A 57,671-nucleotide genomic window follows, 5' to 3' on the forward strand; every position below is an offset into this window, starting at 1 on the left:
AGGAAACGATGACGCAAACGATACAGGTGAAAGGGAAATCCGTATACACCGATCAGACGGATATCTTCGCTCCGTATGCTTCCAACATCAAGCAGTGGCACGTGAAAAGTGGTGAGCAGGTGAGCAAAGGCGATATCCTGTTTACCCTCGACACTTCCACGTTACAAACAGAAGTAGAACAGTTGCAGAGTGATCTGGAGAAAGCCCAGCTGGAAAATAAGATGAATCAGGTTAGCCTGGATCAGGCGAATATGAGTGAGACGCTTGGCGTGACGGAAGAGGAGCGCAAGAAGGCATTTGCAGATCGGGAAGGTAAACGCCTGACGAATGAATTGAATCAAAAAGCGCTGGTCCTCAAGGAGAAGGAGATACAGAAAAAGCAGGCAGTAATAAGTAAGTCTGTTGTGTATGCTTCCGCTTCCGGTATATTTCAGATGAATGAAGAGGATAGCAAGACACGTGTGGTGACGGAAGGACAGCTGATCGGATCCATTACAAACATCAGCAAACTGAAATTTATGACGATTGTTGGTGAGGAAGAAATGTTCAGGCTCAAGGTGGGCATGCCAGTTAAGGTGCGAATGACAGCACAGAAAGACCTGCAATTCACCGGGAAGGTGAGCAAGGTATCCAAATTCGCCCGCAAGAGTACGGATACGGACCTCAAGCAAGCATCCCAGTTTGACGTGGTCATTGATCTGAAGCCTGACGCCAGAATGTATGGAGGCGTGAGTCTGGAAGGCGATATCGAGACGATGCGGAAGGATAAAGTGACGGTTGTGTCCAGCCTGGCGATTATGCGGGATCAGACCGAGCCTTACGTACTGTTAGACAAGGGCAATGGACAGACCGCGCCGCTGACGATCCAGGCTGGAATGGAATCGGGGGACAAGACGGAAGTAGTTAGTGGCTTGAAACCGGGAGACATTGTCGTTTTGCCTTAGATGTAGGAATTTAAGAATAAGGCATTATATGTAATGACTAGCTAGACGAGCGGGTAAATTCGGCATTGTAAAACACGAGGTTCATTGTGGCAGATTGCCAGCATGGACCTCGTGTGTCTTTTGGAGCAAGGGATGTCCAGAATCCTGCCTGAATTATGGAAAAAAATATAATTAAATTTATATAATTCAATTTACAGTAAAATTTACATGTCGTATAATCAGAACATAAGGAGGTGACACCAAACATCATGTTTGTAGATGGATAGGCGAAGGCCTTTTTTTTAACTGTTTGAAGAAAGCGCTTACCAAATTTAGGATTCAGACATCCCATAAGTCATTTTTCACACTTCTTCATGTCTAACACACGTTCAACCACACCCACCATATTATACTCATTCACATGATTCGCCCTCACACACCATTTGTTTGCTCAAGATTCCAGTGATACAACCATTTCTTTTGGAGGTGATACAACCAACTCATCCGAACGTTCTCTTCGTGCTAAGCATCATAATGACACAGAGGATCAGACATGAGTACAACCCAATCTAACTAAAGGAAAGGTGGAACTATGAAGACTAAATTGAAAACCAAATCGAGAGGTAAGAAGATCCTGCGCAAAGGTGTAAAGCAAATGTTGGCAGCAACGCTGCTCGCGGCGGGGATTTTCCCTGGACTGTCTCCAGGCTTGGCTCAGGCGGCTGAAGCACATGTGGATAATCCATTTGTAGGGGCAACGGCCTATCTGAATCAGGACTATTCAGCTCTCGTGGATACGTCCATTGCACTGACCAACGATGCGTCGTTGAAGGCCAAGATGGAGACCGTCAAATCGTATCCAACCGCAGTATGGGTTGACCGGATTGCTGCAATCTATGGCGGTACGGACAACGCTGGTCGCAAAAGTGTAGAGCAACATCTTGATGCCGTTCTCGCTCAAAAGAAACCGGGTACACCGATCACCGCTTCGTTTGTTATTTACAATCTGCCCGGACGGGATTGTCATGCACTTGCATCAAATGGTGAACTTCCACTAACACAGGCGGCACTGCAGACCTATAAAACGGATTATATTGATGTGCTCGCAGATATCTTCGCAGATCCGAAGTATCAGGATATTCGCATTATTGCTGTCATTGAACCGGACAGTCTGCCTAACCTTGTGACCAACCTGAGTACACCAGCTTGTGGTCAAGCCAGCTCAACAGGTATCTATGAGGCGGGTGTGAAGTATGCACTGGACAAGCTGCACGCCATTCCGAATGTGTACAACTATCTGGATATCGGTCACTCTGGCTGGCTTGGCTGGGATAACAACCGCTCTGCAGCAGTCGCGCTGTATACAAGTGTTGTACAAGGGACAGCCGCGGGTCTGAGCAGTGCAGATGGTTTCATTACGAATACAGCGAACACCACACCGTTGGGAGAGCCGAACCTGTCCAACCCGGATCTCAATATCGGTGGACAACCGATTAAATCGGCCAAGTTTTATGAGTGGAATCCTTATTTTGACGAAACCGATTTCACTGCTGCGCTGTATGCCGATTTCGTACAAGCCGGCTGGCCAAGCAGCACAGGTTTCCTGATCGATACTAGCCGGAACGGCTGGGGCGGGGTAGACCGTCCAGCATCCGCTACGGGCAGCAACATTAATGATTATGTGAATTCCGGACGTGTAGATCGCCGGGAGCATCGGGGGAACTGGTGTAATGCCAGTGGCGCAGGTATTGGTGAAGCACCTAAGGCTGCACCAGGACCAGCGCATCTGGATGCTTATGTATGGGTGAAACCTCCGGGTGAATCCGATGGCTCCAGCTCCGAAATTCCGAATAACGAAGGCAAAGGTTTCGACCGGATGTGTGATCCAACCTTCACAACTCGGGATGGTGTATTAACAGGTGCGTTGCCTAATGCTCCGGTATCGGGTCACTGGTTCCATGATCAATTCGTGGCACTGGTGAAAAACGCATTCCCTGTACTTCCTGCAAGTAACGGTGGAGGCAACCCTCCGGGTGGAACAACAGCTCCGGCAGCACCAGCAGCATTGACAGCTTCTGCCGGTAACGCTCAAGTCTCCTTGACGTGGACTGCTTCCACAGGGGCTACAAGTTATAGTGTGAAGCGGGCACTGAGTGCATCAGGTCCATTCACAACAGTTGCAGCTAATGTAAGTGGAACATCTTACAGCAACACCGGTCTGATCAATGGTACAACCTATTATTATGTGGTAACGGCAACAAATGCAGTAGGTGAAAGTGTTAACTCTGCAACAGCAACAGCTACACCCGTTGCAGGTGTAACGGCGCCAGCTGCACCGACTGCTCTCACAGCAACTGCAGGCAATGCGCAGGTGAGCCTGACGTGGACCGCTTCTACAGGTGCAACAAGTTATGATGTGAAACGCGCACTGAGTGCAACAGGTCCGTTCACAACGATTGCGGCGAATGTGAGCGGTACGTCCTACACAAACACTGCCCTCACGAACGGCACAACGTATCATTATGTGGTAAGTGCAGTGAATGCAGCAGGGCAAAGTGCCAATTCCGCTGTAGCTTCCGCGACACCTCAAAGTGTCGTTGTACCAACGAGTGATCTTGTCGTGCAATATCGTGCTGGAGATACCAATGCTCAAGATAGCCAGATCAAACCGTATTTCAACATCAAAAATCTGGGCAGTACTGCTGTGAATCTGAGTGATCTGAAAATCCGGTATTACTTCTCCAAAGAAGGCTCAGCTGCGATGGATTCTGCCATCGATTACGCTCAAGTTGGCGGAGCCAATATCCAGCGGACCTTCACAGACTCGTACGTTGAGCTGAGCTTCACATCTGGCGCTGGCAGCATTCAGGCTGGTGGACAGACTGGGGACATCCAGCTTCGCATGTACAAAACAGACTGGTCCAACTTTGACGAAACGAATGACTACTCTTTCGATCCAACGAAAACATCCTATCAGGATTGGAACAAGGTAACACTCTATCAAGGTGGAAACCTGGTATGGGGCATTGAGCCTTAAACTTTACTTGTAACTGTCTTAACCGTGATCCTCAGTGTGTTAGAGGATTGCGGTTTTTTGCTATGCATTACAAGAGTCATTCTAGATTGAAGTTCTCACATAGAAATATATTTAGAATCGCTTGAGGATCCGAAATTAGGAAGTGAGAGCGGATGTATTAAGCTGGGCTGTCCTCTGGTCATGAAAATAATCAAGGGGAGGGGCAACCCTCTTTCTTTCTAACGAACAGAGGGCACACTATTTAGTTGAATTGATACAGTTGAAAATTCTAACGAATCGTAGACACGCTATTCAGTTAATTTGGGTGGATTTTGCCCCGTTTAGACCCGATTTGGTCCAAATAAGGTTGCTGAGATTCGTTAGGATTCGTTGTTGGAGTTTAACGCCCCAATAGGGTGTGTGAGACTCGTTAGAAAAAACTTGGCGGTGAGCTTAAATCACCCTTCCGACCGAAGCGTCATCGGGTTGATTTTCCAAATGACTCCTAAAAACACTGATTATTAATCGTTTTGGACGGATATTTGCCTAGGGTATGGCAGGCAGGATGTCTATAATAGAACCCGATGGGCGGGATCTCCTCGCTCCGATTGGAAAGAGAATGGAAGGGGGACGGCACTCTGGTAGTCGGGCAAGCTGATTTCTCTTTTTTAATTTTGTAAGCGTAATCATTACGGGCGGGTATCGTCCGTCGAAGAAGAAGGTCTGTGTGGATTAACGAACGTCCAATCATCATCAATGTGTATATGCGTCACCTATTCTGTCTCAAGGAGCGTGAAGGTGGATGAACTCAGGAACAACAACGCCGGTACATAAAGGATCGGTGTCAGGTCGGCAATCCGGTCGCAGGAAGGCTCGTATGCCACTTGCAGCCAAGGTGCTCTCTTCGGCACTTAGCGTAGCTTTGCTCATTGGAGGAACAGCTGGCGTTACGGGAGCGGAAGCTTCGAACGGTAATGGGGCGACAGAGGCTGGCCTGCAATCACATAAGGGGGGCAGTCACATGAAAGAGATTCAACTGGAATATCTGGATCGAGGTCTGGTGGCTGCTTCGACATCTGAAGGTGTGTTTCTCAGCTGGAGATTGCTGGGTGATGAGGCTACAGGGTATAGCGACAAAGGGCTGACAGGTACGGACTTTAACGTCTATCGTGATGGCAAAAAGATCGCTACCGTCACCGACAGCACCAACTATGTAGATGCAACGGGCAAATCGTCTTCCCGTTATGAAGTGGCAGCGGTGAACAAGAAGGGCAAGGAGAGCAAACGCAGTGCATCCGTCAAACCTTGGGCGAACGGGTATGTGGATATTCCACTGCAAAAACCTGCTGATGGCGTGACGCCGGCCGGAGAAGCCTATACGTATTCCGCCAATGACATGAGCGTGGGGGATGTGGACGGGGATGGTCAATATGAGTTTTTCGTCAAATGGGACCCTTCCAACGCCAAGGACGTATCGCAAAAAGGATACACCGGTAAAACCTACATTGATGCTTACACCTTGGACGGACAGTTGCTGTACCGAATCGATCTTGGGGTCAACATCCGTGCAGGTGCTCATTATACACAGATGCTTGTTTACGATTTTGACGGGGATGGCAAGGCTGAGATGATGTTCAAGACTGCTCCGGGCACGAAAATAATCCAATATAACAAAAAAGGAAAAGTGACATCCGAGAAGTATATCACCTTACCGAAGGAAGACCGCAAGGCAGGCGTGAAGAACGAGGATGATTATCGTTTAAGTGCTGACGGTTACTACGATCACGTGGTGGATATGTTCAGAAACTGGCATAAACACGAAGAGGTTGTGAAGGGCAACTGTCCTGCGACATTGGAAGAGGCTTTCGGAATGGAGAAAAAGTATAACTATCCATTATCTCAGCAGGATGCCGAGAGCCTGGCCGACTACTTCATTGATGTCTATGCGGTAGAACGCAGCAACCGAAATGAGTTGCGTAAGTTTGAGGGTTTTATCGTGGACGGACCGGAGTACGTTACGGTATTTGAAGGGAAATCAGGTAAAGAGCTGGAAACCATTCCCTATGAACCTGAGCGTCATGATGACGGTCTGATGTGGGGCGATTATGCGATGGCACGGATCGAACCCGGGAATCGGGTAGACCGTTTCCTGGCAGGCGTGGCGTATCTGGACGGCAAGAAACCGTCTGCAATCTTTGCACGCGGATACTATACACGTTCGACGATGGTTGCCTACAATTGGGACGGCAAGAAGCTGAAAAAGGAATGGAAAGTGGACAGCGGCTGGACGCCGATGAAGAACCCATTCAATGACGGACCACACGGCGTAGATGGTACAGATCCGCAGTATGGTTCCATCACAACTCAGGGTGCGCACTATTTCAGTGTGGCGGATGTGGATGGAGACGGCAAACAGGAGATCATCTATGGCTCCGCTACAATTGATCATGACGGCAGCGTGTTGTACAGCTCCACAGACCTGATGCCAGCCGAAAGTGCTGCCCCGGGAACGATTGCCCGTCTGGGTCATGGAGATGCACTTCATGTGGCAGATATCGACCCGGATCGTCCGGGACTTGAGATATTCATGGTTCACGAGGGTGGTCCGTGGGCGCCATATGGCTACTCCTTAAGGGATGCGAAGACCGGAGAAGTAATCTATGGCGGATACACAGGGAAAGATACGGGACGCGGCATGGTGGGTGATGTTGATCCAACCCGTCGCGGTCTGGAGACATGGGCTGTAGGCTTGTGGACAGCACAGGGGCAGAAAATCAGTGATCAAGCACCGGGGACGAATATGAATATCCGTTGGTCTGGTGATATGACGACACAGATCGTAGATGGTGCGATTGATGTTACCCCAACCATCAAAGACTGGAATCGTGGCACGTTGCTGACGGCAACAGGCACATTGACCAACAATCACACCAAAGGTACACCTTCTCTCGTAGCTGATATTTTCGGGGATTGGCGGGAAGAGATGCTGGTGAGAACCACGGACAGCTCAGCGATCCGTATCTATCTGAGTACCGAGAAGACAGACCGCAAGCTGTATACGTTGATGCATGATGCGATGTATCGCGTGGGCATTGCCGGACAGAACAGTGGATACAACCAGCCTTCCTATCCGTCCTTCTACATGGCATCGGATATCGACTGGTCGAAGGTAACGCTACCTAAGTTCTACACGCCAGGTAAGGGCGGAAAATAAACAGGCCGGATCCGCAATAGTAAGAAAGCGTAAAACTCGATCAGATTTGTAACGTAAAGAAGCGACGTCAATGCTTACGAGTAGGCACTAAAGCATTTTGAAGTGCTCTATAGCTCTGGAGTCTCCCATGTGTCTCGGCACATGGAGGCTTCAGAGCTTTTTTACATGAGGATCTGAGGGAGTTGGGGATAGAGCCTGGTATGTTCCCGGCAATCATGTTACGTCATTCTTGTGCATCCGTTAATTCTAGATGTTCGGTTGAAGCGAACGCTTCAATGGTGTAGTTTCCTTGATCATGGATTAGTGTGGTGATAGAGCACTCAGGGATCAATTGGTTCTGCATAGCTATAAAATCGGAATGCAAGACGTTAAGCTCGCGCTCGGTAAAGGTTTGCACCAGAAAATCAGTAATGAGTCCTCCATGTGCAACCACAATAATGTTACTGTTCTCCTGCTCTTCATTAGCCAATTCGGTCAGGAGGGAGGCCAGACGTTCACCTGCCTGTTTGGCCGAGTCTCCCACGGGTGGAATGTAAACGGGGTCAGATGTGCATCGATCCCACATCGCAATGAATTCTTCGAATGATTGATCGGGACAATCTCCCCAATTGGCACGTTCACGCAGGCGAGGATCTTCGGTTATATGGGCATGGGTATGGCGGGCAATCATATTTGCAGTTTCTTGGGCACGCCGAAGTGGGCTGGTAAGAATTTTAGTAACAGTAAGGGCAACTCTGGCAAAATGAAGTGCTGTGGCTTCGGCTTGTAACGCCCCTTCGGAAGTGAGGGGGACATCACCGATTCGTCGTTCTTTGAGGCCGTGCCTCACCAGATGAAAGGTGGTACTCATAATTGGAAACCTCCATAAGTAAAAATAGTTCAAACAAATCATTAGATGAAAAACTAATTATATATTTGTCTAATTATAAAATACAATCATCATTTGAGTCAGGACGTTTATATCCAACCTACATAATTGTTACAATGGAGAAAAGTGAGGATCGATCGTTGAAGGACTGGAGGTATAGACATGAGCATCTCGAAACGCTGGACAGGAAGCCTGTATCAGGAGGCATTACGAACAGAGGATTGCGGGCCGCGTTTTTACGCGTATTATTACAAGCAATGGGACAACTACCGTATGTCCTATCACCATCATGATTCCACGGAGATCATGTATATTATTTCGGGAATGTGCCGGGTGGATGTGCAGATGCCGGATGGGAGTTCGGAACAGGCTGTTCTGAAAAAGGGGCAGTTCATTATGCTCGATGCTGGCGTCCCGCACCGTTTACTGGTGGAAGATGGCGTGCCTTGCCGGATGCTCAATGTGGAATTTGGATTCTCAGGCTCACCTCCCGGACAGCTATCCATCCGTCAGCTCGCGCTGGAGGAGGAAGAAGTTCACACTCTACTCACTAATGCTTCGCCATATCTGGTACTGCCTGATCCGGAAGAGGTGTACCACATTATGAAAAGTCTAGTGCTGGAACTCGATCAGCGTGGTCTGTTGGAGCAGGGAAGATCGTCTGTCCCAATAGGCGTTATTCCCAGAGAGGACCGTGCACAACATCGCGAAGCCCGAAATCTGTCATCCCCGGAACAGGGAATGTTGGTGCGTACGTTGTTTATCCAGTTGCTGGTCCGTGTTGCGCGTCTGCGCGGAGAAATGAGCCGGAGCGCTCCAGATCAGGCGGAGCTGTATGTCAAACGAACCATTGAATTCATGCATCACAATATGGATCGCAACATTCAGATGAAGGATATCGCGGCAGCAGTTAATCTCCATCCAGGCTATTTGCATCGCATTTTCCGTCAGCACACGAAGCGCACACCTACCGACTACCTGACGATGCTTCGAATGGAGAAGGCCAAGATGCTGCTTCAGCAGACGAATATTCCGATTTCGGAGATCTCCGACTATGTTGGGGTAGGCAGTCGTCAGTATTTTCATATGTTGTTCAAGAAGACGACGGGCATGACTCCGGTCGAATTTCGCTCCTCTATGGAACGACATGTCAGTCAGTACCCGACGAATGAATAAGTTAGGATTTTTGACAACAGGGACTTGAACAGGTCATGATTTTGATAACGCTTCCCCTATTGGCGTTGGTACAATGATTTCATGAAGAGAGTCATTAACCGAAGCGAAAGATTCGGATTAGGGGAGGACATAGACATGACGTTTAAAGTGGCGTTTATCGGGGCAGGAAGTATTGGATTTACACGGGGATTGCTAAGGGATTTGCTGACGGTACCAGAGTTTAACAACATTGAAATTGCATTCTGTGATATTAACCAGCACAATCTCGATATGGTGACTGAGCTATGTCAGCGGGATATCCGTGAGAATGGATTGAATATTCAGATTCAGCCGACAACGGATCGGAAAGAAGCGTTGAAAGATGCGAAGTACGTACTGTGTACGATTCGTGTTGGGGGACTGGAAGCTTTTGCAACAGATGTGGATATTCCACTGAAATACGGGGTAGACCAATGTGTCGGCGATACGCTGTGTGCAGGTGGCATTATGTATGGACAACGCGGAATCGCTGAGATGTTGGATATCTGTAAAGATATTCGTGAACATAGCGCACCTGACGTGCTGCTCTTGAACTATTCCAATCCGATGGCGATGCTCACATGGGCCTGCAATAAGTATGGCGGTGTGCGGACGATCGGACTGTGTCATGGGGTACAACATGGTCATCATCAGATTGCTGAAGCTTTTGGATTGAAAAAGAGTGAAGTGGATATTGTCTGTGCCGGCATCAACCATCAGACTTGGTATATTCAGGCTTCTCATGAAGGTAAAGATCTTACAGGTGATCTGCTCGAAGCTTTTGAGAAACATCCAGAGTACAGCCGTACCGAAAAAGTACGGATCGATATGCTGCGCCGCTTCGGATACTACAGTACGGAATCGAATGGTCACCTGAGTGAATATGTGCCGTGGTACCGCAAACGTCCGGAAGAGATCAACGAATGGATCGACCTGGGCAACTGGATCAATGGAGAGACAGGTGGCTATCTGCGGGTATGTACGGAGGGGCGCAACTGGTTCGAGACTGATTTTCCTAATTGGATGAAGGATGAACCGATGCAATTCATTCCGGAAAAACGGGGCGAGGAGCATGGTTCCTATATTATCGAAGGGCTGGAGACGGGACGTGTCTATCGTGGACATTTCAATACCGTTAATAATGGAGTCATCTCGAACCTGCCAGATGATGCGATTATTGAAGCACCGGGATATGTGGATCGCAACGGCATTTCCATGCCGCATGTAGGCGATTTGCCACTGGGACCAGCCGCGGTATGTAATGTGAGCATTTCCGTGCAACGGCTTGCGGTTGAAGCTGCTGTGAACGGAGACGACCAATTACTTCGTCAGGCGTTCATGATGGACCCGCTCGTGGGTGCCGTATGTAACCCAAAAGAGATCTGGCAGATGGTCGACGAAATGCTGGTTGCACAGGCTCAGTGGTTGCCGCAGTATGGTGAAGCTATTGTAGCCGCTGAAGCAAGGCTGGCTGCTGGCAATCTGATTCCGACGAAGTCGTATGAAGGGGCTGCACGTCTTAAAGTAAAAACCGTTGAAGAAATGCAACAGGATCGGGATGCTGCCAACAAAAACGCAGGTGAATCCGATAAAGGCAAAGATCGTGAGAAAGTACAGCAGTAGGTAAAAATATGTAGGGCCTCTCCAAATGGAGGGGCCCTGTTTGTTTTTATTTTTTTTCGACACCACGGATAACAAAGGCAAAAGAAGTATCACCCAAGGAAACCCGCGAATTTTGAGGGGATATCCACCGGGCAAAGACTCCATAATAATGAGTTCATTTTTCCAGTTCCAACTGGAATGGACCTTCTCGCAAAGAGATGGGACGTGCCTTCCCATTTACATACTCGACCAGAGTGAACTCGTCAGGTGGTACATTTGTATCCAGATGAAAAGCAAGTGAGGAATATTGCTCGATTTGAAGTATCTTTACCATGCGTTACATATTACCTTTACAGACATAGTAATATGTCTTATAGTATACGCAGGATGGAAGAAAGTCGGTGAAACTCACAGATGGATGTGCAAGTGATTAACAGTGATCTGATTCGGGGCAATATTGACCCCATCATTCTCAGTGTACTTATACCCGCAGATAACTATGGCTACAGCATCATTAAGGAAATCTATCGCAAGAGCGGAGAACAGTTTGAACTGAAGGAACCCACGCTTTATTCCAGTTTGAAGAGGCTGGAGAAGAGTGGATATGTGGAGTCCTACTGGGGGGGAGAGACACAGGGAGGACGACGCAAATATTACCGAATTACAGTGCAAGGCCTCGAAGCCTATAGAGAGCAGGTTCAAGCTTGGCAGGCAGCCAAGGCACTGATTGATTGCATGATTGTCACTGGAGAAAAAGGAGATGAAGACCTATGAGATTGGAAGCTCGCATCAACCGTCATGTGAATCGTCTGTTCGCTCACGGACCAGATACATTGGACAATCGAGAATTAAAAGAAGAAATTCACAGTAATCTCGCTGCGCGGATTGACGATTATATCTCGCAGGGGATGACTGAAGAGAAGGCGTTCCAGACTGCCATTCAGCATATCGCTGGTATGGATCAAGTGATGAGTGGCCATCGAAGGGTACAACGTGTTCCTTACTGGACAGCGTTGTTGCAGTCTGCTCTGATTTATAGCCTTATAGCCTGGATCATAACCATTCCAACGAGAGTGGTGATGCAAGGCTCCGCCATAAACAACCTGCTTATGCTCGTGAGCCTCCTTGTTGGGGGGGCATATGTATTGTATATGTTGACCAACAGGACGAATGATCCAGCAACTTCAGTGCAAACCACAGTGATTCGAACCCATGCCTTCATGCAGTGGAATCGCAGAATTTGGTGGTTGTGGGCGGTGTTCATGATTGTACTATGGGGAACGCAGGCGGCGTTGCGATTTGGAAGCAACATCTGGTTTAATCGACCCATTCAAGTGGATGGACCTTATCAGTTTGCTGTGATGGCGATTGCCTTTGCTATCCCGTTACTGAGCGTTATTATTCCTTTGGTAGTGCATCGTGCGTATCGGATCATTAGCAAATATGAAGTGAGTGATGTGTCATGAGAGGGAAAAATATATGGATTATTGCACTCATTGTTCTCGGTGTGGTTGGCCTCGTGTTCGTTGAGGGGTTCGTTAATCCGAGGAACGAGGCAAAGCAGAATCGATATGAAGCAGAACAGCAAAATCCGCTGACGCATGATTTTACCGCCTTAGCCAAATATCGCAGTCCCTATATGGGTGATAATTCAAACCTTAGTCATCTGAATCAGGCTTTACCATTACGTGAAAGATTGAATGGTTACCAACTGTACCCGGAGACGTTCACGGCTCAAGTGAATTATAGCTTGAATACGCATGAGATGGATGCAGAGGAACTTGAGCGGATACTGGTATATAATGCGATTGCTAACTTTGTGATGATCGATAATCTGGAGCAGGTCGTCTACCAGTTAGAGAATACAAGCCATATCTTACGTCGTGAAGCCGCCCAACAATGGACAGGTAGGGAATTAAAGGAGCTTCAGAACCCGGAATTATGGAATTCGATTGTACGCGACAAGCTGGTGGAACCGGTACAAGTGAAAGAAGCTTTTTCACAAATTGTTGACAATTAAGTTACATGAAATAGAAGGAAATAGGCAAGAGACTCGACTCTTCTTCCATGCTATGTTATTATAAATCTCTGATAACGTGGTAACGAACTAAAGCGTTTGGGTTTTGGTTATAGACATGGAGGGGTTCAAGTTGAGAAAAAAAGCGATTCTACTATTATTCATTAGTATATGTGTATTGATTGTGGCTGGTTGTTCCAGTTCCGCAAGCAAAGACGATAACACGATTGTTGTAGGGATTGACGATAAGTTTGCTCCAATGGGCTTCCGGGACGAGCAGAATGAAATTGTTGGTTTTGATATTGATTACGCACGAGCTGCAGCGGAGAAAATGGGTAAAGAAATTACATTCCAACCAATCGACTGGTCTTCCAAAGAGTCAGAGCTGAACAGTGGCCGGATCGATATGATCTGGAACGGGTACACCATTACGGATGAGCGTAAAGAGAAAGTGCTCTTCACGAAGCCGTATTTGGAAAATAGTCAGGTCGCGATTACCTTGGCAGACTCGCCAATTACAAAGCTGGATGAACTCGATGGTAAAAATGTGGGATTACAGGCATTGTCCTCGGCGGCAGATGCACTGGCAGCTAGTCCCCTGAAGGATAAAGTAAAAGCTTCCGAATTTAAGGATAACGTGCTTGCACTGACGGATCTGAAGACAAAACGTCTGGATGCGGTCATCATTGATGAAGTGGTAGCGAGATACTACATGTCCAAAGAAGAGGGAACATTTAAACTGCTGGATGAATCTCTTGCACCGGAACAATATGGCATTGGTATCAAAAAAGGCAATGAAGAGCTTCTGAATCAGCTGCAAAAAGCGCTGGATGAGCTGAATGCAGATGGAACAGCAGCTAAGATCTCCACTCAATGGTTGGGTGAAGACAAGGTTCTGAAATAGGCAGGTTACACACCTGATATATAGTTAGAAACAAAACGGACCCCGTATTCCACGCTGGAGCGATTTATGCTTCGGAGGAATGCGGGGTTAACAGATTAGAGGAGACAAAACAATGAGTTGGGATTATCTATCGACCATTTTAAAACCGATGCTAGAGGGTGCGCAGACCACCATTTTCATGTTCTTGCTCGCGATCGTGTTATCCGTGCCGCTTGGATTTGCGGTCACGCTTGCGATGAGAAGCCAGATTAAACTACTGGCATGGATTGCCCATACGTATGTATATGTGATGCGAGGAACACCGCTACTGCTCCAAATTCTATTCTTCTGCTTCGGTTTACCGTTGCTGCCGGTGATTGGAGAGTATCTGGTGTTTGATCGCTTTGTAGCAGCGGGGATTGCGTTCATCCTGAACTATGCGGCGTACTTCGCTGAAATCTTCAGGGGCGGACTGCTTTCCATTGATAAAGGTCAACATGAGGCAGCGAAGGTACTGGGGTTAACAAAGTGGCAAACGATGACTAAAGTCATTATTCCTCAGATGATTCGTGTAGTATTGCCTGCAACGGCCAATGAGTCCATTACGCTCATCAAGGATACGGCACTGCTCTATGCCGTGGCTGTACCTGAGCTGTTGTATTACGCCCAAGCGGCGGTAAATCGCGACTTGCAGCTGATCCCTTTCTTCGTGGCAGCGGTTATGTATCTACTCATGACACTCGTGCTCACGGTGCTGTTCAAGGCACTGGAGAAGCGGTTTTCATTTGAATAAATTAAATCTGATCAATCAAAGGACTGTCTGCTTATGACACATATAATAGAAGTAAATCAGTTGAGAAAATCATTCGGTACACTTGATGTGCTGAAACAGGTATCCTTCAACGTGGAACCAGGCGAAGTAATTGCCGTCATCGGGCCTTCGGGCTCGGGGAAAAGTACGATGCTGCGCAGCCTGATTCATCTGGAGGATATTTCGGGCGGAACAATTCGTATTCAGGATCAGACGTTGGTTGATAATGGCCGTTACGCGGGTGCCGCAGATATTCGCAAGATGACGGATCGCATGGGCATGGTGTTCCAGCATTTCAACTTGTTCCCGCATCTGACTGTACAAGCTAATCTGGAACTCGCACCAAAGACGTTGAAAAAAGAAAGCTTGGCAATCATCCGGAATCGCAGTCTGGAATTACTCGGCAAAGTAGGGCTGTCGGACAAGGCTGACGCGTATCCAGCCAATCTGTCCGGTGGACAGAAACAACGTGTAGCTATTGCCCGCGCACTCATGATGCAGCCCGACATTCTCCTGTTTGATGAGCCGACGTCGGCACTCGATCCCGAACTGACGGGAGAGGTGCTGCGTGTCATCAAACAGCTTGCGCAGGAGAACATGACCATGATGATCGTCACGCATGAGATGGGCTTTGCCCGTGACGTTGCGGATCGTGTATTTTTCATGGATAACGGGGAGATTGCAGAGGCGGGACCGCCAGAACAGATCTTCGGCAATCCAAAGCTTGCGCGTACCCGGACATTTTTGCAGCGGGTGGAAGTGGAAGGATAAAAGGCATTCCAATCTAAGAAATATATAAAGAACGCAATCCTATGAGTAATAAGGGATTGCGTTCTTTTTTTTGAAAGTAATAGCTTATGTCCACAGGTATATGTTCCAGATCATCAATACCAGGGTCAACACGATATAAGTTACTACATTCCAATGTGTTCGAACTCGATAAGTGGTATAACTCATGATTCCAAACATAACAATACTAAAACATAATACAGCCACATTATTCCGATAAAAAGCAATAAGTACAAGCATCACAATCATAAGTATATTCATGACTTTATCGATTTTCATCGTAGTGATCCCCCAAAGATATTCAGAAAAGTATTACGACTATAATAATATCTATATGTTAGAGGTATTCTTGATTTATATCATCACACGGATAAAGGGGTTCTTACATTCATATCCTTGAAGTACAATCTATAAGTAAAGAACAGGGAGGATTTACCTTGGAACATCGCGAAAATGATGTAGATCGTTATTATAACGACACATTGCCACCACCGCCTTATGTAGTACCAAAGACCAATAGTAAGTCGATTGTATCACTTGTTTTGGGGATTCTGTCCGTCACGATTCCTTACGTGGGAATTTTAATCGGAATCGCCGCGATTATATTTGCATCTTTGGCCTTCAAAGAGATCAGAGTTCGCATGGAGCAAGGCAGAGGATTAGCCATTGCTGGACTTGTTTGTGGAATAATCGGTACGGCGATGTATGTATTACTTATTGCATTCGTGCTATTGTTTACTTTCGCTGTCACAGGCTTTGATATGTACTCTACATACTAGAAATATTGAAGTTAGCAAACCTAGATTGTATCTCTAACTAAAAAAGCAAAGGCGTACCTTAGCCAACACCTCTGTTGTCCAGAAGAGTGTGTGGCATCGGTACACGCCTTTGCTTTTTATATTCCTTTTTTACAGGTGAATTGCGACTTCACTGCTGACGTTTTCGTTCTCCGTGGTCCGGTGCATCAGGAAGTACGTTAAAGTTCCTGCCAGACCCATTAGAGCGAAGATGCAGAGAATACCGATCTGATCCCAAGCCACGCCGAACTGTCCGCTTGAGATAACTGCTTTATAACCTGTTACCGAATAGGTCATAGGCAGCCATGGATTAAACACCTTCAACCAGTTTGGAATCAGTTCGAGCGGGAAAGTGCCCGCACTGGTGGTGAGCTGGAAGATCAGCATCAGAATGGCGAGGAATCGTCCCGGATTTTCCAGCCAAGTCACCAAAGCCTGAATGATGTACATGAAGCTTAGACTGGTCACAAAGCTGAACAAGAGGAACAACGGAACGCTCTGAACTTCCAGACCCAAGCTGTACAATACGAGCCATGAAGCAAGCAGGGATTGCACAGCACTCATGAGTGTGAAAGCCAGCGTTTTGCTCACAAAACGATTCCAGCCACTTGCCTCGCTAACCGTGCTGCCGCGAGTTGGCACAACCAAAGTGGCAATCAATGCCCCGACAAACAGCCCCAGTGACAGGAAGTATGGCGAGAATCCTGTACCATAATTGGGTACCTCATTATATTTATGCTCATCGACCTGAACAGGCTCTGCATACATGGTTACCAGTTCATCGGTCTTTTTCACACTAGCCGTCTGCTCAGCCGCTTCATTGAGCTTAGTGGCAAGTTCGCCAGAGCCGTCGGTTAATTTGAGCGTACCCTCTTTTAACTGACCTGCACCGTCATCCAGCTTATGTGAGCCATCTGCAAGGGTTGTGATTCCATCTGTAAGTTGGCTTACACCCGCAACCAACTTGCCTGCACCCGCATTCAATTGACCTGAACCGTCCGCAAGTTTGGCTCCTCCAGACGCTGCTTCGGATAATTTGGAATTGAATTGCTGTAGTCCCGTCGCAAGCTTTTCATGTCCGGCGGATAATTGCGTGGCACCTTGTACGAGTTGTTGTTCACCCTGTACCAACTGGCTGCTGCCTTGATGCAGTTGCTGCTGTGCAGCGTACAGGTTTTGACTGCCTGCGACCAATTGTTGCCCGCCCTGATACACCTGCTCGCTACCAGCGGCAACTGCCTGACTTGCTGCCAGGAGCTGCTTCATAGCTGGACTTGCGGCCAGTTCTGGACTCGCTTCGGCTAATTGGGCAAGACCTTGCGCAACCGCTTTTGCCCCCTCGCTAACTTTGCCACTGCCCACAACAGAACTTTGCAGCCCAGCAGTCAGCTTTGCGCTGCCTTCCTCGGAAGCCGCCAATCCAGCATCTAGCTTAGCTGCGCCTTCTTGAGCAGATTGAATGCCAGCCTGTAGCTGTTTGCCGCCAGTTTCAGCCTGGGTTGCTCCATCACTCAGCTTCGTACCTGCTGCTGCGAGTTGGGACAGCCCACTGGAAAGGGCACTCGCGCCCGTATGAAGATCACGTGTGCCTTGGGCGAGAGTGGACGCACCTTCTTTTAACGGAACTATGCCGGTTTCCAGCTTGTCGGTGCCAGCGGCCAGTTTGGACAGGTTCTCTTTTAATGTAGCAGTACCGTCATCCAGCTTGATCGCACCATCATGAATCTGACCTGCGCCATCCCCTGCATCCGCCAAACCGCCAGAGATTTTTTCGATCTGATCCAATAACGTTTCGGTATACGATTCTGTGACTTTGGCAGCGACTTTGGAGCGAATTTGTTTGACCGCCGTGCCACCAATCTGACCTGCGAGGAAGTTGTATCCTTCATTGGGTTCGTAGATCAGGTCGGCCGGCTCGGGGTGCTCATCCATCAGGGTTGTTGCTTTGGTGGAAAAGTCCTCCGGAATCACAATCGTCATATAATACATGTTGTCTTGCATGCCTTGTTCTGCTTGTTCACGAGTCACGAATTGCCAGTCGAAATCATCACTTTTTTTCAATTCATCGACGAGATTCTGACCGACCTCCAGTGATTTGTCATTGTAGACTGCGCCCTGATCCGTGTTGACCACGGCTACAGGTAATTCATTCATTTTGCCATAGGGGTCCCAGAATGCATTCAGGAACAGGCCACTATACAATACCGGAATGAACAGTACAACGAGAATCGGAATAAATACTTTTGGTTTCTTGAAGGCGGACTTCAGATCCTGCCCAAATACGTGGAATGATTTCATCATGTTCTCTCCCTATCCTTACGCTAATCCGTTTGTTCTATCTCTATTAAGTTGTGAATCTATTGGCATGCCTTTCTCTAGGTGGGGGATAAGCCATTCTTGAGAAAGAGGCCCACAAAATCCTTGATCTGATCTTTGTGCAACGTAGGATGCGCTTTGTTCCAATCTGAGGTTAAGGTGACATACAGCTTCAGCAGGACAAAAGAAACCAACTTGGGATCATCCCTCCGAATCTGCTCTAACTCCATGGCACGGCTGACCTGACGCTCCAAATATTCGAGAATGGCTGTCTCCACTTGCTGCAAACCTTCCTTGGCTTGCGGAGTACCGAACTCGTTAACCTCCTGAAAGAGCTTGATCAACAGCTCATGTTCCTCCCGGTACTCCAGCAGAGAGTCCATGCTCATATGCACGTTATCCAGAAAGGAGTTCTCTTCCTTCACCGTCTGCTCTGTAATCTGTCTCATATCCGCAATGATCGAGCGCAGAATCTCGCTGAACAGTTCTTCTTTATTTTCGAAAAAAGTATAGATCGTTCCCTTGCCCACATTGGCAAGTCTCGCAACCTGCTCCATCGTTGTGGCCTTGTAGCCAAACAAGGCAAAGGATTTCTCGGCAGAATCCATCACCTGTTGCCTTCGATCTATCGTTTTCATGGTATATTCACCTCCTTATAGGTTGAAATGAGAAACGGTAAGGTAAATTCTTCACTGACCATTTTACTATTATGGTCAGTTGGTCGTTTATAACTGTAGCACTTGGACAAGGCAGGTGGATGTGATCATTGTCATAATAAAAGCTTGTAGAGGGAGAGAGGACATCTTACCAGATTCCTCGCATTAAAAAAGATGGTACGTGACTAAGAAACTAGTCACTATACCATCTTTTGTTTGTAATTAGTAATGTAGGAATACATTTTAGTAAATCAACCCTTTTAATCAGGCAGACAGGTAAAAAATGATTCTTAATGTTATTGTCCTCCTGTGTTAGTAGCCCATACAGGATACCATCCTTTAGCTATATTCTTTGTGTTGTACAGAACTAAATTCCCATCATTTTGCATGATTAGCAGGTCGCCCACAAGATTTTCAGGCACATTTCCCGGGCCATACCACGTATTGGCCCACGCCTGATTATCGGATGTCCAGTAGGGGGTATTGCTATAGTCGGTCAATTTCAATCTACCGTTGTATTGATCTATTATTAGCATATTTATTCTTAGATCTTTGATATTGGTATTCCATAACAGAGTTTTATTGCGCACATTTCTTAACTCAAGAACTCCAAAGCCATTTAGTCCCATTATATATGTATTGTTGTTCGAGACTAACCGCTCTGCAGTGTGCATGGTGTCAGAAACAGTAAGTCTTTCTTGAAAAGCAAATGTTGTTGAGGAAAAAGGGAGAAGTAGTAGGAACATAGCTAAACTGAGCAAAAATGTCTTTTTCATGATATCCTCTTTTCTGGTTTTATTTGCTAAATGTAGAGTAACTATATCATAGTAAAGTTTTAAAATATATTATTATTTCCATAAATAAAAATAAATTGAATTTATAGAAAATGAAACTTTCAACTCATGCTCTGCGTCAAAAATCTAAGAGCCAGAATCCAGCAATTATGAAATACTGTCTGTTAAATGATACCGAGAAGTATAAAACTAGAACCTACCCACCTACCCTGGTAACAACAAAAAAACCAAGGCTTTGAGTGAAGTCACTCATGAGCCTTGGTTTTTTTACTGTGTCTTATTACTTATATATATATCCTACTAATTCTATTCTGCGCGTACTTTAAAGAATGAGATCAGTTCTTGCAGTTGCTCGGATACAACCGAGAGCTCATCGGAGGCACTCACAATGGCTGCCATGGAGGCTTCCTGCTCATCAATGGACTGCTCAATTTGTTTACTGCTGCTTGCTGCCTTGCTGACATTGGCAGACAGTTCATCGGCCGTGGCAGACATTTCCTGTGTGCTTGCCGAGATCTCTTCCGTAGAACTGGAGATATCCTGAATCTGATTTGCAACTTTATTCGTAGCAGTCAGAATATTCTCGAAGAATACGCCAGTCTCTTGGGTAACTTCCAAGCCTTTGGTAACTTCCTTGGAACCCAACTGCATCGCCTCGGAAGACTGCATGATATCCCGTTGAATTTCTTCAATCAACTGTCGAATTTGCTTCGCTGATTCCTGTGATTGCTCTGCCAGGTTACGTACCTCCCCTGCAACCACCGCAAAACCTCTTCCTTCTTCACCTGCGCGGGCCGCCTCGATCGAAGCGTTAAGTGCAAGCAAGTTGGTTTGTCCAGCAATCTCCGTAATCACGTTAACAATGTTGCTAATCTGATTCGAGTTATTCTCCAAAGACTGAATCGAGTTTGACGTATTTTGCACCGCACCGGAGATCAGGCGCATCTGTTCAATGACTTGTTGCATCACCACATTACCTGTGCTGGAGCGCTGCTCCATGCTAAGTGCTTCATCTGCCACATCGGCTGAGCTGCTGGCGATCGTCTGCACTACCGTTGACATCTCTGTCATGGCACGTGCGTTCTCCACAGTGGCTTTGTCTTGTGACACCAGTCCAGTAGATATTTCTCGAATATTGGTGCTGATGGATTGAATGTTCACATTATTTTTCTCGGAAATGCCCAGTAATTGCTTGGAAGATTCCGAGAGGTGATGTGAAGTATTCTGTACTTTATAGATGGTTGTATTGAAGCGATGGATCATCGCATTAAACTTCTCATTGATGATACCCAGATCATCTCGCCCGGTATCGATGGTTACGTCCAGATTACCCGTGCTGACTTCTTCGATACCTTTCATCAGATTGCGGATCGGAAGCAACGTTCTTTTCAGCAAAATGAATTGCAACACCATAAACAGGATCAGGAAACCGATCAGGAACATCAAACCGTACGTAAGCAGTTTGTTCAGACCTTTTGGAACGGCGCTTGCATCTACATCGAAGTAAAGAGCGGCGTACATGGAGCCATCTGCGTTATTAATCGGATAGATCAGAGTAGTCCAAGTTCCGTAGTCATCGGTGTAGAAATCACTGAAGGCCGGCTTTCCGTCCTTTTTCATCTGTTCCAGCACCACAACGTTATTCTGAGGCAGTGGGTACATGGCACCTGCGGGCAGATTGTCTTGCTCGAATGGTTCCAACAGGTTCGTTGGAATCGCGATGATGGACGTTCCGTTTCCTTGCTCGAGTTCTGAACCAAAAATGTACGCTTGCGCGATGTTTGGATAGAATTCATGGATGGAATCGAGATAAGTTTTCATTTCCAGCTGTACAGGACCGGCGTAGCTTTTTTCCTTAGCTGCTTCTGCCACTTTGGCAGTGTCGAGATCATCGTACCATTTCTGGGTGATGACGGTAGCCTGGTCGTGCAACTGTTCAACCAAGATATTTTTTTGCAATTGATACGCGGCAGTAATCAGGATTACACCGATCAACATGATGCTGCCAAATGAAATCACCAAATTTTTGATAAAGAAAGGCATGGTACTCCAGCGAAGCTTATTAAACAAGATGGTTCACTCCTTCTACAAATATGAAAATGCACTATACCTGGATGGGATGCTATACGCTATGTAATCTAACGAATATTTAGTGGGAAAATGCTATCGTACAACTTCTATAATTCTGATTTTTGCTGTGGTTACGTGACATTCTCTCATGCTTCAGTGTGCTTTTTGCATTGTTACAAGTTCTACTTCACTTATAGGACCCCCAGGTAAGTTACTTCGTAGAATATATCGTTATAAAGTCATATTAACATTAGCTTTTGGAGCAAAAATGGTTCTAAGGTACTGGTTCTGTGGGCGTGTTTTTCACTTTCGATCTTTATTATTACGTTTGTTAATGCAAGGTTCTAGTGAGATAGATGAAATTAATTACTATATATCCCAAAAATATTATGTTCTAAGAGGTCCCCATTCGTAAGGGGGCTTTTTGAGCTTGCTTGTCATGACCTAAAGAAAACACAAGTGAACGAAAAGACAGTCCATTGTTGCCCTTTCGCAGGAACGCTAAGATGAAGTTGTTAAGCGTTTACATCACGTAATGAAGGGAGCTTAAATCGGATGCCAGAAATTACGATCAGATTGTATGAAGGCAGGACGGATGAGCAAAAGCAGGAGATAGTGGAGGTGTTCACACGTGAGCTCTCGCGTATTATCGACCGTGAGCCGGATTACATTTCCATCGAATTCAATGAAATCCCATGGGACGAGAACGTTCCTGATAACTTGAGAAGTGCGCAATCACAGAAGCAGGGAGGGGAGAAGACGTGAAGCCGACAGATATCGTGCCACCAAGCCGGGGGGCAACCGGACTTCACTCGTCTGGTCTGGGCGTTCGGCTCGGAGATGCGGGACGTTATCTGTGGCGATACCGGATACTATATCTGCTCTCCTTACCGGGTATCCTGTATTTTTTCCTCTTCAAATATGTACCTTTATTCGGTTCAGTGATTGCCTTTCAGAACTACAACATTTTCAAAGGCATCACCGGCAGTGATTGGGTAGGGTTGGAGCATTTCCAGAAGATGTTCAGCCATTATGACTTTTTGCGAATTCTCAATAATACACTTCTGCTCGGACTATATGATCTGGTGATTGCATTCCCGGTACCGATCTTACTGGCCATTCTGCTAAATGAAGTACGGATGATTGTGTTTAAACGGTTGCTGCAAACGATTGTATACATGCCTCACTTTCTATCCTGGGTTGTTATTAGCGGGATCTTCATGGGCATTTTCTCGATGGACGCCGGGGTGGTAAACAAGGCACTTGGGTTTCTGGGGATGCAACCAATCTACTTCCTTGGAGAAGACTCGTACATTCGTTCCATTTTGATTGGTTCCGGCATCTGGCGTGACTCTGGGTATGGAACGATTATTTTCCTGGCAGCCATTGCGGGCATCAATCCCGATCTGTATGAGGCGGCAGAGGTGGACGGAGCTGGGCGTTTGAAGCAAATATGGTCGATTACCCTTCCATCCTTGCTGCCAACGATTATGATTTTGTTGTTGCTGCACATCGGAAAGTTCCTCGATCTGGGTTTTGAGCGTGTGTTTGTGTTCCTGAATCCGCTCAATCTGGAATCTGGTGAAATTCTGGATACGTATATCTACAAAGCTGGACTTCTTTCACAGCAATACAGTTATACAACGGCCATCGGATTGTTCAAGTCGGTCGTGGGCTTGATGCTTATTCTACTCGGTAACTTTTTCAGCAAAAAAACAACCGGCGAAAGCCTGTATTAGGAGGCGAGATGGATGCGTACCCCCAGTGTCCGTTACCGTATATTTCGCATTGGCAATCTCGTTTTTCTTACGCTGCTCTCGTTGACGATGATTCTGCCTTTCATTAATGTGCTGGCCCAATCACTTAGCAGCTCGGAAGCGATCATGGGCGGAAAGGTTAGCTTCTGGCCTGTAGCTTTTACATGGATCAATTACGAATATGTATTCGGCGATGCTGCCTTCTGGCGGGCCTTTGCGGTATCGGTTGGGGTAACGTTAGTCGGTACGCTGGTCAATCTCGCCGCAACCGCATCACTCGCGTATCCCGTGTCCCGTCCAGAGTACAAGGGTCGCTCTCTTGTTGTCATGTTTGTCCTGGTGACCGTCGTATTCTCGGCGCCGCTCATTCCGAACTTTATCCTGATGAAGGAGCTGCATCTGGTCAACAATCCACTGGTGCTGATTGTGCCAGGAGCGATTAACGCCTTTAACTTTTTCGTCATGCGTTCATTCTTCTCCCAGCTACCGGGTGAATTGATCGATGCCGCCCGCATCGATGGCTGTGGGGAGTTTGGCATCATCTGGCGTATCGTCATCCCATTGTCCAAACCGGCCATGGCATCACTCGGCATTTTCTATGCGGTAGGCCACTGGAATACCTATTCCACCGCCCTGTATTATCTGAATGATCCAGCCTGGTGGCCGATCCAGGTAACACTCAAGAAGCTATTTGAGAGTGACGATATTTCCGTCGATCCGGGTTCTGCCGTCTATAGCACCCTTGCACATACATCGCCGGAAGGCATCAAAATGGCGACCATCATCATCGCCACCTTGCCAATCATTATCATATACCCTTTCCTGCAAAAGCATTTTGTAAAAGGAATCATGGTCGGCTCCGTCAAATCTTAACTACAAGCAGCATACAGATCTGACGGAAACGGGGGAATGGCGATGTTCAGAATCTTGATTACGGACGATGAACCGATGATTCGGATGGGTCTGGCGAAGATGATTGAGCAAGCAGGACTGTTTGATTGTGAGATTCGGCAGGCGGCGCATGGGGAAGAGGCTCTTCAGGTGGTGAAGGACTTTCGGCCACACATCCTGTTCACGGATATTCGCATGCCAACGATGGATGGCATTGAGTTGTGTCGACGTTTATCCGAGCAAGGCAGTACGATGCGCATTATTGTAGTCTCCGGTTATTCAGACTTTGAATATGCAAGAGCCTGTATGGATTATGGGGTAAAACGATATCTGCTCAAACCAGTGGGACGACAGGAGCTTCATGAACTGTTGCTCAAATTGCTGGCATCCGAAGAGGATAAACCTACGGTATCCCTTGTACCCGTGAGGGAGCTGAATGATTGGGCCATGCGTCTGGAAGAGGCTATATGGGAGTTAAGGCAATCCGATGTGACGGAACTGCTCGCAGCATGGTCGAATCGTTATCCGGCATATGCCCTGATGCCTGAGCAGACAGCGGAGCTTTTTCAGGAATTGCTGGAATTGATTGTAGCCAGAATGAACGCCCGTGGCAACGGAACGATGAGTACGTCCAGTGAGATAATTGTAAGCGCTTCCTCAAAAGAGTGCTTCGAGGCTCTGGGCAACGAAATCCAGACGTTGATGAATAGGATCAAGGAAAAGCGGAGTGGCAAGCGCAAGCATCCGGTGGAAGAAGCAAAGGCTTATCTGGAGCAGCATTTGCGCCGGGAAGTTTCACTGGACGAGATTGCTTCCAAGCTTGGACTGAACTCATCCTACTTCAGCCAACTGTTTAAACAGACGACAGGTCAGACCTTTATCCAATACCGGATACGCAGCAAAATGGAACTGGCCAAACGCATGCTGGAACAACCGGGCAACCGGATTACGGATATATCCTACGAAGTGGGGTATGCGGATCATCCCCATTTTACCAAGACATTCAAGAAAATTACCGGACTGACCCCGTCCGAATATCGCAGTAAGTTGGGCATTGAATGATGAAGCGAAGCCTGTCGATCCGCTTGTTCTTTCATTTTGCCATCGTAATTACGTTGTCGCTGTCTGCCATTGGCTTGTTTACCTATACCTATGCTTCAACTGAGATGAACGATCAGCTGGGGGACAACATCGCGCAAACGATGCGTAATACGGCGTACCAGACCGATTTGTATTTGCAAAATTATGATCGCGCGACCTACTCCATCCTCTCGAACGGAAGTGTGAAGCACTTCCTCGATATGAATTCGGAGGATAGTTATGCCTATTACGAGTATAGCCGTCAGATTAAAAGGAACGTGTTCCCGCCTGTTTTTATGTTATATCCACAGATCAAGTTTCTGTATGTTATCGGGGAGAACGGGCGGGTTGTCATCGATGACAACCAGAATTCAGCGGGCATACCCGATATCGATGCTGCCCAGCAGTATAAGGAGCTGCTCGCTGCAACCCCTGCGAATGGCGAATCGACGTTGCTCACCCGCAGTATTCGCAGTGGACAGAGTTCGAATGTCATTACGATTGCACGCCGGATCAGGGGGATATCCTCCTACACACCAAACGGAGTGCTGGCGATGGAAGTGAATGTGCTGGAGCTTGACAACATCTGGGGAGAACTCGATCTCGGTCAAGGGGGATATCAGTATGTGATGGATCAGAACGGAAATGTCATCTACCTTCCTGGGGTCGAGGAGGCGCAAACCGTGATGTCATCCGGCACCGTGGACAGACTTATGCACATGGAGGCAGGGTCACTGGAACAGAACACGGATGGCACCAAACGGCTGTTTATATCGGAACTGTCTGCCTATTCGGGCTGGCGCTTTGTCGCTTCCGTACCGCTGTCGGAGCTTCAAAGGCCGATTGCAACGATTCGCTCAGCTACATTATGGGTTGGTGCAGGAACCTTGCTCGCTGCGCTTGTTGTGGCGTATCGGATCGGAGCATCTCAAGTGGAACCCATTCGGGTGCTGATGAACGGAATGAGACAGACGGAGAAGGGAATCTGGAACAAAGTGGAGATGAAGGAAAGGCGTGATGAGATCGGCGTGCTGATCCGCAGCTATAATCTGATGGTCAGCCGTCTGTCGGACATGATTGAGAGTGTATACGAGTCGGAGCTGCGCCGCCAGAAGTCGGAAATTGAGCTACAGCAGGAGGCGTTGGAACGACACCGTGCGGAATTTCAGGCGCTCCAGTTGCAGATCAATCCACATTTTCTCTACAACACGCTGGAGACGATCAAATGTTATGCCGTTGTACAGGACTCCGAAGAAATTGCACAGATGGTGGAATCGATGGCCCACATGCTCCGTTATTCCATTCAGACCAATCTGGAGGAAATTACGGTGGCCAATGAGTTGAAGCATGTGCTCGCCTACCTTTCCATCATGAAACATCGCATGGATCGGGAGCTTGAAGTGGAGGTCATCATTGCACCGGATCTGTTGCTGGAAAAAATGGTTCGTCTCACCCTCCAGCCCCTGGTGGAGAATGTGCTGCAACATGCGTTTCCACAGGGCATGGAACCGGGTCATTATATCCGCATCGATGCTCGGCGCCTGGAAGATCGCTTCCTTGTGATCGTGCAGGATAACGGCATGGGCATGAACGATGAACGCCTGAAGAAGCTGCGTGACCGTCTGGAATTGAATCGTCTGGCAGGGGAAGATTCCGATGATGTCTACCATCGTGGAGGCATTGGTCTTATGAATGTCCATCGACGGATTCAACTGGTATTTGGAGAAACGTATGGCTTGATGATTGAGAGTGAGCGGGGCTTGGGAACGACCATTACGATGGCGCTTCCGGCCGATCAGCACAGCAAGCGGATTTAATGTAATTGAAACCAATAACAGGGAGGAAGATCAAACATGAATATTAACTTGCAGAACAAAATTGCGTTGGTAACAGGTTCGAGTGGAGGGATTGGCGCTGCTATTGCCGGGTCATTGGCTCATTGTGGGGCGAAGGTGGCTGTGAATGGTCTGCATAATATGGAGCGGGCGGAGGAGGTCGTGGCAGCGATTCGGGATGCTGGTGGTGAAGCGGCGGCATTTCAGGCCGATGTGACCGATATGGATGCCATAGAATCGATGGTTGGGGATATCACGCTTCGTTTCGGCGGTCCAATTGACCTGTTGATCAATAATGCGGGGCATCTGGTGGAGCGGAGCCCTATTGAAACGATGAGCGAGGAGCTTTACAGCCGGATTATGGATGTCAATCTGAAGAGCGCCGTATTTGTCTCCAAAGCGGTCATTCCTGGCATGAAGGCGGCTGGAGGCGGACGAATTATCAATCTGACCTCGGTGGCGGCTCATAATGGTGGGGGGCCGGGTGCAGCTATTTACGCAGCCTCCAAGGCGGCTGTCATTGCGTTAACCAAAGGGCTTGCCAAAGAACTGGCTCCTGGGGGGATTACGGTTAATGCCCTTTCACCGGGCTTCATTGGACAGACGGCATTCCATGCTACGTTCACCTCGGCAGAAGGCCGGACTTCTGCAGTAGGCAGCATCCCGCTTGGACGGGAAGGGACTCCCGATGATGTTGCAGGAGCGGCGTTGTACCTGTGTTCTGACCTGGGGGCTTTTATCACCGGAGAGACGATAGAAATCAATGGCGGAATGTACATGCGTTGAGGCTACAACATTGCGATAAGGAGGGAACGATACGATGGAAGTGAAACGGAAGCTTGCAGAAAGACTGTTGTACCAACCTATTAGCGGGCCGTTCCATGTGGACTATGCACCTGATGAACATACCATTCTGGCAGAGAATCCGCCAAGGTTTACCTGGATGGCGGCACAACAGGAGGATGAGAATGCCTATCTGCTGCAAGTATCGGCGAGCCCTTTTTTTCAGGAAGAAGAGACGATGACCTTCACGCCGCTCCCGTATAATTTTTTCACCCCTGACCGGGTGTTTGATCCTGGAGAGTATTATTGGCGATATGCGCTGCTTGTGGATCATCCAGTGCAGCAAGGAAGCGAAGCCGAAACGGATGCCGTGCAGGAGAAACAGCAGGAAATGTCATCATGGAGTGAGGTGAGGCGGTTTATGGTCCCAGTGGGATTACCGGAGACACCTCTACCTTCCCGGGCACAGCGATACGTTTCCACAGACACGTCTCACCCACGGCTGTGGCTCGGAGAGGATGAGCTAAAGGCACTTGCTGATGGCATTGCGTCAGATGCTACATATTGCGGCTGGAATGTATTTATGGAAAAATCCGTGGAGCCGTGGGCCAATCGTGAGCCAATTCGTGAACCGCAGCCTTACCCGGAGAACAAACGTGTCGCTTCGCTCTGGAGGCAAATGTATATTGACTGTCAGGAAGTGTTATATGCGATTCGTCATCTGAGTATCGCTGGACGGGTGCTTCGAGACGAACGGCTGCTTGAAGCGGCGAAAATCTGGCTGTTGCATGTGGCGGCTTGGGATACGGAGGGAACGACCTCCCGCGATTATAACGATGAGGCGGCCTTTCGGGTCGCAGCGGCGCTTGCTTGGGGCTATGATTGGTTGCATGATGAGTTGAACAGTGAAGAGCAAGATGTGGTAAGGCGCAGTTTGCTGCGGCGGACAGAACAGGTAGCCCAGCATGTGATGGTCCGCTCGAAGATTCATCATGTACCCTATGACAGCCATGCGGTGCGTTCATTGTCCTCAGTACTTGTGCCCTGCTGTATGGCCTTGTTGCATGAGGAGCAGCAGGCTGCAGAGTGGCTGGATTATGCAATCGATTATTATGCCTGTCTGTATTCCCCTTGGGGTGGCAGTGATGGGGGATGGGCCGAAGGCCCGATGTATTGGACAACAGGCATGGCCTATGTGACCGAAGCGATGAATCTGCTGCGAAACTATGCGGGTATCGACTTCTTCCGTCGACCATTCTTCCAGCGTACCGGGGATTTTCCGTTCTACGTCTACCCGCCTGATGCACGGCGCGCCAGCTTTGGAGATCAGTCTACGCTGGGTGATCCGGTAAATTTGAAAACAGGCTATCTTGTGCGCCAACTGGCAGGTGTTACAGGCAACCGCTGGTACCAGTGGTACTTTGAGCGTGTACGCCAATCCGATCCGGGGACAGAGGGAGCCTTTTATAACTACGGCTGGTGGGACTTTAACTTTGACGACTTAGTTTACCGCCACGATTATCCGCAGGTGGAGGAAGCATTGCCAGTGGATATCGAGCCGCTTAAGTGGTTCCGGGATGTGGGCTGGGTAGCGATGCATCACCGGATGGACGATCCGGATGAGCATGTCATGTTGCTGCTCAAGTCGAGCCGTTACGGCTCTATCAGCCACAGTCATGCGGATCAGAACAGCTTTACCCTGCATGCATTCGGTGAGCCGCTTGCGGCGGATACGGGCTATTATATCGCGCATGGAAGTTCCTTTCACCGGGAATGGCGCAGGCAGACACGTTCCAAAAACAACCTGCTGATTGGCGGAGCAGGTCAGTATGCCGAGAACAACAAGGTACTGAATATGGCGGCAACCGGGAAGATCGAAGATGCCTATTGGCGGGATGGCGATGGCTATGTGCGCGCATTGGCGACCGATGCCTATGCCAGCACCGTACCCCATGTGAAGCGTGTTGTACGGGAGATACATTTTCTGCAATCCTCCTACTTCGTCATTGTGGACCACATTGATCTGGAGAAGCCGGACAGCGTTCAATGGCTGTTCCATGCACTACACCCGCTACAGCTGAAAGGGCAGAGTTTCCGTCTGAACGGGAATAAGGCGGGGCTTGAGGGAACATTTGTATATGCTTCCTCCGGTGAGCTGTCGCTCAGCCAGACAGATCAATTTGCAGAGGTGGACCCCTCAGAGTACGAAGGGCTGGATAGGCATTATCATCTAAGCGCGGAAACGCGGCCTGCCACAAGTCATACCATTGTAACGCTGCTTGTGCCGTATAAGATCGATGAGCCCAAGTATGTCCCTTATTTCATCGATGACCAGGATCACGGCATTCATCTTTATTTTACCGACAATGGTGTAACAAAGAAGATCGAGGTATCCAAGACGTACTAGTTAAGATGAACTGAATATTTACACAAGAACGAAGAGTGCAGAACCCATCAGAAGAAGCGAAGCGTTCGCCTTTATCCCCGGATTTTCCCCTCCGAAAAGGGAATCGAAAAAATCTGGGGATAACAGCGATCGGAAGAGGGTACTGCAATCGCAGTGGCTGAGTGTAAAGTTTGTACGTTCAATTTATATAGTGCTATATGAATGGATGTGGTTGAACGCTGAGTGCTGACCTAAAGAAAACGCAATCTCATCTAAAACATCCCCATTGTTGCAGGCGGTGGGGATGTTTTACCATCTATATGAAAGCGCTTCACCAACGAGTGGTACCTAAATCTAAATCAGGATGAAAAGAGGGGTAGCATGAAAAAGTGGATGGTCACAGGCATGGCGCTAATGCTGGCGGCAACCGTCATGGCGGGATGCAGCACTGGAAGCGGGGCGAAATCCGGTGAGAATGGGGGAGACGGCAAGACGAGGTTCTCCATGTCACTGCGAACGCTGGCGTATACGTATGTGGAGAAGTCGCCCGACATCAACCAGGATAAATGGGTGAAAAAGCTGGAGGATCTGACCAGTACCGATCTCAAAATTGTCCTGGTGCCCCATAAGGAATATGAGCAGAAAATGGTCCAGATGTTTGCCACCAATGATATTCCTGATGTGGTGCAGGGTGATGGCGGCGTCAACGGCAAGGAGATGGCCGGCTCGGTCGAAGCTGGAGTATTTCAGCCGCTGGATGAGTTGTTGCAGCAGTATGGGCAAGATTTGCTGAAAGCCGTGCCGAAGGAAGCCTGGGACCAGGTTACCCATGACGGCCAGATCTATGCCATCCCCGAATATTTATCCAATCCCTCACGCCGGGCAACCTGGATTCGCAAGGATCTGCTGGATCAAACCGGATTGCCGGTGCCTACCACGGTGGAGGAGACAATGGAAGTGCTGCGCGCCTTTAAAAAGCTTGGCGTGGAGAATCCATATATGGGGCGTGAGGATTTCAAATATGCGGATACCTTCTTTGGTGCCTATGATGTGCAGCAGTTCCTGTCCATGATGGAGCAGCAGGGTGACCAGATTGTACCCAAGTTCATGGATAACGAGAATATGCAGCAAGCCCTGACGGTCTATAAGACGATGTACGAGGAAGGGCTAATTAACAAAGAGTTTGCGACCATCAACTCCACCGTATTCAAAAATACGATTCTCTCTGGAAAAGCGGGCATGTGGTCCATGAATGCCAACGAACTGATCCAATGGGAGAAGCAGATTAAAGCGTCGGTTCCCGATGCCAAAATCGAGATTATCCCTTCTCCTGTCGGCCCGGACGGAAAAGGCGGTTATTATCTGTACGGTCCGGTGACGCGTGCTTACTTTATTAATAAGGATGCGGCTGATCCGGCTTCCATTATCCGTTTCTTTAACTGGATGGTGTCCGACGAAGCGGAGAAGTTTTTCACGTACGGCACGGAAGGAGAAACCTACACAGATGATAATGGCGTGATTTCGTACACCGCTCCAACGGATTCCGCTGGCGTGGACGAAGAGCGTTACCGTCAATCCTTCTTATGGTTCGTACAGGACACAACATACAACAAAGGCTCCCTATCCCTTACTGAAGAAGGCAGAAAGCTGATGAATATTTATGATACGGTTTTAGCCAAAGAAGGTCGGGATGGCATCAACTTTGATCCGCGGTTGGAGGCCTTTGTACAGAATCCGGAGATTGCTCCCAATTCGGATACACCTCCTCAGGTATTGCTTACTCACATGATCAAGATGGTTTATGGCAAGGAGCCGATCTCCGATTGGCCGAAGGTAGTTGAGGAATGGAAATCCAAAGGTGGAGATCAAGCCATCAAGGAAGCCACAGAGAAGTTCAAGAACGGTGAAGGCGTGTCGGCACCGCGTCGCTAGAATTGTGCGGTATAAGCAATGATTACCATGAACAATAGGATGTCCTGCTCACCGTGCGGAAGAAACAAGTCAACAAGAAGCAGCAGCTCTGGAGAACGGACAGATCGCAAAGGTATAACGTCAGAAGATTGGACTACCGTGCGGAGGGGATACAAGTGAATAAATTGTTCAAAACGTGGAAAAAGCGCGTTGTCCTTGTTGCCATGTCTATGATTCTCATTAACGGCACCATCGTTCCCGTGCATGAAGTTCGGGCGATGGAAGATGCTGTTCCTAGCTCTATTCTCAAACCTACACAGGAAGAAAGAGAAAATCACCCGGAACCGGAGGGCCCGGAGCTGGAGATTTACGCGGAAAACTTTGATGACCCGGATAATTTTGGCTCTACAGGCGGAATTGCATTGAGAGCTCCCTGGCTCCAGGAAGGGGGAGGAGGAAGCAAGGCCAAGACGTCATCTTCCACAACTGCTCCCTCGCTGCCCAATATGATCAAGATGGACGGAACCGATGCGCTTGCACTGCCTCTAAACTTGACTGGATACGGAAATATACGGCTGAGCTACTACACGCGTGCTTCCTCCTATATAAGTGGAAGTGTGATTATCGAATGGTCGAAGGACGATGGCGCATCATGGACGACGCTGGAGACGTTCGAACTTCCCCCAGGCACTCCAGACATGAAGAACAAGGAAGGCAATACGCTAAAAAGCTGGACGCTGGGTTCGGAAGCGAACAATAATAGCACGGTTAAAATTAGATTTCGGACAGGAGATGCCATGCAGGCCAACATGTATATCGACAATGTTGCCATTTACGGTCAGGCTATTCCCGGAATAACGCCTGCCCCCTCCCCAGTGCCGCCTGGAGAAGGGAATACTGAATTTACGCCACCCCAAGGAGTGACTTTGTACGAGGATGTGGAGATCGGCATGGCTGGTGGGCGGGCGATGTATTCATCCATTGCCGTTCCCGAGACAGCGGCAGCTGAACCGATGCCAGTCATGGTCTATATCCATGGAGGTGGATGGAATCACGGGGACCGGAAGCAGGCACTGAACTCCATATGCAATTATGTACTCAAACGTGGTTACATCGGTGTATCTCTGGACTACCGGCTGACACCGGAGGCGCCTTTCCCTGCCCAGATTCAGGATGTCAAACTTGCTATCCGATATTTGCGGGCCCATGCCGCCCAGTACAATCTGGACCCAAGTCGTATCGGCGTCTGGGGATCATCTGCGGGCGGTCACCTGGCCGCATTACTCGGGACCACGGGGGACTTGGTCGCTGGTGATCCCGTCGTGCTTGATACAGGAGTCACGGCAGAGGTACCAGATCTCGAAGGTTCTGGCGGATGGCCTGAATATTCCGACAAAGTGCAGGCGGTTGCCGACTGGTACGGACCCGCTGATTTTACGACGACATTTGCCAATAATTATAGCTCGGTCACGGCTCTGCTTGGCGGTCATCGCGCATTGGATGTACCGGAACAGGCCAGACTTGCCATGCCGGGCTCCTATGCTTCACCGGATGATCCACCGTTCTGGATACGGCACGGTGATGCTGACGGTACCATTCCCTATACCGACAGTGTTACCTTCGCGGGACAGCTTCAATCTGCGGGTGTGCCGATTGTGGATATGAAAGTCGTACCCGGTCAGGGACATGGATTTACAGGGGCGGCTTCCGAGACTGCGAATGCAGAGGCATGGGCCTTCCTGGATGAACATGTGAAGAACCGGATCGTTACGGAGCCAATAATTTTCAAAAGCAATCCCGAAAACACTTCGCCTGGAGATGAAGAAGTGGATGAAGAAAAACCGTTGATTGAAAAGGTCATCGCCAGTAAGCTGCCAAGCGACGATGCGGCGATTGACAGCAGCAAGCCTGACCTGAATTTCAATCAGGCCACGGGCTCCAGCACCGGATTACTAAGCATCTCTTCCACTTCATCGACCAAGAAATATGTGTACTTCAAATTTGATATGACTGGAAATGAGCCGGAAGGAGATCGGTATCGATTGCGGATTGCCGCCAAGAAAGGCACATCAAATATCGATACCAAGTTGTCTCTGTACGGTTTGAATGAAACAGACTGGAGCGAATCATCGTTAACCTGGTCGAATGCTCCGGTCCAAAGTCTGAGCGAAGGTTCATTGCTGGGCACTTTCCAGGTTACGGCAGATCGGAATGGAAGCCCGGCCGTCTATGAAGTGGATGTAACCGATGTTGTGAAGAGTCGTCCAGATGCGGGGCAGGTTGCATTTTTGCTTGCGGATGCGGAATCAACGGGTGTTTCCGTGAACGTATACACCAAGGAAGCGAACGGAACGAGCAATCCGCGTCCACAGTTAGCAGTCATCTCACTGATTGAAGATGGAAGTGACACACAGCCACCCGAATGGGAGCAGGGGGCTGAGCTTGAGATTCGCAACTGGGGGACGGATTTTGCGGAACTGAGATGGCCAGCGGCCAGCGATGATACGGCTGTATCTGCCTATCGGATCTATCGGGATGGAGTTTTGCTGGCTGAACAAGATAAACAATCAGCTCGTGACAGCGAACTTACAAGTGGAACATCGTACACGTTTCAAGTGAGGGCAATTGATGAGGCCGGGAATATCAGCAGTCCTTTATTAACCGATATGATCACCCTTGCGGTTCCGGTATCGTCCCTGCCTGTGGCTTCCGTCACGGCAAGTGGCAGCGACGGCAACCTGGCGACCAATACTCTCGACAATAACAGCTATACACGCTGGTCTGTTGCCGGAGAGGGGCAATGGATTACATTTGATCTGGGGCAGACGCAGACAGTGGGTTATGTTGGGATTGGTTTTTACAAAGGGGATGTCCGAAAGACCTTTTTTGAGATGGAATCGTCTGTTGACGGTGAGCAGTGGACCCAGGTATTCAACGGCGAAAGCAGTGGGGATACAACCGAAATGCAGGCATTTGATATCCCAGACACTTCTGTACGTTATGTACGGATCACCGGGCATGGCAATTCCGATGCAAGTATTTACACAAGTCTGACCGATGTGCATCTGTATGCCCCTTTTGCAGGGGGACGGACACCTGTGGCTCTGATCCCATACATCGTTCCACAACCACCTGAAGGGACGATGCCCTTTATCGCCCCAGGTCTGACGGAAACAGATGGCACACCACATGTTGTCCATGCTCCACATGCCGTGACCGGACGTACAATTGATGTACGCGAATATGGAGCAGATCCTGCCGACAACACGAGTGATGACCGACCAGCAATACAGGCCGCCATTGATGAGGCTAACGAGGGTGATGAAGTGTTCTTACCCAATGGAGTGTACAATTTGTTATCCGGGCCGGATGGAACCACCAACCTGATACTCAAATCCGGGGTGAATCTGAGAGGGGAGAGCCGTGAAGAAACCGTGCTCCTGACTTCGCTGGATCAGGTGACGAGCAGTGCCGTTCTGAAGGCATCGGCTCAGCACAGCATTCTCGTATCCAACATGACCCTAACTTCGTCCTGGTCCGGCAGCTACACGACTGATCATCAATCCAATAATCCCTCCGCAGGGGGGCCGGATAGTCTGATTCATATTGCCAATTATGGCGAGGTACCATCGTATGACATTACGATTGACGGCGTAATTGTGGAAAAGTTCAAACGAATGGCTATCCGAATTGAGCACAGCCGCGATGTTGTTGTGAAGCATGCAACCTTCCGCAATGCAACAGATCTGGGCCCTGGAGGTTCAGGTTACGGAATTTCGATTCAGGGAACGGCCAAGACCGATCGACGCGGCTTTGACAATGATACGTTATGGAATGTGGTGGAGGACAGTACATTTGAAGGTCCTTATCTCAGACATGGAGCACTGATTCAGTTTGTGGCTCACAATAACGTGTTACGCGGCAATACATTTAATGGAACCAAGCTGGATGCCATCGATCTTCATGGTGAACTTGAGTATTTAAATGAAATCTCCGGCAATGTCATTATGGATGTGCTGACAGGTGCAGGGATTGGGCTTGGCAATACAGGGGGTTCAGCGCCCAGCAACCACAGCAAGTCTGGCAATGGGAACTACATTCATGACAACACAATCAAGAACAGTCGAATCGGTATTTCGGTGATGATGGGTACCCCCGATACTCTAATTGAGGATAATCTCATCGAGAATACAACCACGATTGCAGATGCGGCTGGAATCAAAGTATTGAATGGACCGGGTACGGTGATTCGAGGCAATGTGATTCGTAACAATACTGCCAGTGGATACTGGGGCGTACGGCTTGAGCGCGACAAAGGCGATGCTGGAGCTGGCAATATTGGCGAAGGGAATCCCGAGAATGTGTTGATTGAAAATAACCGAATCGAAGGGAATGCGAATGGAATCGGACTGTTTGCCGGAGTCGGTATTCTGCTAAAGGCTAACATTCTAAACAATGTGAATGAGGACTACTACCAAGCAGAAGGAGTGACCGTTATCGAATTATAAAGGATCAGAATAAGTAGCCTGGCAGGTATCTATATAAGTTGAAGCTCAATTTTACACCTAAACGGAGAGTGCAGAACCAATTTGAAGAAGCGTAGCGTTCGCCTTTATCTCCGGATTTTCCCCTTAAACAAAGGGAATGATGAAAATCTGGGGATAAGAGCGATCGGAAAATGGTACTGCAATCGGAGTGATAAGGTGTAACATTTATAGTTCAACTTATGTAGCCTGATGGGCTACTTTTTGTTGTGGTCGTTATTTAAGATTCACTAAAGGTTCGTCCCCTACCATGGTTACATAAGCCTCAGTTGCTTAATAGAAACCAAGAGGGAGGATTCATCATTTGAATATACTATTACGAAAATTTGCAGTAACGGCATTGTCCGTGACGATGGTAACGTCATCTTTTGGCCTGATGGCATGTCCAAATGCGGCATTTGCCGCAGAGAGCACAGCGACAACCGCGAGTGCAAACGTAACGCAAGCGTATGAACCGTTGTTCCAGACGGACAACGTGATTGATGTGAATGTAACGATTGATGATGCAGACTGGAAGAGTATGCTCGAAAGTCCGCTGGATAAGGATTACAAGAATGTGAGTGTGGAAGTGGACGGCAACAAGCTGGACAACGTCGGTTTCTCCACTAAGGGGAACCTGACCCTGAAAGTCGTGGCCTCGATGGAGGATTCGGATCGATACAGCTTCAGACTGAAGTTTGATAAATATGACAAAACACAAACCCTGCTCGGACTGGACAAAATGGTGCTGAATAACAACTATGCTGATCCATCGTACATGCGTGAAGTTCTTCACTATGAGGCGCTGCGCAGCATTGGCATGGATGTACCGATGACAAACTACGTCAATCTGTATGTTAATGGCGAACTGGTCGGTTTCTATACCGGGGTTGAAGCCGTAGATGACAGTTACTTGGAGCGCAACTACGGTGAGGATTACGAAGAAGGCGTCCTCTACGATACGGATGAGAAGAGTTATCTTCAATATGAAGAGGGCAGTGACTACAGCACAATTACCAAAGATTTGGGTACGGATAAAGACAAAGCCAAACTCAAAACTTTTATCCAAACGCTGAACGAGATGCCAGAAGGTGAAAAAGGCGATATTGAAAGTGTGCTGGACGTGGATTCGGCGCTTCAATATATTGCAGGCAACATGGTTTTTGGCAACTATGACAGCTATAACGGCGACAAAGGGCACAACTACATGCTCTACAGTGATGCCGATGGCAAGTTCACCGTTGTTCCTTGGGACTTCAACATGTCTTTCAACGGGTACTCGGGTGGAGGCGGACGTGGCACAACGACCGGATCAACCACGACCAACACCAACGCGACAAACGTATCTGTGGACGAGCCGGTACTAGGCATTAACATGGAAAATGTACCGATGATTAACAACCTGCTTGCTGTGCCGGAGTATAAGGAAAAATATTTGGGCTACGTCAATGAACTGACGGACTATATGGAAGGCATTCAGAATCGTATTACTGACGTTGCCGATGAGATTCGTCCTTATGTGGAAGCAGATCCAACGAAATTTTATACGACAGAACAGTTTGAATCCAACATCGCTTATTCTGCAAATGCAGATGCGGCAGGTGGTATGGGCGGTACACCACCAGCAGGATTTGAAGGCATGACCCCACCTGAAGGTTTTGAAGGAATGACACCTCCAACTCAGCCGGGTGCTACAACTGGAAACGGTACAACAGATGCAACAACGGGTACAGGCAATACTCAGACACGCCCTGGTGGTAACTTTGGCGGCGGTGGGGGAGGAGGCATGGGGTCTATGGCAGCCGGATCACTGACGACATTTGCACTGAACCGTCTTGCGAATCTGCAAGAGCAACTTGGACGTGAAGTAACGCCTTTGCCTGAGACTTCGGAAGAGACAGGTTCGAATACCACATCCGGAACAGCCGACAAAACCATTACCGTAACACTCGATGGTAAATCGATCACATTCCCGGATCAGGACCCACTGCAGCAAAGTGGCCGAGTGATGGTGCCAGTGAACGCAATCCTCGAAGCAATGGGTGCAGAAGTGACTTGGGACAAAACGGCGAAGACGGTAACAGCGGTTCTGAATGACCAGACCCTTGTGCTCAAGATCGGAAGCAGCACCGCAACCGTAAATGGAGAGACACTCGAAATTGATGCACCAGCGATCATTCAAAACAGTCGCACACTCGTGCCTGTACGCTTCATCTCTGAAGGACTGGGACTTACCGTGAACTGGGATCAAACCGCTGCACAAGTAAGCCTTACATCCAAATAAGAAATATCACCTGCAGATCAACGTTGTTGTATGGAGAATAAGAAAAGGGATTCGGTGGTCAGATCGAATCCCTTTTTGTTCTGCTTTTCAGGTTAGACGGAGCGAACATCCAGCAAAATCCGGCCTCGTCCATGTCAGACTTCACTTCGTCCGTTTAAGATATAATATCTGTTACAATAGGGAAAAGGAGGGACTGCAATATGGCTCCTGATAAAACAAAACTTTTCCCCAATGAGAATATCCGCACCGTATGTTACATTCAAAACCTGCCACCACGTTCCAACGTGGACATTGGTGATTATACGTATTATAGCGATAACACCAATCCGCCAGAGCAATTCTATGATCGGATACAACATCATTATGACTTTATTGGTGATCGCCTGGTTATTGGCAAGTTCTGTGCAATTGCGGAAGGTGTGACATTCATTATGAATGGCGCTAATCATCGGATGGAGGGCATGACGACGTATCCGTTCAACATTTTTGGTGGAGGATGGGAGCGTGTGACACCTACACTGGAACAACTTCCATATAAGGGTGACACGGTACTGGGGAACGATGTATGGCTTGGACAAAATGTAACGATCATGCCTGGTATCACGATTGGAGACGGGGCAATCGTTGCCTCCAATTCAACCGTTGTTAAGGACATTGAACCCTATACGATTGTTGGTGGTAATCCAGCCAAGACTGTTAAAAAGCGTTTTGACGAAGCGACGATTGCACTGCTGCTGGAATTGAAGTGGTGGGATCAGGATGAGGAATGGCTGGATGCGCATTTGGAATGTCTTGTCTCTACATATGATCTCCAGATCTTGCGCGAACTTTTGAACAGCAAATAGGATGGTAGTGCATAAAAGATAAAAAAAGCTGGTTCCTGACAGAGCTGGCTTCCAGCCAAATCAGGCCCTGGACCGTTTTGAGCGGATCAGGGCCTCTTGTTGTCCAAGATGAAATGTTAATTTAGCGGGTGGGTGGTCGTAGGGTACAATCAGACTTTGCTAGTGAGGGCTTTGAATGAGTATGAGCTTCTGCATGATCCGTGTTTGTCTGTTTGCCTGAATAAAAGTTAATGATATCATCAACGGTAGTAAACACGACATTTAAATCCATATTATCATTGTGTGTTTGAATAAAAACCTCTTTTCAATGGGTTGTTACGTTTGTTACGTGGTTTAATTTAAAGCTTCTTTCATGCTTAAACCTGCTGTGAATACAGGAACTTTACCTGCAGGTAGTTGAATTTCTTTGCCTGTTTTCCGGCTTTTTCCCGTTCTTGCCTCACGTTTCTGTACTTCAAATTTCCCGAATCCAACCAGTTGAACTTCTTTGCCTTCTTTGAGAGCTTCGAGAATCGAATCCAATACAACGGTTACAGCTTTTTCAGCATTCTTCTTGGAGAAACCGCCAGCCTTGGCTACTTCTGTGATCAATTGTTCTTTATCCATGGGGAATACCTCGCTTTCATTCTTGTGATGTGGAAACTTTGCTGTGACACATATGTGTAAATAAAAAGCTGCCTTATTAATAAGGCAGCTTTCATATAATTAAAGTTTAGTAACGTTCTCAGCTTGTGGTCCACGGTTACCTTGAGTTACTTCAAATTGAACGCGTTGACCTTCGTCCAAAGATTTGTAACCTTCACCTTGAATTGCACTGAAATGAACGAATACGTCTGTTCCTTCTTCAGTTTCGATAAAGCCGAATCCTTTATCCGCGTTGAACCATTTCACTGTACCTGTTTGCATGTGATTCCTCCAAAAAATAAGTTTTTAGCCGATCATTATGACGAGTATAATTTAAAATTGACACTCACCTGGTGCATTTAAACCACGAACTTGATGTCCGCTAATGTATCGATTAATATGATAATACCATGTCCGCTAATATAAGTCAAGATTTGGAGGTATTTTCTAATGAATCAGTCATCAGGGGTTTCGGTGCAGCGGGAACCGACAGTAGAGGAATTTTTACATATGCTTGCTAAAGAGGGAGAATTGCATCCCAAAACCGTGAAGGAATATGCAAGTGATCTGAAACACTTTATCGAATGGTACAAGGAAAGCACCATGCTCAGCGAAGAGTTCTCACTGCGAATTGAAGATGTGGATACATCCACTTTAGTCAGTTATCGTGAAGATGCTCACAAAGTTATGTTATTGAAACCAGCCACCATTAACCGGAGGTTGATTACGCTGAAGCGTTTTTTCAAATGGGCTGTCTTGGAATCCAGGCTCAGTCATGACCCTTCCAAACCATTAAAATTCATTCCGGAAGACAAAGTAAGTCCACGTCGAATGACATTTGAAGAAGAGCAGGCATTCCTCGCGGCAGTGGAGTATGGTAATTCCCTTCGTGATCAGACCATCCTGACCCTTATGTTTCACACAGGCTTGCGAACGATGGAGGTATGCAACCTCAAGCCTCATGATATCGAACTTGGTAGACGAAGCGGTCACCTGACAGTGAGAGCCGATAAACGCAACGTGCAACGTAAGATCCCTTTGAATATACAATGTGTTGTCATGTTGAATGAGTACTTATCTGATCTTGATAACGATCCTGCTTACCTTTTTCCTTCCGAGAAGACAAATGATCGTTTAACGGAGAGAGCACTGCGCCACCTGATTAAAAAAGTAATGATAACAGCAGGGCTGGAAGGACTGAGTTCACACGACCTGCGTCATCGTTTTGGCTACGCCATGGCCGAGCATACGCCTCTGCACCGTTTGGCCGAGATAATGGGACACACCAACCCAGATACAACAATGATTTATTTTAAAACATTAAGTACGAATCATCGTAAAGAACAAGAATAAAGTCTGAATTATAGTCAGAATCAAAACACCTCTTATTAGAAGTACTTCGAAATTTTCCGTGTTTGTATTACTTTAACCTACCTTTAGCATTCATATACGATCCTTCACATTTCACTTAGGCACTGCCCGACAGGGTTGCCTTACCTCTAATAAAGAAAGCGATTACATATTCCTGATAATATTGTATATTATGATGGCAACCTTGGAACTGATCAACATGAGCCCGTAGCATTTGGCATATTTGATGAGCAATAAGATATCCAATGATTCACAATGCTACATATATATTCGTTGATAGGGCATAAGGCCGTCATCAAAAGGGAGGAATCCAAACGTGTACCGGGTACTGCTGGTGGATGATGAAGAAGATGTGCGTGAAGGACTTGTTGTAGAGGTCGATTGGGAAGCGCTCGATCTGCGGATTGTCGGTTTGGCTGAGAATGGGCGGGAAGCATTGGAGATGGCGGAGCGGGTAGAGCCGGACATTGTGGTGACCGATATCAGCATGCCATTCATGAATGGTTTGGAACTCGCACAAAGATTAAGGAAGCGTAATCCTCTCGTGAAGGTGGTCATTTTGACTGGATATGATGAATTTGATTATGCGAGGCAAGCCATCTCGTTAAGTGTGGACGAATATCTACTGAAGCCGTTCTCGGCAGGACATCTCACAGAACTGCTCACAAGACTGCGCGCCCAGATGGCGGCTGAAGTGGCTGAGCGTGAAGATGTACAACAGCTGCGTGAGCACTATCACACCAGCCTGCCGTTACTGCAGGCAGATCTGATGGCGACCTTGCTCCATCGGCAAAAATCCTCTACATATATTCATAGTAAAGCCAAACAATGCGGATTGGATCTGACAGGAGAACGTTATGGGGTGTCCGTATTGACACTGCATATGGATGGAGATGTACAGAAAGAGAAACCTGAGGGAGTATTCAGCGAGCCCCCACAACGACATAACAAAACAACATCCGAGGTAGCGGATCAGTCTGAGATATTCGTTTCCGGAGGTTCCTTGCGTCAATCTGAGGATGCTGAACTGAAACGCTTTGCTGCACTTAACATTGCGGCAGAGGTTTGGGCGGAGCATGGGGCTGGTCATGCCTTTATGCATCAGGAGACGATTGTCCTGCTCTATGTGGATCGTACGGGCGGTACAGATGGAGCGAAGCGGCAGCAGAAAGCATTGGAAAATGTGATGCGCAGCATCAACCACTATTTACGTATCCCGGCTACGGTGGGCTCTGGACAGATTGTGGATACACTCGCGGATGTGAATCATGCCTATGAAGATGCCCTGCTGGCGTTGGATTATCGGCTTGTGCCCGGGACGGATTCAATCATATATATCGCGGATGTAGAGCGGCAGACGGCTGGCAAGCTGCGGTTCGACGAGTTGAAGCAGCAGACGCTGACACGTTGCCTGAAGGCGGGTACACAAGTGGAGCTGGAGGAAGCACTTGCGATCATTTTCGGGGAAATTACAGTGGAACACGGACGAAGTGATATTCAGCTCTATTTAATTGAAGTATTAACAACAGTATGGAAGGCAGCACAGGCATCAGGGGAGGAGATGGAAGACATCTTTGGTGCAGGGTTCCAGTTGTATGCGGATTTGTTCCGACTGCCGGGTCTTACTGAGGCACAGAAGAAGGTACAGGAGGTCTGTCTACTCGTACAACATCGCATTGCCAGCGGACGGCAGCATGTATATAAGGATATTGTCGAGCAGGCGTTGGTCTTCACGAAAGAGCATTATGCCGACCCTGACCTGTCCATTCAGAAGGTGTGCGGGCATTTGCATATCAGCTCCGGTTATTTTTGTGGCATTTTCAAAAAAGAAGTGCAACTTACCTTCCTGCAGTACCTGATGCAGATCCGAATGGAGGCAGCGCGGGAACTGCTTCGCTCGACAGAGCTGAAGTCATTTGAGATTGCGGAGCAGGTTGGCTTTGCCGAACCCAATTACTTCAGTTTTTGTTTCAAAAAACATATTGGCGTCTCGCCCAAAGAATATCGTAAACAGGCTTCCCAGGCTGCAAGTGAGGGTTCACTCCGATGAACTTCTTGTCGAGGTGGGTGAAGTCCATAGGACTTCAATTACGCTCCAGGATGCGCTCGTCCAGGGTCAGCAGTATCCGGTTTATTATTACGTGGTCTTTCTCCGTCTTCATCGTTCTGGTGCTGACCATCATGGCGATGCTTCTGCATGACAAGTTCACGCAGGCTGCCGAGCGAAGTGCGGAACTGACGACGAGACAGATTGTGGATCAGGTCAGTTATAACCTGGAGGATTACGTTCGCAGTATGTCTCATCTGTACCGTGCCATAGAGGAACATATGCTGCGTGACGGGACATGGGAAGGGGAACTGGTGGACAAACAGCTCGACACACTGCTCAGCAGTCGTGAAGATATCATCTCGATTACTCTGCTCGATTCCACGGGAAAATTGCTCAAGAACCGACCTACAGCCGAATTAAAACCGAGTGCCCATGTGACACAGCAAGGGTGGTTTCAGTCTGCGCTTCGTGTGCCGGATCACCTGAGTTTCTCGTTACCTCATATTCAGAATATGTACACAGGCCCATATAAATGGGTCGTTTCCATGAGCAAAGGCATAACGATACGGCAAAATGGTCAGGATCGGCAGGTTATCCTGCTGGTTGATATCAATTTCAAGCAGATGGACGAACTGAGCCGCCGGGTCAGTCTGGGGCAACGGGGATATGTCTATATCATCGATGAGAGCGCGGGTAATATTGTGTACCATCCGCAGCAGCAATTGATGTATATGGGACTCAAAAGCGAAAATATCGAACAGGCTTTGGTGGCATCTGGCAGTTATGAAGATGAGGCAGATGGACAGAAAAGGCTGAATACCGTAAAGTCCGTTGCCAATATCGGGTGGAAAATCGTCGGTGTTGCTTATCTGGATGAGATTATGACGACTCGTCAGGAAGTGAACGGATATCTCATTCGTGTATTGATCGTTGTACTGGTGCTGGTCATTCTCGTATCCCTGTTCCTATCCTCCAGTCTGACTCGTCCGATCCGGCGAATGGAACGTAAGATGAAGGCCGTGGAGCGCGGGGATTTCAACGTGGAGTTGCCTATTGAAGGGCCGCTGGAGGTGGAACGACTATCCCGTCGCTTCAACCTGATGGTCAATAAAATTCGCACCTTGATGGATGAGATCATTCATGAACAGGAACAGAAGCGGCGTCTGGAGCTGGAAGCTTTGCAGGCCCAGATTAATCCACATTTTCTATACAATACGCTGAATTCCGTGGTGCGCATGGTAGGCATGAGTCGCAATGAAGAAGTGATTACGATGATCACGTCTCTCTCTCGCCTGTTTCGCATCAGTCTTAGTCAAGGCAAAACGATTATCACGATCAGGGAAGAGCTGGAGCATGCGCAGCATTATTTGACGATTCAACAGATGAGGTTCAAGCGTAAATTTAACTTTACGATTAAAGCCGATGAGACGCTTCTGGATTGCCTGACATTGAAGCTGGTGCTTCAACCCCTGATTGAGAACGCCATTGTTCATGGCATCGAGTACCACATGGACGAAGGAAGTATTGAGGTCGATGTTTATTGTGCGGACAACAAGCTGGTGTTTCGCATTACAGATAATGGGGTCGGCATGACGGAAGAACAGATGTCGGGATTATTGAGTGGTCGTCCTGTGGTCAAAAGCGGTGCAGGCTCCGGCGTAGCGGTACGAAACGTCCATGACCGAATTCGTCTCTATTATGGGGAGGGTTACGGACTTGAATTTGCAAGTGAGTTGGAAGAAGGCACCACGGTCTGGATTCGGATTCCCATTCAATCGCAGCAGAAGGAGGGCGAGCCTGATGACAGACAAACAGGTGAATAGGAACGATGCCCATAAAGGTGAAGGATTAAATATCCGTACGTTTTGGAAAAAGGTTGCTGCGGGCTTCCCTGGAATCCGGAAACGTCGGTTAGTAACCCTGACAGCTGCAAGCTGCTGTCTGCTCATATGCAGCGCCTGTGGCTTATCGAGTCCCGATGCTGCGGCAGTACCATCACGTATTGCGCTGATTACACCAGCAGGCACTGGCGAACTTGCGGAAGCCATCCGGCTTGGTGCCGAAGCGGCTGCCAAAGAGAGTGGGGCGGAACTGATTACCGTGGAAGCATACCCTTCCGAGGGTCATGTGTACACACCTGCCCTTCTGGACGCTGATCGAAGTCAGATGAAGGTCAAACAGGCAAACCCGAACAGCCAAACGTTGTCTCGCAGTGTGCGAGAGCAGGCTCAAGTGGAGGCCGCCGCATCGGCTCTGAAGCAGGGGGCATCAGCTCTATTGGTTGATCCACTAAGTGAGAAGGCACTTAGTGACATCATTCAGGAGGCACAGAAAACAAATTCCGAGGGAACCATTATTCCTGTCATTGTGCTTAACGATGAATTTCCCGTGAAAGGCATCACCAGTTTCATCTCGATGGATAATGTTGAGGCGGGAAGACAGGCCGGTCAGGCTATGGCGGAGCTTCTGGAAGGGAAAGGGCATGTGGCCTTATTGGGCCCCGATCCTCTCAATTCTGGTCTTATTCAGAGAGAGCAGGGAGTTATGGAAGCCTTGGTACAGTATCCTAATATTCAAGTGGAACCCAAATCGATATGTAATACACGGGACGGATGTTGGCAGACTGCGAAGCAATTGCTGGACCAGCAGGAGGTGGATGGCTTTATCACTCTTCAGGAACCGGCTTCACTGGGAGCAGCTGATGAACTGAATCGACGCAGCTTTGCAGACAAGGTAAGAATTGTTGGATTCGGCAGTGAACAACAGCAACTGGAGCAATTGCAAGAAGGGGTCTTTGATCATCTTATCGTTCAGAATGGATACAGTGCAGGTTATCTGGGATTGAATCAAGCCGTTGCGCGGCTGAACAATCAACAGGTGCAAGCGAGAGTTCTACTTGAGACCAAGCTGGTTAGTACAGACAATATGTTCTGGATGGATAACCAGAAGCTGTTGTTTCCTTTTGTACAATGAACGAATGCTGGAACGAGTGCCGGAACGAATACTGAATGAAGAAATGAAGCTGTTTTTTAACTTGAGGAAGATTTCGATAGAACAGGTGAAGATATTGTATTCGAATTTAATGTAAACCCTTTCATAATAAAGACATCGGTGAAGCCGAATGAACTTGGGGGAGGTCATTAGGATATGAAGAAAACTTGGATGACACTGTTGATTACGGCATGTATGGTTGTGACGGCGGGGTGTAGCAGCGGCGGAGACAGTGCAGGTGGAAGTACGGGAACAGATACAGGAGGCCAGACAGCAGCTGGGACGGAAACGCCCAAGATCGGTGTTGCCATCTACAAATTTGACGATACATTCATGACGGGTGTACGTAATGCAATGACCGCAGCAGCGGAAGGTGTTGCGACGCTGGATATTGTAGATAGCCAGAATGCACAGCCAACCCAGAACGAGAAGGTCGATCTGTTTGTGTCCAAGAAATACAATGCCATGGCCGTGAATCCGGTGGACCGGACGGCAGCAGGTGTCATCATTGACAAGGCCAAAGCAGCGAACATTCCAGTGGTATTCCTTAACCGTGAGCCCGTGGCTGAAGATATGAACAAGTGGGATAAAGTGTACTACGTTGGAGCAAAAGCGGAGGAGTCCGGTACGATCTCTGGACAGCTGATTGTAGATTACTGGAAAGCACATCCGGAAGCAGACAAAAACGGCGATGGCAAACTGCAATACGTCATGCTGAAAGGGGAACCGGGTCACCAGGATGCAGAGCTTCGGACCAAATATTCGGTTCAGGCGATCCAGGATGCCGGTATCGAAGTGGAAGCACTAGCGGAAGACACGGCGATGTGGGACCGCGTGAAGGGGCAGGAGAAAATGCAAGCGTTCCTGGCATCCCACGGCGACAAGATTGAAGCCGTTCTTGCGAACAATGATGACATGGCCTTGGGTGCCATTGAGGCATTGAAAGCAGCCGGATACTTCAAGGATGGCAAATCGATGCCGGTTGTAGGTGTGGATGCAACAGCTCCAGCCATTCAGGCTCTGCAGGATGGTACGATGCTGGGCACGGTACTCAATGATGCCAAAAATCAGGGTGCAGCCACGGTGGCACTGGCTTCCGTACTTGCCAAAGGTGAGACACCAACGAAGGAAAATACCAAATACGATATTACTGATGGTAAATACGTCTGGATTGCATACAAAAAGATTACCAAAGACAACATTGCCGACGCCCAATAACAGCACGAGACAGGGACGTCCGACATTCGGGTAGCGTCCCTTTTTTTCGGTCATATGGAAGGGAGGAACCAAGATGGAGTCACCTTACCTGCTGGAGATGAATGGAGTTTCCAAAGCATTTCCGGGTGTGCAGGCACTAAGTCAGGTCACATTGAAACTGAAGCCCGGTACGGTTCACGCCTTGATGGGAGAGAATGGAGCGGGCAAATCCACACTAATGAAATGTCTGTTCGGGATGTATCATCCAGATGAAGGGACGATACGCATCGAAGGAAAGGATGTGGATATTCCAAATTCCAAAGCGGCACTTCAGCAAGGCATATCCATGATTCATCAGGAGCTGAATCCGGTCCCGCATCGCCCGGTGATGGAGAATATATGGCTGGGTCGTTTTTCGATGAAGGGAATACTGGTCGACGAGAAACGGATGTATTCCGATACACTGGCTCTGTTCAAGGACCTGAATCTGGATATTGATCCGAAGGCTCAAGCGGGAACATTGTCTGTCTCCAAGATTCAATCGATGGAAATCGCCAAGGCGGTCTCGTTCAATTCCAAAGTTATTGTCATGGATGAACCCACCTCCTCCCTGACAGGCAAGGAAGTGGAGCAACTCTTCGCCATTATTAATGAACTACGCAGTCGGGGTGTGTCCATTATCTACATTTCCCACAAGATGGAGGAGATCCTGACGATCTCGGATGAAGTGACAATCATGCGTGATGGCTTTGTTGTCGGGACTTGGGATGCTGCAGATTTAACGACCGATCTGATTATTACACGCATGGTGGGGCGTGATCTGGATGAACGTTTCCCGGAACGGACCAACGTACCCGGTGAAGTGATATTGAAGGCCGAGGGTCTGACATCCAACCAGTCCAAATCGTTTTGTGATGTATCCTTTGAGCTGCGAAAAGGTGAAGTACTCGGCATTGGCGGGTTGGTTGGAGCACAGCGGACAGAACTGATGGAGTCCTTGTTTGGACTGCGCGGACTCGCTTCAGGTACGATTTCGATTCATGGGCGCAAGGTGAAGATTAACTCCCCCGCAGCAGCGAAGCGTCATAATATCGCGTTGCTCACGGAAGAACGAAGGGTTACAGGGATATTCCCCGTGTTGTCGGTGTATGAGAATACGATCATTGCCAGTCTGGGGCGCTACCAAAATCGAGTGGGCTTGCTGGACGAGAAAAAGGGACGGGAAGAAGCACGGGAACAGACGCAGAAGTTCAGAACCAAAACGCCTTCAGTTAACACGCTGATTCGAAACCTGTCTGGCGGTAATCAACAGAAAGTTCTGCTGGCCCGCTGGTTGCTGACCGATCCGGAGATTCTGTTGCTGGATGAACCGACACGTGGAATCGATGTAGGGGCCAAGTTCGAGATTTACACCATTATTACGGAACTGGCTCGTCAGGGCAAAAGCATTATTATGATTAGTTCGGAGATGCCTGAACTGCTTGGTATGTCGGATCGCATTATGGTGATGAGCGAAGGGCGTCTAACCGGAATCGTGGACGGAGCCGAGGCAACAGAGCAGGATATTATGAGGCTGGCCGCACAGCAGCGGATGGCTTAGTCAGGAGGGAAACAGATGAACACACAGATGATCAATCAAGTGAAAAATTATGTAACACAACGCGCCATCTTTATCGTATTGATTCTGCTCATCATTGGTATAGCTATTGCCGATCCGAATTTTCTGGCCTTCTCTACACTGCGGGATATCTTACAGCAATCCTCCACACGGGCCATTATTGCACTCGGTGCAGCCTTTATCCTCGTCACGGGTGGGGTCGATCTGTCCGCGGGAAGGGTGGTTGGTCTGACGGCTGTTGTATCGGCATCGATGCTGCAAATTGATGAGTATGCGAACCGCTTCTTTCCCGATCTGCCCCATTTGCCGGTGTTGTTGCCGATTCTGGTTGGAATCACCGCAGGTCTATTCGTGGGTTTGGTCAATGGACTGATTGTCGCCAAATTACATGTGCCCCCTTTTATCGCAACGCTGGGTACAATGGTTGCCGTGTATGGACTGAACTCCATTTATTTTGATACGGAACCCAACCAGTCACAGCCGATCGGAGGATTAAGACCCGATTTTACCGTCATTGGCTCTGGATACATTGATCTGGGCGGGGGTTATTCCATCCCGTATATTGTCCTCATTGCTATTGCGGTGGCATTAATCTGCTGGGTGATCTTTAACAAAACACGTCTCGGCAAAAATATGTACGCGATCGGCGGCAACATTCAGGCAGCGCATGTATCCGGGATTCATGTTGCACGCAACCTGGTTGCCCTGTATGCCATTGCCGGTGCACTGTATGGTCTGGGTGGTGTACTTGAGGCAGCACGCACAGGTGGAGCAACAAACAATTACGGTAACATGTATGAGCTGGATGCGATTGCCGCATGTGTGGTAGGCGGCGTATCGACAGCGGGTGGTATTGGAACGGTACCTGGAGTTATGGCGGGTGTGCTGATCTTCGGGGTCATTAACTACGGTCTGACATTTATCGGTGTAAGTCCGTACTGGCAATTGATTATCAAAGGATTGATCATTGTTGCTGCGGTGGCTTTTGATATCCGTAAGTATATGGCGAAAAAATAAGATTAACGTTAAAAGGTTACACCGTTGTACTCCGAGTGCAGTACCATCTTCCGATCGCCCTTATCCCCTGATTTTCTTGATTCCCTATATTAATAGGGGAAAATCCGGTGATAAATGCGAACGCTCTCGCTTCTTCAGATTGGTTCTGCACTCTACGTTATCGTGTAAACAATTTGTTCATCTTATATGAAAAAGTAGCAAAAAAGCCAGCCCTCGGGATATAGAGAGCTGGCTTTAATTGTTTAACCATTGACCATCCAATCGATAACGGGGATAACTGGTCCAATGATGCATAAGAGCAACATGAATCCGGCAACGTTATAAGATACACTTGTGCCATAATGTGAACGATTTTTTTTGGCGATCAAGAAGGCTGGAATCCAGAAGAGGGCTGCTACTACAAAAGGAATGTGAAGTCCTTGAGTTCCGTTGCTATAAATAGGTATGTTTATTAAGTTAAAAAGATAGTGACTGATCATAAAATTTGCATTGCCCCATTGGAAATTAAAGGCGAGACCCATCAAAAGTACGAGTAGAGAGAGCGTTCCGAGGCCCAGTGGTTTTCGTTGTGTTGTCATGTGATATCCTCCATAACCAAGTATTTATCCTAAATTAATCCATTAATGTATTGTACCACAATAATGATCTATGCGAAGAGGAATTGTTTCACTTTTGTTGATTACAATTACATCATATGTCCTATTGCCTTCATAAATTATACATTCATGTGAATTTGACCAGCCTCCATTAATCGACAACATCAGCTAATCATAATCGATATAATACATGTACATAAGTTGTTTGATGTGAGTTTTATGTCAAAGGGGGCGAGGCTGTTTGCTTAGTTACACGATGAAAATGGTGATATTCCCGCTAGGTTGTCTGCTTGTCATTCTGTCCTCTTATGTTCTCAGGCTTACCCCTCATATGGCAACAATGTCACTTTCGGCGACATTATTGGTAGCAAGTATTTATGGGGAGAGACGATATCCTGTGCTGCGAAAATTTCAGTGGATTTTTCTCGGGATATTCCACTATTTCAGTGAACTGAACTGGTGCAACATGCTGTATTATATGCTCATTATTTCAATGATCCAGGACAAACCAAGGTTGGCGCAGACCTTGCCGATTTCGTTGCTGCTTATGCTGCAATATACGTTGATTCGGCTTTCGTATGTGCCTGTAGATACATATGCTTTGCTGGTTTCGTTATTTGACCTGTTAACCTCGGTTGTTATCATTTTTTTGTATCATACCTTAATCAACAGTGAGGTCGAGAAGCGCAGGCTTCGGGAAAAAAATCGGTTCCTGACCCTGCATGATCCGCTTACCGGACTGTTGAATTACGAAGGTTACATGGAGGTGTTACATAAGACAGTAGAAGAGCAGCGGTCTTTTTTGCTTGTCCTTTTGAACGTCAATAACTTTAGCGGCTTTAAAAAAGATTCAGAAGATCCTTGGTGTACGGTAATCACAGGTACAGGTCAGATGATTAGCAATCATTTCACCGAGGCCTATGGCATATCCCGGTATGCAGGAGACCGATTTGCGGTCGTTTTGCCGGAGATACAGGATGTGGAAGAACGAATGTCGTCACTGCTATCCGTGCAGCTTCAAGGACTCCAGGTAAGCTATAGCATCTCCCTGTACCCAGAAATGTCGGATTCGTTGCAGCACTTTATGACGGTAGCCGAGGATAGGCTGCTTCAACAACAGCGCAGCAAATGGCTGAAAAATGAAGAAGAAGTATTTCGTTCCGAAAGACTAAGGGCTGTAGGTGAACTGGCCGCGGGTATGGCTCACGAAATTCGGAACCCGCTTACCGCAATTCGTGGATTCCTGCAGCTTTCCCGTGGACAAGCGTTTAATATCGCGCCATGGTATGAAGTGATTATGGGTGAGGTGACGAGAGTAACCGATCTGACGGCTGAATTTTTGCAGTTTTCCAAACCACATGCCAATCATATGAAGCCTGAACATTTGGGTCACTGCCTTGAACGAGTGATGTCTCTGACCGAGTCAGATGCGGCATCTCGAGGGCATCAAATTACACTTGAAATGACTAATGAGCCAGTTGTGATCATCATGGATCGGGATAAAATTGTACAGGTATTGATCAATCTGATTCGTAACGCTTTTGAAGCAATGACAGACCCTGGTGAGGTTCATATGGATTTGTTGCAGGACGGAGATGCAGTACTCATTTCAATTACAGATACAGGAAGTGGAATTCCGGAAAATTCGCTATCCACCATCTTTAATCCATTTTATACAACCAAAGAAGAAGGTACGGGACTGGGACTTGCACTCTGCCAGAAAATCGTTCAGGATCATAATGGTAAAATTACCGTCCATAGCGAAATGGGGGTGGGTTCCACCTTCACGCTTCATCTGCCAATGGAGACGTAAATCATATAACTTACCCAGAGATAGCAATTAAATAGTCATTAGACAAAAACATAAAAACGCCGCATGGGTCCTGAAGAACCCCGTGCGGCGTTTAGTATTTCGATTAAACTATTGTGCAGTAGCTATGCAGACACACTTTAGTTCGACTTATTGAGCTGTCCCTGATGTAACTGATAGTAGAATCCTTGTTGCTGCATCAACTCGTCATGGCTGCCCCATTCAGCGATCTGTCCATCATCAATTACGAGAATCTGATCGGCTTCACGAATCGTGCTCAGTCTGTGGGCGATGACAAAGCTGGTGCGGTCTTTCATTAAAGTGCGCATTGCTTCCTGGATCTTCATCTCTGTACGCGTATCAATGCTGCTCGTTGCTTCATCCAGAATAAGAATGGCCGGATCAGCCAGAATTGCCCGGGCAATGGTTAGCAGTTGTCGTTGTCCCTGACTCAGGTTACTTCCCCCGGAAATGATGGGGGTATCGTAGCTCTGTGGCAGTTTTCGGATGAACGAATGTGCATTCGCCAGCTCAGCCGCTTGCCTGATCTGTTCATCGGTTGCGTCGGGCTTGCCATAGGCGAGATTGTCGCGAATGGTACCCGAGAACAGGTAGGCATCCTGAAGTACAATGCCGAGCTGCCGACGGAGTTGATCCTTCTCCAGTTCCGAGATGTCACATCCATCAATGGTAATCCGTCCACCTGTAATCTCGTAGAAACGGGGTAACAGGTTGATAATGGTCGTTTTACCTGCACCGGTGGGTCCAACGAGTGCAATCATCTCGCCAGGTTTTGCGGTAAAGCTAACCTTCTTCAGAATGTCTCGCTCCGCACTGTACCCGAAGGACACATCCTCGAATACAACTTTACCTTGAATCTGATCCAGTTGTTTTTTCTGTTCCTTCACATATTCGCCAGGCGTATCCATGATGTGAAAGACACGTTCAGCACCAGCAATTGCAGCCTGAATCAGATTGTACTGATTGGCCAGATCGTTGAGAGGCCGCTCAATCTGGCGGGAGTAAGCGAGAAAGCTGACGATTAGTCCGATGGATGTCAGATCATGATAAGCCATCCATCCACCTACAGAAGCCAGTATGGCAAACCCGATATTGTTCATCACGTTCATCGTAGGCCCAACCAGACCCGAAACGGTTTGGGCCTGTGTGCTGGATGTGCGCAGTTTCTCGTTCAGATTTTCAAAATGTTGATGTGCCTGAGCCTGACGGTTATAGGCCGCTACGACTTTTTGACCAGCAATGGTTTCCTGAGCATACCCATTCAGCTCACCGAGCAATTTCTGCTGGGCGGTGAAGTGTTGGCGTGTTCTTGACGCGATCAGGCGAGTGGCGATGGTAATCAACGGTACCGTTATCAGACTGAGCAGGGTAAGCCGAACATCGAGTGCAAACATGATCGACAAGGAACCAACGAGCAGGATGGCACTGGACATCAATTGAGTTACGCTTTGATTCAACGTTGTAGATACGTTATCGATATCATTGGTGGCCCGGCTCATCAGGTCCCCGCTTTGATTTTTATCAAAAAAACTGACAGGCAACTCTTGTAGTCGGGAGAACAACGCATGTCGCAGATCCTTAACGGTCAGTTGGGAGACACCAATCATGACATAGGATTGAGCCCACATCAGGAGTGAGCCAAGGACATAAACACTCAGCAAAAGAAGACATTCCTTCAGCAAACCCGCTGTTACTTTGGGCACGATATGTTCGTTAACGGCGCGGCCGAGAAGATAAGGTCCTGCCAGATTGAGCAGTGTACCAAGAGCCGTCAGCACTAATGCAGCGATAACTCCTTTACGATGACGTCCCATATACGACCACACCCGAAACAGGGCATGGCGAGCATTTTTCGCTCGGACTTTGGGGACAGGTCCTCTGCCCGCTGGTCCGGGTCTTCCGATGGGAGGCACGACCGTTTGTTGTATGGAGGAAGATGCAGGTTTAGCCAAATTGAACATCCTCCTTCCGTTGCTGCGAATAATAGATCGATTGGTAGTGTGATGAATGTGCCATAAGGTCATCATGTGTGCCCCTGGCAACGATCTGTCCTTCATCAATGACATATATACAGTCTGCATCCTTCACGGAGGAGATCCGCTGTGCAATCAAAAAGGTCGTGCTGTCTTTCATTAAGGACTGCAAAGCCTTCTGAATACTTGCTTCCGTGCGCAGATCCACAGCACTGGTGCTATCATCCAGAATCAGTACTTCAGGTCGCATGAGCAGGGCGCGTGCAATGGAAATCCGCTGTTTCTGTCCACCGGACAGATTGACCCCGCGCTGGCCCAGTTCCGTGTCATAGCCATCCTTTAGTTTCATAATAAAATCATCCGCAGCCGCAGCCTGTGCCGCAGCACGCAATTCAGCATCCGTTGCATTGGGCCGGCCGAAGCAAATGTTATCCCGGATGCTGCCGCTGAACAGAATGGATTCCTGGAGCACAATGGATACACGGCTGCGAAGATCCTGAAGATCCCAGTGACGAACGTTCACTCCATTCACGAGCACTTCACCCTGTGAAGCATCATACAGACGGGGAATCAGCTGCACCAGCGATGTTTTGCCTGAACCTGTTGAACCGATCAGGGCCACTTTCTCACCCGGGCGAGCGATCAGGTTAATGCCGGTAAGTGCATGTTCTCCGTCATAACGGAAAGATACGTCTCTGAACTCCACTTGACCGCCTGTGTGCGAGGGAAGGGGAGACGATTGGTATGAGTTCTGATCACGGATAGAAGACAGTGACTGTACTTTCCCGGAGTTATCGGTTCCCGATTGAATATCTGGCTGTGTATGTAACACCTCGTTGAGCCGGGCAGCAGACACCTTGGCGCGAGAGAAGCTCATCATCATCATGCCGATCGACGTGAGGGATGAGAGGACAACCGTGACATAGTTGATAAAAGCAATCAGATCTCCGGCAGCAATATCGCCTCCAACTACCTGGAAGCCTCCGAACCACAGCACCGCTACAATGGTAGCGTTCAGCATCAAGCTGAGCACGGGTGCATTCAGCGTGACTATACGCCAGGCTTTGACGGCGGTTGAAGTATAATCTTCGTTGGATTGCTTGAACCGCTTTTTCTCCAGACGTGCACGTGCAAACGCCTTGACGACACGGATGCCGGCAAGATTCTCCTGGAGCACGGCGTTGACCTGATCAAGTTTGCTCTGAACACTGGCGAACAGCGGATAGGAAGCTTTTATCAGAATAAATAAAATAATAAACAGTACCGGCACAGTGGCAATAAGAATCAAAGCCAGCTTCACACTAATTGTAAATGCCATGATAATACTACCGATAATCAGCATCGGCGAACGGATAAACATCCGCAGCAGCATCTGTACAAAAGTTTGCATCTGGGTAATATCACTGGTCAGACGAGTGATCAGAGATCCTTCCTGAAACGTATCCAGATTGCGGAAGGAGAAGGTCTGAATATGATCAAACAGTTCCTGACGCAGATCCGTGCCGTATCCCACGGCAGCTTTGCTTGAATAGAGTGTGCAGCCTGCGCCGCCAACCCAGCCGATTAACGCAACAAGCAGCATGATCAGTCCTGTAGTCACAATATGGGACAGGTTCCCTGCAAGTACACCATCATCCACGATGCTGGACATCAGTTTGGGCTGGAGCAGGTCCATGGTTACCTCAAGTACCATGAGCAGAGGGGCGACGATTGCCGCCGACTTATACGGGGTCAAGAATCGTTTTAACGTCCACAATAGGAAATCACCTCAGTTTTAATTGCATAAGTGAATCAATTTCATCAACCTTTAACTGCTTCAAGCCAGTTTTTGTTAGCGATGTCGAGAGTTTGCATCACCTCAGGATTCACGCAGGTTTTGGAGCATACGCTGTGCAAGTAGAGACATGATCCGGGATTCTTCCGGTGTAAAATCTTTCTGAGCCTGCTGTTCCAACTCCTGAATCACTACTCTCAATTCTTGAAGCGCAGAGCGCCCCAGATCGGTCAAGTATACCCGCAGACTGCGCAGATCCTTCGGGTCTGCTTCGCGTCTCACATAACCGGATGTTTCCATGCGCTTGAGCATGACGGTTACTGTTGCGGGGCTTCGCTGAAGTTGTTCGGCCAGATTTTTCTGGGATTGGCCATCCTCCCGTTC

Annotated in this window: 44 protein-coding genes (2 of these 44 cut by a window edge); 31 read left to right on the forward strand and 13 right to left on the reverse strand. The window is 48.1% G+C overall.

Annotation, left to right across the window (positions count from 1 at the left end):
- From F0220_RS05370 to F0220_RS05380, 3 genes are all read left to right on the forward strand, one after another.
- Window positions 1–944 carry the 3' portion of an efflux RND transporter periplasmic adaptor subunit gene (locus tag F0220_RS05370; protein WP_149846325.1) on the forward strand. It extends 133 nt beyond the left edge of the window, so only the last 944 of its 1,077 coding nucleotides appear in the window; its start codon lies off the left edge, out of view; the stop codon is at window positions 942–944.
- 571 nt (window positions 945–1,515) lie between these two features.
- A complete protein-coding gene (locus tag F0220_RS05375) occupies window positions 1,516–3,960 on the forward strand; it encodes a glycoside hydrolase family 6 protein (protein WP_188310520.1) in 2,445 nt (814 codons plus the stop codon).
- A gap of 856 nt (window positions 3,961–4,816) precedes the next feature.
- Entirely contained in the window at window positions 4,817–7,153 is a 2,337-nt protein-coding gene (locus F0220_RS05380) for a rhamnogalacturonan lyase (RefSeq protein WP_149846885.1), read from the forward strand.
- Window positions 7,154–7,376: 223 nt separating this feature from the next.
- On the opposite strand, the gene F0220_RS05385 is transcribed toward F0220_RS05380, so the two are convergent.
- A complete protein-coding gene (locus F0220_RS05385; protein WP_149846326.1) occupies window positions 7,377–8,003 on the reverse strand; it encodes a histidine phosphatase family protein in 627 nt (208 codons plus the stop codon).
- A gap of 180 nt (window positions 8,004–8,183) precedes the next feature.
- Between F0220_RS05385 and F0220_RS05390 the strand changes: the two genes are divergently transcribed.
- On the forward strand, window positions 8,184–9,197 hold the full coding sequence (locus tag F0220_RS05390) for an AraC family transcriptional regulator (protein ID WP_149846327.1): 1,014 nt from the start codon (window positions 8,184–8,186) through the stop codon (window positions 9,195–9,197).
- A 135-nt stretch (window positions 9,198–9,332) separates the two neighbouring features.
- A complete protein-coding gene (locus tag F0220_RS05395) occupies window positions 9,333–10,838 on the forward strand; it encodes an alpha-glucosidase/alpha-galactosidase (RefSeq protein WP_149846328.1) in 1,506 nt (501 codons plus the stop codon).
- A gap of 154 nt (window positions 10,839–10,992) precedes the next feature.
- Here F0220_RS05395 and F0220_RS32390 read toward each other — a convergent pair whose 3' ends face one another.
- Entirely contained in the window at window positions 10,993–11,151 is a 159-nt protein-coding gene (locus F0220_RS32390) for a hypothetical protein (RefSeq protein ID WP_188310521.1), read from the reverse strand.
- Window positions 11,152–11,231: 80 nt separating this feature from the next.
- Between F0220_RS32390 and F0220_RS05400 the strand changes: the two genes are divergently transcribed.
- The 6 genes from F0220_RS05400 to F0220_RS05425 all read left to right on the forward strand — a co-directional run bounded on the left by F0220_RS05400 (window position 11,232) and on the right by F0220_RS05425 (window position 15,299).
- Entirely contained in the window at window positions 11,232–11,591 is a 360-nt protein-coding gene (locus tag F0220_RS05400) for a PadR family transcriptional regulator (RefSeq protein WP_149846329.1), read from the forward strand.
- Window positions 11,588–12,283, forward strand: a complete 696-nt coding sequence (locus tag F0220_RS05405; protein WP_149846330.1) for a permease prefix domain 1-containing protein — start codon at window positions 11,588–11,590, stop codon at window positions 12,281–12,283. The genes F0220_RS05400 and F0220_RS05405 overlap by 4 nt, the downstream gene beginning before the upstream one ends.
- Entirely contained in the window at window positions 12,280–12,837 is a 558-nt protein-coding gene (locus F0220_RS05410) for a DUF4825 domain-containing protein (RefSeq protein ID WP_149846331.1), read from the forward strand. The genes F0220_RS05405 and F0220_RS05410 overlap by 4 nt, the downstream gene beginning before the upstream one ends.
- Window positions 12,838–12,967: 130 nt before the next feature.
- Window positions 12,968–13,738 carry an amino acid ABC transporter substrate-binding protein gene (locus F0220_RS05415; RefSeq protein WP_036672520.1) on the forward strand — a complete coding sequence of 257 codons (771 nt, stop codon included), beginning with the start codon at window positions 12,968–12,970 and terminating at the stop codon, window positions 13,736–13,738.
- Between the two features lie 112 nt (window positions 13,739–13,850).
- Window positions 13,851–14,510, forward strand: coding sequence for an amino acid ABC transporter permease (locus F0220_RS05420; protein WP_149846333.1), 660 nt, complete (start codon window positions 13,851–13,853; stop codon window positions 14,508–14,510).
- A 33-nt stretch (window positions 14,511–14,543) separates the two neighbouring features.
- On the forward strand, window positions 14,544–15,299 hold the full coding sequence (locus tag F0220_RS05425; protein WP_149846334.1) for an amino acid ABC transporter ATP-binding protein: 756 nt from the start codon (window positions 14,544–14,546) through the stop codon (window positions 15,297–15,299).
- Window positions 15,300–15,383: 84 nt separating this feature from the next.
- Here the strand turns inward: F0220_RS05425 and F0220_RS05430 are convergent, their stop codons facing one another.
- On the reverse strand, window positions 15,384–15,596 hold the full coding sequence (locus F0220_RS05430; RefSeq protein WP_091015752.1) for a hypothetical protein: 213 nt from the start codon (window positions 15,594–15,596) through the stop codon (window positions 15,384–15,386).
- A gap of 158 nt (window positions 15,597–15,754) precedes the next feature.
- On the opposite strand from F0220_RS05430, the gene F0220_RS05435 reads away from it, so the two are divergent.
- Window positions 15,755–16,096, forward strand: coding sequence for a DUF4190 domain-containing protein (locus F0220_RS05435; protein WP_149846335.1), 342 nt, complete (start codon window positions 15,755–15,757; stop codon window positions 16,094–16,096).
- A 129-nt stretch (window positions 16,097–16,225) separates the two neighbouring features.
- Here F0220_RS05435 and F0220_RS05440 read toward each other — a convergent pair whose 3' ends face one another.
- From F0220_RS05440 to F0220_RS05455, 4 genes are all read right to left on the reverse strand, one after another.
- The gene (locus F0220_RS05440) at window positions 16,226–18,412 is read right to left on the reverse strand and encodes a YhgE/Pip family protein (protein ID WP_149846886.1); all 2,187 of its coding nucleotides are present in this window, start codon (window positions 18,410–18,412) and stop codon (window positions 16,226–16,228) included.
- Window positions 18,413–18,489: 77 nt separating this feature from the next.
- A complete protein-coding gene (locus F0220_RS05445) occupies window positions 18,490–19,068 on the reverse strand; it encodes a TetR/AcrR family transcriptional regulator (RefSeq protein ID WP_149846336.1) in 579 nt (192 codons plus the stop codon).
- A 314-nt stretch (window positions 19,069–19,382) separates the two neighbouring features.
- Entirely contained in the window at window positions 19,383–19,862 is a 480-nt protein-coding gene (locus F0220_RS05450; protein WP_149846337.1) for a hypothetical protein, read from the reverse strand.
- Between the two features lie 324 nt (window positions 19,863–20,186).
- Window positions 20,187–21,923, reverse strand: coding sequence for a methyl-accepting chemotaxis protein (locus tag F0220_RS05455; protein ID WP_149846887.1), 1,737 nt, complete (start codon window positions 21,921–21,923; stop codon window positions 20,187–20,189).
- A gap of 582 nt (window positions 21,924–22,505) precedes the next feature.
- On the opposite strand from F0220_RS05455, the gene F0220_RS05460 reads away from it, so the two are divergent.
- From F0220_RS05460 to F0220_RS05510, 11 genes are all read left to right on the forward strand, one after another.
- Complete coding sequence (locus F0220_RS05460) at window positions 22,506–22,715, forward strand: tautomerase family protein (protein ID WP_091015745.1); 210 nt, start codon at window positions 22,506–22,508, stop codon at window positions 22,713–22,715.
- 56 nt (window positions 22,716–22,771) lie between these two features.
- The gene (locus tag F0220_RS05465) at window positions 22,772–23,689 is read left to right on the forward strand and encodes an ABC transporter permease (protein ID WP_197997778.1); all 918 of its coding nucleotides are present in this window, start codon (window positions 22,772–22,774) and stop codon (window positions 23,687–23,689) included.
- Between the two features lie 12 nt (window positions 23,690–23,701).
- Window positions 23,702–24,580: a carbohydrate ABC transporter permease gene (locus tag F0220_RS05470; protein ID WP_149846339.1), complete on the forward strand. Its 879-nt coding sequence runs from the start codon at window positions 23,702–23,704 to the stop codon at window positions 24,578–24,580.
- 42 nt (window positions 24,581–24,622) lie between these two features.
- Window positions 24,623–25,660, forward strand: coding sequence for a response regulator transcription factor (locus F0220_RS05475; RefSeq protein WP_149846340.1), 1,038 nt, complete (start codon window positions 24,623–24,625; stop codon window positions 25,658–25,660).
- On the forward strand, window positions 25,657–27,495 hold the full coding sequence (locus F0220_RS05480; protein ID WP_149846341.1) for a cache domain-containing sensor histidine kinase: 1,839 nt from the start codon (window positions 25,657–25,659) through the stop codon (window positions 27,493–27,495). The genes F0220_RS05475 and F0220_RS05480 overlap by 4 nt, the downstream gene beginning before the upstream one ends.
- A gap of 36 nt (window positions 27,496–27,531) precedes the next feature.
- A complete protein-coding gene (locus F0220_RS05485) occupies window positions 27,532–28,299 on the forward strand; it encodes an SDR family NAD(P)-dependent oxidoreductase (protein ID WP_149846342.1) in 768 nt (255 codons plus the stop codon).
- Between the two features lie 34 nt (window positions 28,300–28,333).
- Window positions 28,334–30,703, forward strand: a complete 2,370-nt coding sequence (locus F0220_RS05490) for a DUF4962 domain-containing protein (RefSeq protein ID WP_149846343.1) — start codon at window positions 28,334–28,336, stop codon at window positions 30,701–30,703.
- 360 nt (window positions 30,704–31,063) lie between these two features.
- Window positions 31,064–32,614, forward strand: coding sequence for an extracellular solute-binding protein (locus F0220_RS05495; protein ID WP_149846344.1), 1,551 nt, complete (start codon window positions 31,064–31,066; stop codon window positions 32,612–32,614).
- Window positions 32,615–32,667: 53 nt separating this feature from the next.
- Window positions 32,668–37,101, forward strand: coding sequence for an alpha/beta hydrolase fold domain-containing protein (locus F0220_RS05500; RefSeq protein ID WP_223199855.1), 4,434 nt, complete (start codon window positions 32,668–32,670; stop codon window positions 37,099–37,101).
- Between the two features lie 340 nt (window positions 37,102–37,441).
- Window positions 37,442–39,400 (forward strand): CotH kinase family protein, encoded by a 1,959-nt coding sequence (locus F0220_RS05505; protein WP_149846345.1) that lies wholly within the window; start codon window positions 37,442–37,444, stop codon window positions 39,398–39,400.
- A 200-nt stretch (window positions 39,401–39,600) separates the two neighbouring features.
- Complete coding sequence (locus tag F0220_RS05510; protein ID WP_149846346.1) at window positions 39,601–40,245, forward strand: Vat family streptogramin A O-acetyltransferase; 645 nt, start codon at window positions 39,601–39,603, stop codon at window positions 40,243–40,245.
- A gap of 333 nt (window positions 40,246–40,578) precedes the next feature.
- Here F0220_RS05510 and F0220_RS05515 read toward each other — a convergent pair whose 3' ends face one another.
- The gene (locus F0220_RS05515) at window positions 40,579–40,851 is read right to left on the reverse strand and encodes an HU family DNA-binding protein (protein WP_091015726.1); all 273 of its coding nucleotides are present in this window, start codon (window positions 40,849–40,851) and stop codon (window positions 40,579–40,581) included.
- A 99-nt stretch (window positions 40,852–40,950) separates the two neighbouring features.
- Window positions 40,951–41,151, reverse strand: coding sequence for a cold-shock protein (locus F0220_RS05520; RefSeq protein WP_017690333.1), 201 nt, complete (start codon window positions 41,149–41,151; stop codon window positions 40,951–40,953).
- Window positions 41,152–41,319: 168 nt separating this feature from the next.
- On the opposite strand from F0220_RS05520, the gene F0220_RS05525 reads away from it, so the two are divergent.
- The 7 genes from F0220_RS05525 (at window position 41,320) to mglC (ending at window position 51,113) form a co-directional block, all read left to right on the forward strand.
- Entirely contained in the window at window positions 41,320–42,222 is a 903-nt protein-coding gene (locus F0220_RS05525; protein ID WP_149846347.1) for a tyrosine-type recombinase/integrase, read from the forward strand.
- 334 nt (window positions 42,223–42,556) lie between these two features.
- Window positions 42,557–44,290, forward strand: coding sequence for a response regulator (locus F0220_RS05530; RefSeq protein ID WP_149846348.1), 1,734 nt, complete (start codon window positions 42,557–42,559; stop codon window positions 44,288–44,290).
- Window positions 44,287–46,113, forward strand: a complete 1,827-nt coding sequence (locus tag F0220_RS05535) for a cache domain-containing sensor histidine kinase (RefSeq protein WP_149846349.1) — start codon at window positions 44,287–44,289, stop codon at window positions 46,111–46,113. Before F0220_RS05530 ends, F0220_RS05535 begins: the two co-directional genes overlap by 4 nt.
- Entirely contained in the window at window positions 46,091–47,263 is a 1,173-nt protein-coding gene (locus tag F0220_RS05540; protein WP_179198485.1) for a substrate-binding domain-containing protein, read from the forward strand. The genes F0220_RS05535 and F0220_RS05540 overlap by 23 nt, the downstream gene beginning before the upstream one ends.
- 174 nt (window positions 47,264–47,437) lie before the next feature.
- A complete protein-coding gene (locus F0220_RS05545) occupies window positions 47,438–48,499 on the forward strand; it encodes a galactose ABC transporter substrate-binding protein (RefSeq protein ID WP_105600894.1) in 1,062 nt (353 codons plus the stop codon).
- Window positions 48,500–48,572: 73 nt separating this feature from the next.
- On the forward strand, window positions 48,573–50,078 hold the full coding sequence (locus F0220_RS05550; protein WP_149846351.1) for a sugar ABC transporter ATP-binding protein: 1,506 nt from the start codon (window positions 48,573–48,575) through the stop codon (window positions 50,076–50,078).
- 15 nt (window positions 50,079–50,093) lie between these two features.
- Window positions 50,094–51,113, forward strand: coding sequence for a galactose/methyl galactoside ABC transporter permease MglC (mglC, locus tag F0220_RS05555; RefSeq protein ID WP_076214373.1), 1,020 nt, complete (start codon window positions 50,094–50,096; stop codon window positions 51,111–51,113).
- A gap of 242 nt (window positions 51,114–51,355) precedes the next feature.
- Here the strand turns inward: mglC and F0220_RS05560 are convergent, their stop codons facing one another.
- Complete coding sequence (locus F0220_RS05560) at window positions 51,356–51,691, reverse strand: hypothetical protein (protein WP_091015712.1); 336 nt, start codon at window positions 51,689–51,691, stop codon at window positions 51,356–51,358.
- Window positions 51,692–51,965: 274 nt separating this feature from the next.
- On the opposite strand from F0220_RS05560, the gene F0220_RS05565 reads away from it, so the two are divergent.
- Window positions 51,966–53,522 (forward strand): ATP-binding protein, encoded by a 1,557-nt coding sequence (locus tag F0220_RS05565; protein ID WP_223199856.1) that lies wholly within the window; start codon window positions 51,966–51,968, stop codon window positions 53,520–53,522.
- Window positions 53,523–53,659: 137 nt separating this feature from the next.
- Here F0220_RS05565 and F0220_RS05570 read toward each other — a convergent pair whose 3' ends face one another.
- From F0220_RS05570 to F0220_RS05580, 3 genes are all read right to left on the reverse strand, one after another.
- Complete coding sequence (locus F0220_RS05570; RefSeq protein WP_149846352.1) at window positions 53,660–55,492, reverse strand: ABC transporter ATP-binding protein; 1,833 nt, start codon at window positions 55,490–55,492, stop codon at window positions 53,660–53,662.
- A complete protein-coding gene (locus F0220_RS05575) occupies window positions 55,485–57,269 on the reverse strand; it encodes an ABC transporter ATP-binding protein (protein WP_149846353.1) in 1,785 nt (594 codons plus the stop codon). Before F0220_RS05575 ends, F0220_RS05570 begins: the two co-directional genes overlap by 8 nt.
- Before the next feature lie 102 nt (window positions 57,270–57,371).
- Window positions 57,372–57,671 carry the 3' portion of a MarR family winged helix-turn-helix transcriptional regulator gene (locus tag F0220_RS05580; RefSeq protein ID WP_149846354.1) on the reverse strand. It continues 135 nt past the right edge of the window, so 300 of the gene's 435 nt are visible here — the last part of the coding sequence; the start codon falls outside the window, past its right edge — the gene reads right to left on this strand; its stop codon occupies window positions 57,372–57,374.

It is taken from the genome of Paenibacillus sp. 37, from assembly GCF_008386395.1.
In the GTDB taxonomy this organism is placed as follows: Bacteria; Bacillota; Bacilli; order Paenibacillales; family Paenibacillaceae; genus Paenibacillus; species Paenibacillus amylolyticus_B.

Bases quoted from the DNA above. Each gene is read 5' to 3' on its own strand.
- mglC (WP_076214373.1), top strand. From the start codon at position 50,094: ATGAACACACAGATGATCAATCAAGTGAAAAATTATGTAACACAACGC.
- F0220_RS05420 (WP_149846333.1), top strand. From the start codon at position 13,851: ATGAGTTGGGATTATCTATCGACCATTTTAAAACCGATGCTAGAGGGT.
- F0220_RS05540 (WP_179198485.1), top strand. From the start codon at position 46,091: ATGACAGACAAACAGGTGAATAGGAACGATGCCCATAAAGGTGAAGGA.
- F0220_RS05485 (WP_149846342.1), top strand. From the start codon at position 27,532: ATGAATATTAACTTGCAGAACAAAATTGCGTTGGTAACAGGTTCGAGT.
- F0220_RS05515 (WP_091015726.1), bottom strand. From the start codon at position 40,851: ATGGATAAAGAACAATTGATCACAGAAGTAGCCAAGGCTGGCGGTTTC.
- F0220_RS05560 (WP_091015712.1), bottom strand. From the start codon at position 51,691: ATGACAACACAACGAAAACCACTGGGCCTCGGAACGCTCTCTCTACTC.
- F0220_RS05550 (WP_149846351.1), top strand. From the start codon at position 48,573: ATGGAGTCACCTTACCTGCTGGAGATGAATGGAGTTTCCAAAGCATTT.
- F0220_RS05375 (WP_188310520.1), top strand. From the start codon at position 1,516: ATGAAGACTAAATTGAAAACCAAATCGAGAGGTAAGAAGATCCTGCGC.
- F0220_RS05545 (WP_105600894.1), top strand. From the start codon at position 47,438: ATGAAGAAAACTTGGATGACACTGTTGATTACGGCATGTATGGTTGTG.
- F0220_RS05440 (WP_149846886.1), bottom strand. From the start codon at position 18,412: ATGAAATCATTCCACGTATTTGGGCAGGATCTGAAGTCCGCCTTCAAG.
- F0220_RS05535 (WP_149846349.1), top strand. From the start codon at position 44,287: ATGAACTTCTTGTCGAGGTGGGTGAAGTCCATAGGACTTCAATTACGC.
- F0220_RS05455 (WP_149846887.1), bottom strand. From the start codon at position 21,923: ATGCCTTTCTTTATCAAAAATTTGGTGATTTCATTTGGCAGCATCATG.
- F0220_RS05475 (WP_149846340.1), top strand. From the start codon at position 24,623: ATGTTCAGAATCTTGATTACGGACGATGAACCGATGATTCGGATGGGT.
- F0220_RS05480 (WP_149846341.1), top strand. From the start codon at position 25,657: ATGATGAAGCGAAGCCTGTCGATCCGCTTGTTCTTTCATTTTGCCATC.
- F0220_RS05400 (WP_149846329.1), top strand. From the start codon at position 11,232: ATGGATGTGCAAGTGATTAACAGTGATCTGATTCGGGGCAATATTGAC.
- F0220_RS05490 (WP_149846343.1), top strand. From the start codon at position 28,334: ATGGAAGTGAAACGGAAGCTTGCAGAAAGACTGTTGTACCAACCTATT.
- F0220_RS05450 (WP_149846337.1), bottom strand. From the start codon at position 19,862: ATGAAAAAGACATTTTTGCTCAGTTTAGCTATGTTCCTACTACTTCTC.
- F0220_RS05410 (WP_149846331.1), top strand. From the start codon at position 12,280: ATGAGAGGGAAAAATATATGGATTATTGCACTCATTGTTCTCGGTGTG.
- F0220_RS05395 (WP_149846328.1), top strand. From the start codon at position 9,333: ATGACGTTTAAAGTGGCGTTTATCGGGGCAGGAAGTATTGGATTTACA.
- F0220_RS05385 (WP_149846326.1), bottom strand. From the start codon at position 8,003: ATGAGTACCACCTTTCATCTGGTGAGGCACGGCCTCAAAGAACGACGA.
- F0220_RS05425 (WP_149846334.1), top strand. From the start codon at position 14,544: ATGACACATATAATAGAAGTAAATCAGTTGAGAAAATCATTCGGTACA.
- F0220_RS05405 (WP_149846330.1), top strand. From the start codon at position 11,588: ATGAGATTGGAAGCTCGCATCAACCGTCATGTGAATCGTCTGTTCGCT.
- F0220_RS32390 (WP_188310521.1), bottom strand. From the start codon at position 11,151: ATGGTAAAGATACTTCAAATCGAGCAATATTCCTCACTTGCTTTTCAT.
- F0220_RS05390 (WP_149846327.1), top strand. From the start codon at position 8,184: ATGAGCATCTCGAAACGCTGGACAGGAAGCCTGTATCAGGAGGCATTA.
- F0220_RS05520 (WP_017690333.1), bottom strand. From the start codon at position 41,151: ATGCAAACAGGTACAGTGAAATGGTTCAACGCGGATAAAGGATTCGGC.
- F0220_RS05470 (WP_149846339.1), top strand. From the start codon at position 23,702: ATGCGTACCCCCAGTGTCCGTTACCGTATATTTCGCATTGGCAATCTC.
- F0220_RS05460 (WP_091015745.1), top strand. From the start codon at position 22,506: ATGCCAGAAATTACGATCAGATTGTATGAAGGCAGGACGGATGAGCAA.
- F0220_RS05430 (WP_091015752.1), bottom strand. From the start codon at position 15,596: ATGAAAATCGATAAAGTCATGAATATACTTATGATTGTGATGCTTGTA.
- F0220_RS05525 (WP_149846347.1), top strand. From the start codon at position 41,320: ATGAATCAGTCATCAGGGGTTTCGGTGCAGCGGGAACCGACAGTAGAG.
- F0220_RS05510 (WP_149846346.1), top strand. From the start codon at position 39,601: ATGGCTCCTGATAAAACAAAACTTTTCCCCAATGAGAATATCCGCACC.
- F0220_RS05565 (WP_223199856.1), top strand. From the start codon at position 51,966: ATGAAAATGGTGATATTCCCGCTAGGTTGTCTGCTTGTCATTCTGTCC.
- F0220_RS05380 (WP_149846885.1), top strand. From the start codon at position 4,817: ATGCCACTTGCAGCCAAGGTGCTCTCTTCGGCACTTAGCGTAGCTTTG.
- F0220_RS05445 (WP_149846336.1), bottom strand. From the start codon at position 19,068: ATGAAAACGATAGATCGAAGGCAACAGGTGATGGATTCTGCCGAGAAA.
- F0220_RS05495 (WP_149846344.1), top strand. From the start codon at position 31,064: ATGAAAAAGTGGATGGTCACAGGCATGGCGCTAATGCTGGCGGCAACC.